Here is a 57671-nt window from a genome sequence, read left to right on the forward strand (position 1 = left end):
TGGTGAACACCACGGTGTGGATGCCCGCACCCAGCGACGAACAGCGCGGCGTGCGCGGCATCGACCTGTTCGTCCGCAGCGACGCCGACCAGCTGTCGCAGCTGGTAGCGCTGATAGACCGCGGCGAGCTGCGCGTCGACGTCGCCGAACGGGTGCCGCTGGCCGAGCTGCCGGCGCTCCACGCCCGGGCCGCCGAAAACGCGGTGCACGGCAAGGTCATCGTCGTCCCGCCCGTCGCCTGACGCCGATCCTCCACCGAAAGGAAAAGGCCATGGCACTGAGTTTGGATCCCGAGATCGCCGAGGCGCTGGCCCCGATGGCCGGCGCGATGGCGGATGCCACACCACCGGCCGTGGGGGACATCGCGGCGCGGCGCGCCATGTGGGAGCCGATCATCGGCGCCGCGGGAACGGCCCAGCCGGTCCCGGCCGACGTGAAGACCAGCGAGCACTACACGACCACCGGCGACGGCGCGCGGATCACCATGCGCTGGTACACCAAGGACGGCGCGGCGCCTGGCCCGGCCGTGCTGTTCTTCCACGGCGGCGGATACATCTTCGGCCATATCGACCTGTTCGACGGGCCGCTCGCCCGCTACGTCTCCGCCAGCGGCGTACCGATGCTGTCAGTCGAGTACCGCCGCGCCCCCGAGCACCCCTTCCCGACCCCGCTCGAGGACGCCTACACCGCACTGCGCTGGCTGCACGAACACGCCGCCGAACTCGGCGTCGACACCGACCGGATCGGCGTGATGGGCGACAGCGCCGGCGGCGGAATCGCCGCAGCCGTGTCGATCCTCGCCCGCGAGCGCGGCGGCCCGAAGATCGCCCGGCAGATCCTTCTCATGCCGATGCTCGACGACCGCACCACCACCCCCGATCCACACATCGCGCCCTACCTGCTGTGGTCCTACGACGACAGCCTCACCGCATGGCCGGCCCTGCTCGGCGAGGCCGCCGGCGGGCCCGACGTCCCGGCCACGGCGGCCCCAGCCCGGCTCGAGGACGCGACCGGCCTGCCGCCGGCCTACATCGAGGTCGGCCAACTCGACGTGTTCCGCGACGAGGACACCGCCTACGCCACCAAACTCAGCCGCGCCGGCGTGCCGGTCGAATTCCACCTGCACCCCGGCGCCCCGCACGAGTTCGATTCCATCGCCTTCACCTCCGACGTCGCCCGCCGCGCCATCGCCGACCGCATCCGCGTCCTCAAGTCGATCTGAGCCGGCACCGAGCGCGCTCACCCCGTGCCGCAGGAGGGGGGTATGCAAGCGCTCCACACAGGTGGCCCCTCGCCCCGTTGCCCGCCGCAATGGGGCCCTCGGACACCGGCAAGAACACACTGAAGCACCGCGCGGCCGGGCCGGACTCCCATTTCGGGCAGCATGCGCATCGACGGCCGGGAGACTGCCGGACTGCATGAGACCCGCCCGGCACCTGATCCTCACCTGACTGATCTTTGAAGGAGACGATTCCGATGATCCCCGACGACGACCCGTCCCGCTCGCTGACCGTGGCGGACCCCGACGACCCCGGCACGACGTACATCTCTCTGGTGGGCAACACGTACGCCATGCTGGTCACCGGCGAGCAGACCGACGGCCGGTACTGCCTGATCGACATGCGCGTCCCCGACGGCGGCGGCCCGCCGCCGCACCGGCACGACTTCGAGGAGATGTTCACCATCCTCGAGGGCGAGATCGAGTTCACCTTCCGCGGCGAGAAGCACACCGTAGGGGCCGGGTCCACGGTCAATATCCCGGCCAACGCGCCGCACAACTTCCGCAACGCTTCGGGTGCGCCGGCCCGCATGCTGTGCATGTGCACCCCCGCCGGCCAGGACGAGTACTTCACGCGCATCGGCGATGTCGTCGCGGGCAAGGACGCACCGCCGCCACAACTGTCGGAGGACGAGTTCGCGGAACGCCGCCGCCGTGCGGCCGAGTTGGCCTCGACCTACCGGAGCGAGTTCCTGTGACTCACGGAGCCGGCAAACCCGGCACCGGTCGACAGGGTGAAGTTCCCCGCTGAGCTGGACAGCCAGGACCAGATCGTTCGGGTCCATCGCCTACACCTCGACCAACAGTTCCTGGCTCAACCGTATCGAGGCCCAGTTCACCGCCCTGCGCTACTTCGCACTCGATGGCACCGACCATGCCAGCCACAAAGAGCAGGGCAGCATGATCCGCCGCTACATCAGCTGGCGGAACAAGCATGCCGCCGACGACCGCCTCGAGGTCGTCAACGGGGCGAACGTTGCCTGATGCGGCACTGGTCTGAACCTTCGTGACGGCTCGTCAGTATATCTGGCGGGCCGTTCCGGCTTGTCGGACGGTCCCAGCTCGGCAGGCGTCGTTGCCTGCCGGTCGTACGGTGACCGCATGGGCAGGGACGGCGTTCCCCGGCTCCGGCTGGTCGTGGTCGCGGACAGCGATACCGGTCCGCGACTGTGCCGTGGGTGTGGGGGCCACTGATGCCCTCGGCGAAGGCGACGGCGGTGTTCTGTTCGACCGCCTGCCGGTCGCGGCACTGGCGGCAGATGCGGCGGGCGCGAGGGCGGCGCTCCCGAGAAGTGGCCCCGGCGACGGGTGGTCGACTCGATCCGATACATCGTCGACAACGGGGCGAAATGGCGCGCGCTGCCCGCCGACTTCGGCATCCCCTGGCGCACCGTGTTCGGGTACTTCGCGCGCTGGGCGAAGGCCGGCGTCCTCAAGCGCATCCTCGACCAGCTCCGCCGTCGGCTGCGTCTGCGCGGCAGCCGCTGCCCCTGGCCGGTCCGCGTGATCATCGATGCCCAGTCCGTCAAGGGTGCGGAAACCGTATCGAACGCCACGAGGGGATGGGGCCAGGGCAAGTTGATCAACGGCCGGAAGCGACATCTCATCGTTGACCAGGACGGGCTCCTGGTCGACCTGCTCGTCACCCCCGCCGACGTCCAGGAGCGCGCCGCCGTCCGCATCCTTCTCACCCGGCTCCATGCCGAGCACCCCGAAATCGTCCTGGTCTGGGCCGACAACGCCTACGGAGGCGAGGAGTTCACGTCCTGGGCCCAGGACGCCCTCGGCATCACCATCAAGGTCGTTCCCCGTCCCCGGGGACGCCAAGGGCTTTGTCGTGCTGCCCAAGAGGTGGGTAGTGGAGCGGAGTAATTCGTGGACCATGCGGGCGAGGCGCAACGCGAGGGACTACAAACGCCTGATGTCCCACGCCGAAGCCCACATCCAGTGGGCGTTCATCACCCTCATGTCTCGCCGTCTGGCCCGGCAGCTCCGCCGCATCGAGGCGGTCCCGGACACCCTCGCGACAGCCGCCTGAAGATCCCTCCACTGCCGTTCGGCTGCCTGCCCACTCGACGCCCACCCGAACGGCAAACCGAGGTATCACCATGCCTCATGGCACCGGGACCTGCGGAAAGGAGATGTGACACAGCTTCTCAGGCGGGTATCCCGGCGGTGGCGGCTCAGTCGAACTCCTCGACGTACTCCTCCGGCGGTCCGAGCTCCGGGCGGTCCCGCAACTCCAGGACTCCGCCGAGCCGTTCCAGCTCGAGGACCGTCACGGTGTTCTCACCGGCTCGCAGCAGCGGTGCCGGGCAGTACAGCGTGACCTGCGGCCCGATCTCCCAGTAGCGGCCGAGCAGGAAGCCGTTGACCCAGACGAGGCCACGGCTCGATCCGGGCAGCGCGAGGAAGGTGTCCGCGGGCGTGTCGACGTCGAACGTCGCGACGGCGAACCCCGTGTGCGTGGTCGCGGGACCGGCGGCGACCGCGTCGGTCAGCTCCGTGGCGGACCACTCCTGCAGCGCGACCGGCGCGCTGTCCCAGCCCTGCACGGTGCGCCGGTCGACGAGGACGGGACCGAGCAGGCCCTTGTGCCGGCCGATGCCCGGTCCGTAGTTCACCCGGCCGAGGTTCTCGACCAGGACGTCCAGCCGTACGACTTCGCCGGTTCCGTGGATGGGGAGTTCCGGGGAGTCAGGGTCGGCGACGCCCAGCCACGTGCCGTCGCCGAAGACCAGCGCCCGGTCGCGTACGTCGGTGAGGACGAGCCGGTGCTCGCCCGCCGGGATGCGCGGATACGCGGTGTGCAGGACCATGCCCGCGTCGAGCCCCAACTGCTCGAACGAGGCGGGGCGCGGAGCGGTCAAGGTCGGGAACTGGGTCGGCACTGCGCGGATGCCGGCGAGCAGGTTGGCGCGGTGGACGAGCGGGACGCGGGTCGGCGGGAGCGTCGGCAGCCGCGCGGGGGAGCGGAGGGAGCCCCGGGCGCCGAGCGCCTCGCGTATGGCGAAGAACTTGGCGGTGAGGCTGCCGTCCTCGGCGATCGGCGCGTCGGAGTCGTAGCTCGTCACGATGGGCTGCAGTCGGCCTTCGTCTTCGTTGGCGCCCGCCCAGAGGCCGAAGTTGGTGCCGCCGTGTGCCATGTAGATGCTCACGCTGCCGCCGTCGGCGATGATGCCGCGGAGTGTGCCGACCGCGCTGTCCACCCCGCGAACGTGGTGCCGCTTGCCCCATGTGTCGAACCAGCCGTTCCAGAACTCGGCGACCACGAACGGCTCGTCCGGTCGCCGCGTGGCCAGGAGCTGCCGGGCGGCGCCGGGCTGGGAGCCCAGGGTCACGGCCGTCAGGGTGCCGGGCAGGGTGCCGCCGTCCAGCATGAGCTCGGTGGGTCCGTCGGCGGTGAACAGCAGCTCCCCGATGCCCTGTTGGGTCAGGGCCTGGCGATTCCAGCGCAGGTAGGCATGGTCGTCGCCGAAGCTGCCGAACTCGTTCTCCACCTGCACCGCCACGACCGGCCCGCCCTCGGATGCCTGGAGCGCGGCGATGCGCGGGACCAGCTCGTCGAACCAGCGGCCGACGGCGGAGGTGAACGCCGGATCCGAGCTGCGGACCGCGACGTCCCGGCCGGTGAGCCAGCTCGGCAGGCCGCCGCCCGACCACTCCGCGCAGATGTACGGGCCGGGCCGGACGATGACGTCGAGGCCCTCCTCGCCCACCGTGCGGATGAACCGCTCCACGTCCCGCCAGCCGTCGAAGCGTGGCGCCTCGTGCTCGTGGGGCTGGTGAAAGTTCCAGGGCACGTAGGTGTCGACCGTGTTGAGTCCGAGGTCGGCGATCCGGCGGATCCGGTCCCGCCAGAGGTCGGGGTGGACGCGGAAGTAGTGCAGTGCTCCCGACAGGATGCGATGGGGTACGCCGTGCCGGTACAGGCGGCCCTCACGCCAGGTGAGCGCACTGGTGGCGGCGTCGGCCGCCGCGTCGGTCGTGGTGTGGGCCGAAGAGATGTGTGTCGTGGGCGGCTCAGTCACCGTGTGAGCGTATGTTATCGATGCCATGAGTAACAAGGTTCGATAGGATCTGGTGGACGGCCGACGAGCAGGCGCGCCGACCGCCGGAGAGGAGCGCGATGACCGAGGGCACCGCGAGGCTGAGGCAGCCGAGCATGGCCGACGTGGCCCGGACCGCCGGGGTGTCGGCGCAGACCGTCTCGCGCGCGCTCCGCGGCTCGCCGAACGTCAACCCCGAGACCAAGAGGCGCGTGCTCGCCGCCGTGGACCAGATCGGCTATCGGTTCAACAGCGCCGCCAGGGCGCTCTCCTCCGGGCGCAGCCACACCATCGGGCTCGTGCTGCTGGCGTCCGGTGGGTACTACTCGCGCTCGGCGGTGACCGCGGGTGTCGAGGCCGCCGCCGGTGAGGCCGGGTACGCGGTGAGCATCGCGACCATCGCAGCGCTCGACACCGGCCTGATGGAGCGATCCCTCTCCAAGCTCGCCGACCAGGGCGTCGACGGCTTCGTCATCGCCGTACCGCTCATCTCCGTGACGCCGAAGATGGAGGACATCACCCGCGACATCCCGACCGTCACCCTCGACGGCTCACGGACAGCGGGCGCCCGAGTGCTCGGGATCGACCAGCAGGAGGCGGGCCGTGTCGCCACGCAGCACCTGCTCGACCTCGGGCATCGCCAGGTCTGGCACATCTCCGGGCCTGACGAATGGATCGAGGCGCGCCAGCGGCGACAGGGCTGGCAGGAGTGCCTGGCCGCGGCCGGGATCGAGGCGCCGCCGCCCCTCGAGGGCGACTGGTCGCCCGACTCGGGATACCGGCAAGGGCAGATCATCGCGATGATCCCGGACGTGACGGCGGTCTTCGTCGCCAGCGACGAGATGGCCTTCGGGGTGATCCGCGCCCTGCGCGAGCGTGGCCGGTCGGTGCCCGACGACGTCTCCATCGTGAGTGTCGACGACATCGCCCTCGCGGCCTACGGCTCTCCGCCGCTGACGACCGTCCGCCAGGACTTCTACCGCTACGGTGCGGCGGCGGTCGCCCTTCTGCTGCGGGGCGACGATGCCGACGTCGACGAATCCGTCGTCACCGCGTCACTGTCGGTACGCGCCTCCACAGCGCCGCCGCGGTCCGGCTGAGCCTCGCTTCAGCCGTTCTCGCTAACTCCGCCTCGGCCGTTCGTCAAATGCCTCTTGTGGGCCCCTTGCGCCTTCGTGCCAGTCGGTGCCACCGTAAGGCCGTCATGTTATCGATGCCACCATAACAAGCGCCGGGATCGGCATGAGCAAGGTGGGCAACTGTCCACGGGAAGGACCCCACATGAGGAGATCGCTCGTCCTCGCGGGCGCCGCGGTCACGGTGCTCGGACTGCTCGCCGGCTGCTCCGCCGGCGGGGGCGGCTCGGACTCCGGCAGGACGACCCTCAAGGTCGCCGCCCTCGAAGGCGGCTACGGCCGGGACATGTACACGCAGGTCATCAAGCAGTACGAGGCCTCGCACCCCGACATCGATGTCCAGCTGCAGATCTCGAAGAGCATCGAAGACGAGATCACCCCGAACATGAAGGCGGGACGGTACCCGGACGTCGTGGTGCTCGGCCAGGGCCGCGAGGCCGCACTCACCGAGACTCTCATCAAGGACAAGGCACTCGAGGACCTCACACCGGTACTGAAGGAGAAGGTCCCCGGCGAGAACACCACCGTGGGGGACAAGCTCACCGAGGGCATCGTCGGCAACCTCAACACCAACCCCTACCGCAACGATCAGACGTACCTCATGCCGATGTACTACGCGCCGACCGGACTCTTCTACAACCAGGGCCTGTTCGAGCAGAAGGGCTGGAAGGTCCCGAGCACCTGGGACGAGATGTTCGCGCTCGGAGACACGGCCAAGAAGCAGGGCATACCGCTGTTCACCTACCCGACCGCCGGCTACCTCGACTCGTTCTTCTTCGCACTCCTCGCCGACGTCGGCGGGGAGCAGTTCTACACCGACGTCATGACGTACAAGAAGGACGTCTGGAAGACGGCGAACGCCCGGAAGGCTCTCGACATCACCACCCGGCTGCTGGACTACGCCGCACCGGCCACCGTCGGCTACGCCAACGAGCAGGACTTCACCAAGAACCAGCAGCTGGTCCTCGACAACAAGGCGCTGTTCATGCCGAACGGAACCTGGATCGTCGGCGAAATGGCGGAGGCTCCCCGCGCAAAGGGCTTCAAGTGGGGTCTGACGCCGCTGCCAGCGGTCACCGCGGGCAGCAAGCGCTACATCACGACATCGGTCGAGTCGGTCTGGATTCCCAGCGCCGCCCAGAACAAGGACGCGGCAAAGGACTTCATCGCCTACCTGTACTCCGACGAGGCGGCGAAGACCTTCGCCGAGTCGAACGCGATCCAGCCGATCGAAGGCATCGTGAGCAGCCTGACCGAGGAGAACGCCGAGTTCTACAAGGTGTACCAGGACCCCTCGGTCGCCCCGCTCGTCGGCGGGTTCGCGAGTACCGCACCCGTCGAGGGCGTCGACATCAAGGCCACGCTCTTCGACACCGCCAACAGCATCATCAGCGGCGACACCACTGAAGACGAGTGGCAGGACGCGCTGAACGACGCCAGCGAGAAGCTGCGCCAGGCGGGCGACTGACGTGCACGGCGGTGGCCCGGCCGGCCCGGACCACCGCCGGAGCCCTTCCGACTCGGCAGACCCGGGAGACCCTCTCCGCTCACCTTCGACGCCATCGAGTACTCCTCGAGCGACCCAAGGACCGGCACGGTGACGACCCTCTCCACCCCCACCCCACCTCCAGGCTCGACGAACCGCGCATCCAAACGGCCGCCGTTCAGCGGGAGTTCGCGGCGCGGCACCCGGACCCCCGCCCGGCGGCGCGGCAACACCCGCTTCGTACTCGCCTGTCTGCTCCCCGCGCTGGTGCTCTTCGCGATGTTCATGGTCGTCCCGACCATGAACGTGTTCCGGATGTCCTTCTACACCTGGAGCGGGTTCTCCCCGGACAAGCGATTCGTGGGGCTCGACAACTTCTCCCGTCTCCTCGACGACGAGCAGTTCGTGCGCGCCTTCCAGAACACGGTCGCGCTTCTGGTCGTGGTGACCGTCGTGACGATGGGCATGGGCCTGTTCCTCGCCGCGATCATGACCCGGCAACGGCTGCGCGGGCGGAACCTGTACCGGTTCATCCTCTACATCCCCAACGTGCTCTCGGTGGTCGTGATCGCGGCGATCTTCTCCGCCGTGTACGACCAGGAGAACGGCCTGCTCAACAGCACGCTCCGGCTGCTGTCGCTGGACGGTCTGCAACAGGTCTGGCTCGGAGACCAGAAACTCGTGGTCTACTCCGTCGCGATCGCGATGGTCTGGCAGTCGCTGGGCTACTACATGGTCCTCTACATGGCGAGCATGTCGAGCATCCCGGAGGAGCTCTACGAGGCGAGCGCGCTCGACGGGGCCTCCGCCGCCCGGCAGTTCTTCGCCATCACGCTGCCGCTCATCTGGCAGAACCTCCGCACCACGCTGACGTTCTTCATCATGAGCGCCGTCAACCTCAGCTTCGTCCTGGTTCGCGCGATGACGGGTGGCGGGCCCGACGGCTCTTCCGAGGTCCTGCTGAGCTACATGTACAAGCAGGCGTACACGAACTCGTCGTACGGCTACGGCATGGCCATCGGTGTCGTCATCTTCGCGTTCTCGTTCCTCGTGTCGCTCCTGGTGAGCCGGGCGACGCGGCGCGAGCCCCTCCAGTTCTGAGAGCTCTTTGAGGACGGACACCATGACCACGATCAAGTCGTCGTCCCGCCCCCGCAGGGGCCGGACCCTCACCTACGCCCTTGTCATCGCCCTCGCGCTCGCCATCGCGGTACCGGTCGCCTGGGTGCTGCTCGCCTCGCTCAAGCAGAAGAGCGAGTTCTTCGGCAGCCCCTGGACGCTGCCGAAGGGCCTGCACTCCGCCAACTACGTCCACGCGTTCGTCGACGCGCACATGGGTCAGTACTTCCTGACGTCGGTGTTCGTCACCGTGCTCGGCCTGGTCCTCGTCCTGGCGGTCTCCGTGCCGGCGGCCTACGTCATCGCCCGGTACGAGTTCCGGGGCCGCCGCGTCGTGGAGACCGCGCTCCTGGCCGGTCTCTTCGTCAACGTCAACTACATCGTCGTACCGATCTTCCTCATGCTCGTCGACTGGGACCGCGCGCTCATCGACGTTTTCCCCGGCGGGTTCTTCATCGACAACCCCTCAGTCCTGTCGCTCGTCTACGCGGCCACATCGATCCCGTTCACCATCTACCTGCTCACCGCGTACTTCCGGTCGATACCGGTCGAGTACGAGGAGGCCGCCGCGATCGACGGAGCGTCCCGATTCCGGATCATGACCCAGGTCATGCTCCCGATGGCGCGCCCAGCGGTCACCACCGTCATCCTGTTCAACTTCCTCGCCTACTGGAACGACTTCATCATCGCGCTCACCCTGCTCCCCGGCGAGGGCAAGACACTGCAGGTCGGCCTGCTCAACCTGTTCACCGCGCAGAAGGCGGCGGCGGACTACGGGCGTCTCTACGCCGGCATGGTCATCGTCATCGTTCCCGTCCTCATCCTCTACGCGGTCATCCAGCGTCGGCTCATCGAGGGCATGGCATCCGGCGGAGTGAAGGGCTGAACCGGCCCTTCGGCGGCATCAGTTGCTCGCGGCATCAGCGGAAGGAATCTTCATGAAGGAATCGACGCGTACGGCGCTGCTCGTCACCGCTCGTACGCTCGTCGCGGCAGCCTGCCTCACGCTCGTCGTCACCGCGCGCACGGCGGTCGGGTGGGGCAACCTGCTGGTCATGCTCGCCGCGCTGGCCGGGCTACTGGTCCTGCTCGCCGCGTACAACCGGCGGTTCCGGTGACCGCGGCGGCGGCAGCGGCGTCCGGACGGGCGCGGGCGTCGGCGCTGGCCTCGGTCCGGCCGAGCGAGCGACAACTCACCTGGCAGGCAATGGAGTTCTACGGGTTCATCCACTTCGGCATGAACACCATGACGGACCGGGAGTGGGGCGAGGGCCACGACGACCCGACCGCCTTCGCCCCGGCCGGGCTCGACGCCGACCAGTGGGTCGCGGCACTCAAGAGCGCCGGGATGACCGGCGTGATCCTCACCTGCAAGCACCACGACGGCTTCTGCCTGTGGCCGAGCGACGTGACGGCCTACTCGGTCGCCTCGTCACCGTGGCGCGACGGCCGGGGCGACGTGGTCGCCGAGGTCGCCGACGCGGCCCGGCGGCGCGGCCTGCGGTTCGGGATCTACCTGTCGCCCTGGGACCGCACCGAGGCGTCCTACGGCTCAGGGACCGCGTACGACGACTTCTACGTCGCCCAGCTCACCGAACTCCTCACCCGATACGGGCCGGTGTTCTCGGTCTGGCTGGACGGCGCGAACGGCGAGGGTCCGAACGGCAAGCGCCAGGTCTACGACTGGGAGCGGTACTACGCGGTGGTCCGCGAGTTGCAGCCGGACGCGGTCATCAGCGTGTGCGGGCCCGACGTCCGCTGGTGCGGCAACGAGGCCGGGGACACCCGCCCCGACGAGTGGAGCGTCGTCCCGCGTGCCCTGCAGGACGCCGAGCGGACCGCGGACCGCTCACAGCAGGCGGACGACGGTGCCTTCGCGCGGCTCGTACGCAGCGACGACCGCGACCTCGGCAGCCGTGCCGCCCTGGCCGGGCACGAGGACGACCTGGTCTGGTACCCGGCCGAGGTCAACACCTCGATCCGTCCCGGCTGGTTCCACCACCCGGCCGAGGACGCCGAAGTCCGTTCCGTGGACGAGCTGTTCACCATCTACCTGCGCGCCGTCGGCGGCAACTCCTGCTTTCTGCTCAACGTCCCGCCGGACCGGGACGGGCGGGTGCGGGACACCGACGTGGCGGTCCTTGAGCAACTAGGGCGGCGCATCGAGGACTTCCGGGCACGGCGGGTCGATGCGTCCGCGACGGTCTCGTCCGGGGACGCGGGCGACGTTGCGACCGCGTGGCCCGGCAGGGGGCGTATGCCGTGGCGACCGGACGACATGGACGAACTGCCCGGCGTGACGCTTGCGTTCGGACGACCCCGCCCGGTCGAGGCGGTCGTCGTGGGCGAGGACATCACGCAGGGGCAGCGCATCGAGCATGTCGTCGTACGGGGCTGCCGGGACGGCCGGTGGTCAACGCTCGCCGAGGCGCACGCGGTGGGCTACCAGCGCATCCTGACGTTCACGCCGGTCGAGATCGACGCCGTACGGGTCGAGGCGCCGGAAGCGCGGGACACGCTTGTTATCGCCCACGTGGCCGCGATCGGGGCGGCCTCATGAAGGGGACCTTGCCCAGACAGGGCACGTCACGTAAGCCGGGCGCTTCGCGCAAGCCCAGCACCTCACGCAAGCCGGGTAAGCCGAGTACGGCACGCAAGCCGAACACCGCCCGCAGGCCAGGTACTTCACGCAGGCCGTCACGCAGGGCCGTCGCCCTGTTCACTGGTGTGTGCCTCGCCCTCGCCGCGCTGGCGGTCACCGCAGTGACCATGCTCAGCCACCGCACCAGCGAGACCAACGAGATCGCTTCCCTCGACGGACACCCGGTGACCCGCGACGAACTGCTTTTCCACATGCGGCGGCTCGCGCCGACCGTGCAGAACGAGCTGCGCAACAAGTACAACCTCCGGGGCAAGACCGACTGGAACGCGAAGGCCGGCGACAAGACCGCACTCCAGCGGCTCGAGACCCGGGCGCTCGACGAGATCTGGCGGGACAAGACCACGCTCGTCCTCGCGAAGGAGCAGGGGCTCATCGACTCCGTGGACCACGCGGACTTCCTCGCCGAGCTGGCCGAAGAGAACGAGTCCCGTGCCAAGGGCATCGCAGCGGGCAGGACTGTCTACGGCGTCGCGCAGTTCTCCCCCGAGGAGTACTACACACACCGGCTCACCGAGCTCACCACGAACCTGAAGAAGCGCCTCAGCGCGGACGCCGAAGCGCCGCTCCGAGTCACCGACGCCGACGTCCGGCACGCGTTCGACGCCGACCGGGACGCCTGGAGCGCCAACGCGACCACGTACAAGTACGCGCAGCTCGTCGTACCGATCCCCGACGACACTTCCGGGGACTACGCCGCCCGCCTGCAGCGACGCGTGGCCGCCGCCGGGCGCCTCGCGGACGTCGCCACCGGAGAACCCGGTGCCAAGCTCACGACCGGCACGTACGACGGCAGTGGCTCGACCGGGCTGAACGCCCACGACCAGGACCTCATGGCGGTGCTCGGCAAGCTCGCGCCGGGCCGGATCTCCGCCCCCGTCATGGGAGCCGGCCAGATCACCTACTACGAGCTCGACAGCAAGAAGGTCGACGTGGACAAGGCGTTCGCCGACTACCGCCGGCGGATCCGGCAGTCGCTCGTCGAGGAGAAGTTCGACCAGTTCCTTCAGCGCCGGGTCGACACCAGCGACATCGATGTCGACACCTCGGCGATGGACGCCATCAACGCAGAGGATGTGCAGAAATGAGACCCGCCGATACTGCATCACCCCCCGTCAACGAGGCGGTGCGGAGGCGCCGTCGGCCCTCGGCGCGGGCGCTCCGCGCGAGCCTCAGCAGCCTGTTCACCGCCTTGCTCGCCGCGCTGCTCGTCGGATCGCTCGTTCCCGCCGCGCACGCCGCCGCAGCCCCGGACAGTGCTCCCGCCCGCGCCGTCGCCAAGCCGAGCTGGCCGGGCAACGCGCCGAACACGACCGGCGGCAAGGACTACTTCATCGACGCCACGAACGGTCGCGACAACGCGGCCGGGACCTCGCCGAAGACCGCCTGGCGCACCTTGGCCAAGGCCGGCGCGACGACGTTCGCGCCCGGCGACCGCATCCTGCTGAAGGCCGGTGAGCAGTGGCAGGACGAGCAGCTGTGGCCGAAGGGCTCGGGCAGCGCGGGCAAGCCGATCACCATCTCGGCGTACGGCGACCCGAGCGCCGCCCGACCGTACATCGCGACGAACGGCAAAGTGCCGAGCCCGTTCAACGCGGACGGCACGAAGAATCCCGAAACCGTCGGCCGGACCGGCGCCATCGTGCTGCGCAATCAGCAGTACTGGGAGATCAACAACGTCGCGCTGTCCAATGACGACGACTTCGCGACCGACATCACGACAGGTTCGTACGTCCGCGACGGAATCATGGTGTCGATCAATGCCGACCTCCTGAAGGACGGCGCGGACAGCATCATGGACCACTTCCGCATCTCGGACGTGTACGTCCACAACCTCGACGGCCCGAGCAGTTGGCAGCGAATCCACTATGGTGCTGTCAACTTCCAGGTCTTCGGCAGCCGCAGCTACAAGGAGTACGACACAGGCGGCTACTACTTCAAAAACGTCCGGATCGAGAACAACACCTTCGAGAACGTCGAACTGCACGCCATCCAGTTCGCCTTCAACTGGTTCTACGACCGCGACGCGGACTTGGGCCAGTACGACGAGAGCGGGAAATGGCACGAGGGCTGGGAACAGCTGTGGGTGCGTACCCGCGACCTGTACAGCCGTGACGTCTACATCGGCCACAACTACGCCGAGAGCATCGGTCAGGGCGCGATCCAGCTGGCCAACACCAAGAACATGAAGGTCGAGTACAACGAGGTCAACGGCTATCTGGAGCGCTACGACGCGGTATCCTGCGCGCTCTATCTGTGGGCGGGCGCAGACTCGGTCATGCAGTTCAACGAGGTGTACGGCGGCCCGAACAACGAGTTCGACGGCACCCCCTGGGACCTCGAGTACACAAACTTCAATGTCACGTACCAGTACAACTACTCGCACGACAACGCGGCGGGCTGGATGGCCTACATGGGAAACAGCCACAATTCAATAGCCCGCCACAACCTGAGCGTCAACGACAACGGCGTACTCGTGAAAAACATGCTGTCGACGAACTACTCGCCGACGTATTTCGCGAACAACACCTTCGTCTACGACGGCGCGGACCTCGACTACGTCCACGACGAGACGTTCCTGAGCAGGGTCTACTTCCTGAACAACATCTTCTACAACACCTCGAAGACCGCTGAGACACCGTGGTATCGCCGTACCGGCGCCCTGCGCCAGGCGGTGTTCTCGAACAACGACTACTACGAGGCAAGCGGCACTCACTCCAACCAGGAACCGGCCGACCCGAAGGGATCCCGGGCCGACCCACGGTTCGTCGGTGACCCTGCCGAGTACGTCACCGGGGCGGGCGTGAAGCAGATCCGAAAGGCCGCGGCGCATTTCGCCCTCCGAGACGACTCGCCGCTCATCGACGCCGGCCGGTACAACCCGCACCTGGGCACAAAGGACTTCCTCGGTACGCACATCTACTACGGCGACGCACCGGACATGGGCATGGCCGAGAGCCATATCGGCCCACAGGTCACCAACCCGGTCGACGACGACCCCATCGAGAAGGAGGTGGACAACCGGGTCGATCTCGCGCTCGGCAAGCCGGTCACCGCGAGCTCGACCCACCCCGGCGCGAACGGGACACTCACCGCGGACAAGCTGACCGACGGCGACCTCACGACCCGCTGGGCCGCGGCCGATGACGCGGCCTACCCGATCACGCTCGACGTCGACTTCGGCGCGGACACCACCTTCGACGAGGTCTACCTGGACGAGTACACGGACTCGGGTACCAACCCGCGGGTGCAGTCGTTCGAGCTGCAGCGGTGGGACGCCGGAACCGGCGCATGGGTGACCTTCGCAAGCCGCGACGACGGCATCGGGCACGACCGCACCGTGACCGGCTTCGGCAGCATCACGACCTCCCGGCTCCGGGTGGCGCTCACTGGGCAGATCGCGACGGAGCAGTACACCCCGACGCTGACCGAGATCGCTGCGTACCGCACCGGCGAGTAGGCACGGCCGGAGCGTGTCACGGCCACCGGCGGGTGGATGCCACGGCGTCCACCCGCCGGTGACTTGTCTCGGGGTGGCGGCGATGACGTAATTGCACACACGTCTGGAGAGAAGTCAAGCGTTATTCGTGCGCCTTCCGCATTCCGTCCGCCGAGATGTGTATTTCCGTGCTCACGCGGCCTCACCCCTTGTCAAGGGCGATATTCCCCACACCTGAACGACGCCGAACAGCGGCCCTGGCCAGTGATGTTGCGGTGTTACGGTGGGTCCCGTGAGAAATCGGATCGTCGTCAAAGGTGCCCGTCAGCACAATCTCCGTGACGTGTCCGTGGAACTACCCCGAGATGCGCTGATCGTATTCACGGGAGTATCCGGATCAGGAAAGTCAAGCCTGGCGTTCGACACCATATTCGCCGAAGGGCAGCGGCGTTATGTCGAATCCCTCTCGGCATATGCGCGGCAGTTTCTCGGGCAGCTCGACAAGCCCGATGTCGACGCCGTCGAGGGACTGTCCCCGGCGATCGCCATCGACCAGAAGACCTCGAGCCGCAACCCGCGCTCCACGGTCGGCACCATCACCGAGGTCTACGACCACCTGCGCCTGCTCTACGCCCGGATCGGTCACCCCCACTGTCCCGAGTGCGGGGAGCCGGTCAGCCGGCAGACGCCGCAGCGGATCGTCGACCTGCTGCTGGACGAGGACGAGGGGACCCGCTTCCAGGTGCTGGCCCCGGTCGTCCGGGACCGCAAGGGCGAACACGCCGAGGTCTTCCGGCAGTTGTCCGCCGACGGGTTCAGCCGGGTCCGGGTGGACGGGACGGTCCTCGCGCTGGCCACGCCGCCCGCGCTCGACAAGCGCAAGAAGCACTCCGTCGACGTGGTCGTGGACCGGCTGGCCGTCAAGCCGGAGGTACGGCAGCGGCTGACGGAGTCCGTGGAGACCGCGCTGGGACTCGGCGGCGGTGTCCTCCGGGTCGAATTCGTGGAGCGCGAACTCGGTTCCGCAGGCCGCGAGTTGGCCTTCTCCGAGACGATGGCCTGCCCGCGCTCCCATGACATCGGCCTGGAGTCGCTGGAGCCCCGGCTGTTCTCCTTCAACGCGCCCTGGGGCGCCTGCCCCACCTGCGCCGGCCTCGGCTCGCGCATGGAGGTCGACCCCGCTCTCGTCGTACCGGACGACACCAAGTCGCTGGCGGCGGGCGCCATCGCGCCCTGGACCAACACCAGCGGCGCCGACTACTTCACCCGCCTGCTCGAAGCCCTGGCCGCCGACGCCGGCTTCAGCACCGCCACCTCCTGGCGCGAACTCCCCGTCGGCATACGGCAGATGGTGCTGCACGGAGCGGAACGGCGGCTGCACCTCGCGTACCAGAACCGGTTCGGCCGTGAGCGCTCGCACCTGTCCCGCTATGAGGGCGTGATTCCGCACATCGAGCGCCGCTTCGCGGAGGGCGCCGAGTCCGGAGCGGCCAACCGGTTCGCCGGGTATATGCGCGAGGTGCCCTGTGCGGCCTGCGGGGGTGCCCGGCTCGCCCCGGGTGTCCTGGCGGTCACGGTCGGCGGCCGCAGTATCGCTCAGGCGGCCGCTTTGCCGCTCAATGAACTCGCCGATTTCATAAGGGCGTTGGAGCTGACGGACAGCGAGCGGCGGATCGCCGAGGCCGTGCTGTCGGAGATCGGGGAGCGGCTGCGGTTCCTGCTCGACGTAGGACTCGACTACCTCTCGCTCGACCGGCCCGCTGCCTCCCTCTCCGGCGGGGAGGCCCAGCGGATCCGGCTGGCCACCCAGATCGGCGCCGGACTGACCGGTGTCCTGTACGTGCTCGACGAACCGTCCATCGGACTGCACCAGCGGGACAACCAGCGGCTCATCGAGACGCTGAAGCGGCTGCGCAACCGCGGCAACACCGTGATCGTCGTCGAGCACGACGAGGAGACCCTGCGGGTCGCCGACTGGGTCGTGGACATCGGGCCCGGCGCCGGCACGCACGGCGGCCGGATCGTCTGCTCGGGCACCGTGCAGGAGCTGGCCGAACACCCCGAGTCCGTCACCGGTGCCTACCTCTCCGGGCGCCGTACGATCCCGCTGCCCGCGCAGCGCAGGAAGCCGAGCGAGGGGCGGGAGCTCACCGTGCACGCGGCGTCCGAGCACAACCTGCGCGACGTCACCGTGTCCTTTCCGCTCGGGGTCTTCACTGCGGTCACCGGCGTCTCCGGATCCGGCAAGTCGACGCTCGTCAACGACATCCTGCACGCCTCCCTCGCCCAGCAGATCCACCGCGCGCACCAGGTGCCCGGCCGGCACCGCACCATCACCGGCATCGAGCACCTCGACAAGGTCGTCCAGGTCGACCAGTCGCCGATCGGCCGCAGCCCGCGCTCCAACCCGGCGACGTACACCGGCGTCTTCGACCACTTGCGCAAGCTGTTCGCGCAGACCCCGGAGGCGAAGGTGCGCGGCTACCAGCCCGGCCGGTTCTCCTTCAACGTCAAGGGCGGCCGCTGCGAGCACTGCTACGGCGACGGCACGATCAAGGTCGAGATGAACTTCCTCCCGGACGTGTACGTCCCGTGCGAGGTGTGCAAGGGCGCCCAGTACAACCGAGAAACCCTCGACGTGCACTACAAGGGCAGGTCCATCGCGGACGTGCTCGCCATGACCGTCGCGGAGAGTGTGGACTTCTTCGACGGCCACCAGATCATCTCCCGGCATCTGCGGACCCTGGACGACGTAGGGCTGGGCTATGTGAAGCTCGGCCAGGCTGCCACCACCCTGTCCGGCGGCGAGGCACAGCGCGTCAAGCTCGCCGCCGAACTCCAGCGCCGTACCCGCGGACGCACCCTCTACGTCCTCGACGAACCCACCACCGGCCTCCACGCCGCCGACGTCGACCGGCTGCTCACGGCGCTGCAACGACTGGTCGACGGCGGCAACACGGTCGTCGTCATCGAGCACAACCTCGACGTGATCAAGACGGCCGACTGGCTGATCGACATGGGGCCGGAAGGCGGCCTGCGGGGCGGCAAGGTCATCGCCGAGGGCACCCCGGAACAGGTCGCGGCCGAGCCCCGGTCGCACACCGGACGGTTCCTCAACTCCCTGCTGGAGCAGCCCAGGTGAACGCCACGGACGTACAGGACCCGGAGGAACTCCTGCTCGCGCAGTACGACGAGACCGACGCCCCCGCGCCCCGGCTCCCCTCCGACAGCGGCACGGTCGACCAGGTGAAGGACTACCTGCGGCTCATCGCCAAGGTCCGGCTGCTGACCGCCGAACAGGAGGTGGACCTGGGCAAGCGCATCGAAGCCGGGCTCTACGCCGAGCACCTCCTCGCCGAAGAACCCGGCCTGGACCCGCACTTCCGCCGGGAACTGTCCCTCCTCGCCGATGACGGCCGTCGCGCGAAGAACCACCTCACCGAGGCCAACCTCCGCCTGGTGGTCTCCGTCGCCAAGCGCTACACCGGACGCGGACTGCACTTCCTGGACCTGATCCAGGAAGGCAACACCGGGCTGATCAGGGCCGTGGAGAAGTTCGACTACACCAAGGGCTTCAAGTTCTCCACGTACGCGACCTGGTGGATCAAACAGGCGGTCACCCGGGCCCTGGCCGACCAGAGCCGCACCATCCGCATCCCGGTCCACACCGTGGAGATCATCAACCGCGTGGCACGGGTCCGCCGCGAACTGCTCCACGACACCGGGCAAGAGCCCACCCCGGAGGAAGTGGCCGAGAAGGCGGAGATCTCGGTGGAGCGCCTCACCGAACTCAGCGCCTACACCAAGGAGCCCGTCTCGCTGGACATCACCCTGTCCGACGACGGCGACACCGAGTTCGGCGACCTCATCATGGACAGCGACTCGCCCTCGCCCTGGGAGACGGTGACCTTCGGCCTCCTCCAGCGCGCCATCCAGACCCTCCTGGCGGAGATGACCCAGCGCGAGGCCGGGATCATCTCCCTGCGCTACGGCCTCCTCGACAGCCGCCCGCGGACCCTGGAGGAGATCGGACAGATCTACGGCGTCACCCGCGAACGCATCCGCCAGATCGAAGCGAAGACGATGAGCAAGCTCCGCCATCCCTCACGGTCGCACGTGCTGCGGGACTACCTCGCAGACGAGTGACTGCTGGAACGTACGCAGACCACCACCAGGGCGGTGGCCGGCCAGGGGCGGAGCGTCGCGCTTCGACGAACTTCTCCATGATCCAGGCGAGCCGGCCGACGGGGAATCGGTCAGGCCGTACGCGAGGGTCTGCGGTCGGGGCGCCCGGCTCGACCGAGCCGATGCTTTCGGCATGGCGCCCGGCCCGGCTCCACCGCGGAGGCGTGTCGTGGCTGTCCGCGACGGGTGACCCACCAGCACCCCTCATGGGCTCATGACGATTCGCGTACGACGAGCTCGGTGGGAAGCGTGACCTGCCGACGCGGTTCCTCGGGATTGCCGATCTCTTCCAGAAGGATGTGGGCGATCATGCTGCCGATCTCCTCGACGGGCTGACGCACGGTGGTGAGGGGCGGATTGCTGTGCCGGGCGATGATGGAGTCGTCGAATCCGACCACGGCTACGTCGTCGGGGACGCCCCTCCCTTGCCTGCGCAGCTCCACCAGCGCCCCCGCCGCCATGACGTCCGAGGCGACGAACACGGCGTCGAGCTCGGGGACTTGTTCAAGGAGTGAACGCATCGCCGCCTCGCCGCCCTCCACGGTGAAGTCACCCGAGGCCACAAGTCGGTCCGTGGCCTCGTGGCCCGCCTTCTCGAGGGTCTCGCGCCAGCCTTGGAGCCTGCTGCGCGCCACGTCCATGTCGAGCGGGCCGCTGATGGTGGCGACGGCGCGCCGCCCCCGCGTGAGGAGGTGGCTGACGGCCGTCGCGGCCCCGCCCGTGTTGTCGGAGTGCACGTAGCTGAGTGACTCGTCGGGGGAGCGGCGCCCGGCAAGCACCGTGGGCAGCCCCATGTCTTCCAACAAGCCCGGCAGCGGGTCGTGTTCGTGCACCGAGACCAGGAGCACCCCGTCGACACGCCGCTCCGCCACCGACTCGGTGAGCTGGTCCCGCTCGGCCTGGTCGCGTACGAGCACCAGTTGGAGCTGTGTCCGGGTCTCGGCGAGCGCGGTGCTGACCCCGCGGATGACCGCCGAGAAGTAGGGCTCCGAGCCCAGTCTGCTCTCCGACTCGGGGATCACCAGGGCCACGGAGTTCGTCCTGCTCGTCACCAGCCCCCGGGCAACCGAGTTCGGTACGTAGTTCAGCTCGGCTATGGCGGCGAGCACGGCGGCCCTGGCCTTCTCGCTGACGAGTTCGGAGCCGTTGATGACTCGTGAAACCGTGGTGCGTCCGACACCGGCGCGCGCGGCCACGGTCTTGATGGTCGGGCGTTGCCTGCCCCCCATGACGCCTCCCTCACTTCTGCGCTGTTCGGACGGCTCTCACCTGCGCGCATTGTGCCAGACCGGCGCCGAGCCTCCGCAGGGTCCGAGCGCGGGGCAGGACATCTTCTCGCAACGAAGTGGATTCGACTTCTTGACAGACGCCTCTCGTGGCGGCGAAGCTGCGGGCTCCCGAGTGGGCACGTTCCCATCGCTGTTTGGGAACGTACCCACCGGACAAATCGTGCCTGCGGAGCGGACCGTGGGGCTCGAACTCCGGTGCGCCAGCGCCGCCGCTAGGAGGACGAAATGTACAAGTTCCGAAGGAAGTTGCGTACGAGGGTCGTGGCCGCCGTGTCGGCTGTGTCGGCTCTCGGTCTGGTCGTGGGCTGCGGGGGCAGCAGTGACGGGGGGACCGGTGGGGGGAAGAAGGACGGCAAGGTCACCATCACCATGGGGCTGTTCGGCGTCATGGGCTTCAAGGAGACCGGTCTGCTCGACAAGTACATGAAGGAAAATCCGAACGTCGTCATCAAGGCGGACGTCGCGGGCGACGAGCAGACCTACTACACCGCCCTGCAGACCCACTTGGCCGCCGGCAGTGGGCTGAAGGACATCCAGGGCATAGAGATTGGTAGGGCCAAGGAACTGTCCGACACACAGAAGGACAAGTTCGTCGATCTGGCCGGCGTGGCCGGGACGGACCACTTCCTTCCGTGGAAGCAGAGCCAGGTCACTACCTCGGACAAGAAGGTCATCGGCCTCGGCACCGACATCGGCCCCATGGCGGTCTGCTACCGCAAGGACCTCTTCGAGCAGGCCGGCCTGCCCACCGACCGCGACGAGGTCGCCAAGCTGTGGGAGGGCGACTGGTCGAAGTACGTCGACGCGGGCAAGCGGTTCAAGGCGGGGTCGAAGGACGACAAGGTCGCCTTCATGGACAGTTCCAGCGGGCTGTTCAACGCCATGATCTACGGCAACTCCCAGCAGTTCTACGACAAGCAGGGCGAGCTGATCTACGCCACCAACCCTGTCGTGAAGGACGCGTGGAAGCTGGCCTCCGAGGCGGCCACGTCCGATCTGACCGCCAAGCTCCGCCAGTTCCAGCCCGGTTGGGACCCCGGTCTGGCCAACAGCACCTTCGCCAGCACGGTCTGCCCGGCGTGGATGCTCGCGCACATCAGCGAGAAGGCGGGCCCGAAGAACAAGGGCAAGTGGGACGTCGCCAAGGCACCCAAGGGCGCCAACTGGGGCGGAGCGTTCCTCGGCGTGATGGAGAAGAGCCCCGTCAAGAAGGAGGCGCAGGAGCTCGTAGCCTGGCTCACCGCCCCTGAGCAGCAGGCCTACATCTTCAAGAAGCTCGGCAACCTCCCCTCGTCGCAGACCGCGTTGGAGATGCCCGAAGTGGTCAATGCCAAGTCGGACTACTTCAGCGGCGCGCCCATCGGGCAGATCTTCGGCGCCGCGGCCCAGGAGATCCCCGACGAGCAGGTGCTCGGCCGCAAGGACGGCACCATCAAGGACATCTTCTCGCAGGGTCTGACCTTGATCGAGGCGCAGAACAAGAGCCCGAAAGAGGCATGGGAGACCAGCGACAAGCGCATCGAGAAGGCTGCCGGCTGACCTCGGGCCCCGTTGCCCGTCTCCGTAGCCGCCCGGCGCCCCACGCACGGCCCGTGTGGGCCGCCGGGCCCCTGCCCGCCTCCCTCAGAAACAGGCTCTCACCCTCCAGGAAGGACGCCTTCCGGTGGCCATCTCCACCTCGACACCCCAAGACGGTGCGCCCGGCACCGCCCCGCCGGCCGGGACCGGCACCGGCGGGGACGGTCAGCGGCGCCGTACGCTGCTGCACCGCCTCGACGTCCGGGGCGCGCCGTACGCCTTCGTCGCCCCGTTCTTCGTCGTCTTCGCCGCCTTCAGCTTCTACCCGCTCATCTACACCTCGTGGATCTCGCTGCACCGCGTCGAACTGTCGACCCTGAACCTCATGGAGTGGGTCGGCTTCGACAACTACACGGCCCTGTGGGACGACGAGCGCTTCTGGAACGCACTGCTCAACACCTTCACCATCGGCGTCCTGTCGACCGTGCCGCAGCTGCTGATGGCGCTCGGCCTTGCGCACCTGCTCAACTACCGGCTGCGCGGCTCTACGTTCTTCCGCGTCGCTGCCCTGACGCCGTACGCCACGTCGGTGGGTGCCGCGGCCCTCGTGTTCACGATGCTCTTCGAACGCGACTTCGGCATGATCAACTGGGTGTTGAGCCTTTTCGGTGTCGACAACATCGACTGGGAGAACAACAAGTGGGCCGCGCAGACGGCGATTTCCTCCATCGTCATCTGGCGCTGGACCGGCTACAACGCCCTGCTCTACCTCGCCGCGATGCAGGCGATCCCGCGCGACCGGTACGAAGCCGCGGCCATCGACGGCGCATCGCGGTGGCAGCAGTTCCTGAAGGTCACCGTCCCCGGCATCCGCTCCACCATCGTGTTCACCATCGTCCTGTCCACGATCGGCGCCACCCAGCTCTTCGGTGAGCCCCTGATCTTCGGCCAGGGCCCGAACGGCATCACCGGGGGAGCCGACAACCAGTACCAGACGCTGGGTCTGCTGCTCTACGAGGAGGGCTGGAAGAACTACCAGATGGGGCGGGCCGCCACGGTCGCCTGGGCGATGTTCCTGCTGCTCATCGTCGTGTTCATCGTCCAACGAGTCGTCAAGCGCGTCGTGGCGCGCAAGGCCTGACCGGGAGATTTCCATGACCACAGACAGCATCCCGGTCCAGGCGACGGACGCGCGCCCCGGGGTCGCGAAGAAGGCCCGGAAGGACACCCCGTCCGGCGGACGGCGCCGTCAGCTGTTCCGGCACCCGGGTGCCGGACGTCAGCACCACGCGGGTCCCGTCGCCTACATCCTGCTGGGAATCGCGGCGCTGTTCTCGCTCTTCCCGCTCTACTGGACGATGGTGGCGGCGTCGACCGACAACACGCGCGTCACCCAGACGCCTCCGCCGTTCCTGCCGGGACCCCACCTTCTGGAGAACCTCGGCAAGGCCTGGCAGGACGCCGCGCTGGGCAAGGCCATGCTCAACAGCCTGATCGTGGCCGGCGTGATCGCCCTGTCCACGGTGCTGTTCGCCACCCTCGCCGGCTTCGCGTTCGCCAAACTCCGCTTCAAGGGCCGCAACATCCTGCTCATGCTCGTGATCGGCACGATGATGGTGCCGCCCCAACTCGGCGTCGTACCGCTGTTCATGATGATGACGGAACTGGGCTGGGGCCAGAAGCTGCCCGCCGTCATCTTCCCCACGCTCGTCAGCGCCGTCGGCGTGTTCTTCATGCGGCAGTACCTGTCCGAGGCGCTGCCCGACGAACTCGTCGAGGCCGGACGGGTGGACGGTGCGCACTCCCTGCGCATCTTCTGGAGCATCGTGCTGCCGATCGCCCGGCCTCCCATGGCCGTGCTGTTCATGATCACGTTCGTGCACGCCTGGAACGACTTCTTCTGGCCGTTCATCGTGCTCGACATGAGCAATCCGACGGTCCCCGTCGCTCTCACCCAGCTCAGCGCGGGATACGTGCGCGACCAGTCGCTGATCATGGCGGGCGCTCTGCTCGGCACGCTGCCCTTGCTCGCCCTGTTCATAGTCTTCGGCCGGCAGATCGTCGGCGGAATCATGCAGGGAGCGGTCAAGGGATGAGCACTCTGCCGTCTCCCCGTTGCCGCGGCCCTTCGACGCCCGCCACCCCGCTTCGTCTCTCCCGCCGCCCCGCAGTACACCTGGAAGGACCCACGTGACCACCGCAACCCGACGTGTCGCGCCCGCCCCGGAGAACACCACCCACATCAGCTTCCCGCAGGGATTCACCTGGGGCACGGCGACCGCCGCGTACCAGATCGAGGGCGCCGCCTCCGCGGACGGACGCACCCCTTCGATCTGGGACACGTACTCGCACACACCCGGCAGGGTGCGCAACGGCGACACCGGTGACGTCGCCACCGACCACTACCACCGCTGGCGTGAGGACGTCGAGATCATGGCCGACCTCGGAGTGAGCGCCTACCGGTTCTCCCTGTCGTGGCCGCGCGTGCAGCCGACCGGCCGCGGCCCGGCCGTCGAGAAGGGACTCGACTTCTATCGCGCCCTGACCGACGCACTGCTGGAAAAGGGCATCGAGCCGGTCGTCACGCTGTACCACTGGGACCTGCCCCAGGAGCTGGAGGACGCCGGCGGCTGGCCGGAGCGCGCCACCGCCGACCGGTTCGCCGACTACGCGACGCTGGCGGCCCGTGCGCTGGGGGACCGGGTGAAGACCTGGATCACCCTCAACGAGCCCTGGTGCAGCGCCTTTCTCGGATACGGCTCGGGCGTCCACGCGCCCGGACGCACCGACCCGGTCGCGGCCCTGCGTGCGGCGCACCACCTCAACCTCGCCCACGGCAAGGCCGTTCAGGCGCTGCGCGCCGAACTGCCCGCCCGCGCACAGGCGTCCATCACCCTCAACATCCACCACGTCCGCGCGCTGACCGAGGTAGCCGAGGACCTCGACGCGGCCCGCCGGATCGACGCACTGGCCAACCGCGTCTTCACCGGCCCTCTGCTCGAAGGCCAATATCCTCAGGACCTCCTCCAGGACACGGCGAGCCTGACCGACTGGTCCTTCGTACGGGACGGCGACACCGCCACGATCCACCAGCCGCTGGACTTCCTGGGCGTCAACTACTACACACCCACGCTCGTTTCCGCCGCCACCGGCGATGCCAGCCACGGCTCCGACGGCCACGGGCAGAGCGAGCACAGCCCCTGGCCGGGCGCCGACAAGGTCGCCTTCCACCGGCCGCCGGGCAGTACCACCGCGATGGGCTGGGCGGTCGACCCCAGCGGCCTCTACGACCTGCTGATGCGACTCAAGGCGGACTTCCCCGCGATGCCTCTGATGATCACCGAGAACGGGGCCGCGTTCGACGACTACGTGAACCCGGAGGGCGAGGTGGCCGACCCCGAACGCGTCGCCTACCTCCACGGCCACCTGTCGGCCGTGCACCGGGCGATCGTGGCCGGCGTCGACGTCCGGGGCTACTTCCTGTGGTCTCTGCTGGACAACTTCGAGTGGGGCTACGGCTACAGCAAGCGCTTCGGTGCCGTCTACGTCGACTACCCGACCGGCAAGCGCATCCCCAAGGCCAGCGCGCGGTGGTACGCCGACGTGGCCCGCACCGGCACCTTGCCGGAGGGGAGCGGCGGGAACCCTTGAGCATGGGGGCCTCGCCACCAGTCCCATGACGACAGCTTTCACGGAGGACCTGCCGCTGGTCCCGGGGTCACGTCCGCGGACGTGACCCCGACGTGGGTTGAACACAGTGATGTCGAGGTCCTGTAATGCCTCTGCGGTCCAGCGCTGCCAGTCCGGGCAGTCGCTGATACCGCCGGACGAACGTCTGGACACAGTCTCTGAACCAGCGCGGGGCGCGGGGTCCTGCGACCACTGGTAGCAAGACCCCGCTCGGCAGGGGTCGTCAGAGGCGTGGTCGTGCTGTGCCGGTGTCGTCCGGCAAGGCCGGGCCGTCGTCTCGTGGCCGAGCTTCCGGGCTACCGCCGCGGCGTGCTGACCGCGGCCGTCGCGGTCACAGAGATCACGCCACCGTGAATCCGTCGAACGTGGCAATGCCCCGTGCGCCGTTCCAGCCGTTGGCCGCGGTCATGAAGACCCCGACGTCCTGTGCGGCCGCCGCGCCTCCCGGCGTGGCCGTGCCCACCGTCGTCCAGGTGACGCCGTCCGCGCTGGCTTCCCCGATGTACGAGGCGCCGGACCTGGTCAGCCGCAGCCGCACCGGCGCGGTGAAGGAGCCCGACAGCGCGATCGAGTCGAAACGGCCGTCACCGTCGGCGTCCCAGCTCAGCGCGCAGCCGTTGGACGGTGTGACCGCCAGGTTCACATAGCCTGCGCCGGCCTGAGTGCCCAGGTCGTTGCGGACGACGAGGCCCGCCCGTGCCCAGCCCCCGGTCGCGTCCTGGGACGTGACCATGACCTCGGCCACGGTTCCGTCGCCGTACGCGCCCGCCCGGTACACCGCCCCGAACTCGTTGGTGGCACCCCACAGGTCGGCCCCGGCGCCCTCGACGGCGATCTCGTCGCCTGCCTGGCCGAACACGGCGTCGTTGTAGGAGACCGTGCGGTACGGGTCGCCGACCCCGGCCGCGGCCACCAGCCGTACCGGCGCGACCGCCTTCCCGCCGCCCGCGTACGCCGCCGCCGCGACGACCTGGCCGACCAGTTCCGTCGGCTCACCCGCAAGAGAGACCTCGAAGCGAGCGGCGAACGTCTCGCCGGACGCCACCGACTCGGTGCGCACCGGATCGATCGGCTTCACCGCCATGCCCTCGGGGGCGGTGACGGAGAGGGCCACGCCGCGTGCCGCCGCGAACCCGTTCCTGTTGGTGAAGGTGACCGTCACCGTCGCGGGCGTGTTCTCGGCCACCGCTCCCCGGTCGGTCCCCGCGGTGAGGGCCGCCTGATGGGGAGTCGCGGCGAGCAGGTCGCGCACGCGGCGGGCCAGGGCGTACGGGGAGCCGTGGGGCTTGGTCGGGTGCGTCTCGTGCGCGTGAGCCCAGCGGTCCTCCAGGGCGAACCAGTCGATCGTCGCCGGGTCCTTTCCCGTGGCGAGTCCCGTGGCGAGCGCGTCGAAGTACGTCTTCCACCGGGTGCGGTACAGGCCGCCGACCAGCCCGGACCATTCCCGGTTCGCGTAGTCGTGCAGGCCCTCGTCGCTGCTGGCGCGTCCGCCCCAGGTGGTGAGGAGGGAGCGGGCGTCGTACTCCAGGCGGTCCTTCTCGGCTCGGTCGGCGCCCCAGGAGCGTGCGTCGGCAAGCCACCGCCCGAGCAGGTGCGGGCCGGAGGTGGCCAGCAGGTCCTCGAGGAGGTCCATCCAGTCCAGCCAGGTCCTGGTCAGCTTGCCGAACAGGACCTTCTCCCTGGCGTCGTGTGCGGCCTTGATCTGCGGCAGCAGGACCCGGCTGCGGTTGGACAGGACCTGCCGGGCCACGTCGACGACGTCGTAGCGATACGCCGAGCTGTCCCTCAACTCCGCGCGTACGGCAAGGAGTTCGGTGAGCGCGGTGTCGAAGGCTGTGGTGTCGTAGCGGTCCTTCTCCGGGCCCCAGGCGGCGGCCTTGTTCGCCGTCAGGCTCGGACGGGCGCCGAACAGGCCGTCGGGTGCCTCGCTCCAGGAGTCCGCGCGGGACATGTTGTACGCGGTGTCGCGGATCGTCTGCCAGGCCGCGGCGGCGTGCCGATCCGGGCCGCCGTAGCGGGAGAGGGCGTAGGCGGCGAACCAGTCGTCCAGGTCGATGACGCCGGGTGTCCAGGCCAGGTCGGTGAGGAGGGCGAGGGCGGGTGCGTTGTTGTCGGCGGCCTCCGGCATCGCCGCGATACCGGCGAGCGCGCTGCCTTCCTTGTCACGCCACTTGGGGTACTGCTCCACCCAGTCCGGGGCGTTGGCGCCCATCGGGGTGTGGCCGCCGAAGTTCCAGATGCTGCCGAAGGCGTACGGGGTGCCGTCCCAGTCGCTTTCGCGGTCGGTGACGGTGGTGTAGCGGTCGGACAGGCCGTCGACGATCAGCATCCGGGACTTGTCGACCCCGTCGAGCAGCGTCTTGGACGGGTTGGACTGCCAGCCCAGGATGGCCCAGATCGCGCCCGGGTGAGCTTTCTGGAGCGCCCCTTCGACGGCTGCCGCGGCCTCGCTGACCGGAACGTCACCGGGGTTGCCGCCCTCGTGCAGCAGGTCCATCTTGTACATCGTGCTGTCGCCGAACCGCTCCGACTGGGCCCGGTAGAAGGCGGCGGACACCTCGTCGAAGGCCGTCGTGCGCGGGTCGAGCCAGTCGGGCCGTTTGAAGGCTCCCCAGTCGCCCTGGGGGACCACGGCAGCGTCCCCGCCGTGCTTGGCGACGAAGTCGTCCGGCACGGTGCCGAAGTAACCGGGCAGCACCGGTGTCATGCCCAGTTCGCGCACCCGGTCGGTGATCTTCCGGGCGAGATCGGCGCGCCTCTCGATGAGCCGCCTGGACACCGGACCGCCGAACCCCGACATGTTCTGCAGCAGCCACCACGGCTGATGGGCCGGTGCCGGAATCCACGCCCGCATCTCGGCGTCCGAGTAGCCGAACTGCCGGAAGGTGTCGTAGTAGACGGCGTCGCCGCCGGTGTAGACCAGCACCCGGTTGATGCCGTGCAGCGCGAGCACGTCCAGCTCGCGCTCCCACGCGTCCCAGTCCCGGTAGGGGCCGGTGTAGCCGTCGTTGGTGTCGTTGAGGGCGAACCGGTGCGGCACGTTCGCCGATCCGGCGATCTCCCCGTCGGGGGCTGGCAGCAGCCTGGGGAGGTTCAGCTGTTCGCCGTTCCAGGAGATGTCGGCCTTCGCCGCCCGCGCGAGATAGGTGCTGAGGCCGGTGAGCAGCACCGCCGGGCTGGTGCCCTCCACGGTGATCGCCCCGGCCCGGCCGGTGACCTTGAACCGGTCGGCGCCGTCGGCGGCCAGCGCGCGCAGCGTCACCTGCCGGTGGTGGTCCGGCAGCAGCCGTCGCAGCGCGACCGACGCGGGGGTCGTGTTGAACGGCTTACCGGCCTTGTCCACGGCCCCTGGGGCGGCGTGGGCACCCGGCGGCGGGGTCAGCAGCACCACTCCGCCGAACGCGGCCGCTCCGGTCAGCAGGCGTCTGCGGCTGAGGGGTTGGTTGCCTGTCATGAACGTCCTCTCAGAGCTTTTCGGATCTTCCGAGCGGCGGTGCGACCTGGCGGCACCGCGGTCAGGATCAGGCGACGGTCATCGCGAAGATGTGCAGAGCGGGACTACCGCTCGGCAGGCCGTCGCTGACCTTCGGCAGCACGACGGAGTGCAGTTCCTTGTCCTCTAGCTCGACGCCGAAGGTGTAGAGACTGATCGGGTTGTTGTCCTGGCCCGAGGGGGTGTTGCGGTACGGCAGTACCACCGCGGCCGCGGGGTTCGCCCAGTACCAGTCGGGGACCTCGACGGAGAAGGCCTGCTCCGTACCGTCCGCGTACACGACCTTCCCGGACCCCTTGCCGTCGCCCCAGGTGCAGGTGCCGAGGAAAGCCAGCCGTGAGCCGGTACCGGACAGCCGCACGGTCTGCCCGGAGGACACCACGTTGTCCTTGGCCCCGGGCTCGGTGTCCGGCCAGGTGAAGGTCGTTCCGCCGTAGGTGACCGAAGCCCCGGGAGTCAGTCCGACCGATGCCAGCGCCTGGGCGGACAGGCTGGATCGCGAGCCGTCGATGTCGGCGGTGGTGGTGGCGTCGTCGGAGGAAATGCCGGCGTTGTCGAAGGCGCTGGCCAGCGACCGGTACGGCAGTTTCAGCGACGAGGTCGCGCGGGTGCAGTCGGATCCGTCCTCGTGCACGTCGAAGAGCGCGTGCGCGATGCAGGGGACCACTCCCTCGGCGTCGTCGGGGAGCCGGGTCTTCCAGGTACGGGTCACCACCTTGCCGGGCGCCACCTTGCCGAGGACGAAAGGCGCCTGGCCGGAACCGTCCACGGAGAGGTACAGCACGGTGCCGCGCAGCGTGATCCTCGTGGTGTTGGTGAGCTCGGCCGTCAGTGTCACCGCCTGACCGGGCTCGGGGGCGGGCGGCTCGAGGGTGATCGATACAGGCGGGGTGAGGAAGTCCTCCTCGGAGCGGTAGGGACTCATGCTTCCTCCACCGTGAAGTGGTCGAAGACCGCCTGGACGGTCGTGCCGGGATAGTTGAGGTTGACGGCGCTGGCGACGACGCCGGCGTCCATGGCGCCACTCGCCGAGGGCACCGTCACGCTCGCGACCTCGGTCCAGGAAAGGCCGCTGTTGGTGCTGGAGTACGCGGTGCAGGCGGTGCTGTCGCGGACCAGGCGCAGCCAGGCGGGGTGGGTGGAGCCGCCGCCACCGGCCCAGGTGTCGAGCCGTCCGTCGCCGTCGCTGTCGGTCATGAACTCCAGGCCGAACGACTTCGACATGGTGAGTACGGCGTAGCCGCCCTTCTCCGGCGCGGTGAGGTCGTTGGCGACCGCGATGCCGTACTTGGCGGTGGGGTTGTCGCTGCCGGTGAGACTGACCGTCTTGACCTGCACCACGCTCGACTCGGCGGCGGAGGCGGGAAGGAGGATGCCCCCTTTCTCGTCGGTGCCGCCGGAGAAGTCGCGGCCGCCCGCCCAGATCACCAACTGGCTGCCGTACTGGCCGAACTCGGCGTCGTCGGTGGTGGCGAACGTCCGGTACGGGTCGCGCACCTCATTGGGCTCATAGGGCACCGTGAACGTCTTCGCGGACCGCGCGCAGTCGCTGCTGCGCCCGTCGACGTCGAAGACCACGTGCGCGGTGAACGACACGTTCCCGGCCACGTCGGCCGGCATCGCCGTCTCCCACCGCCGGGTTGTCCTCGCGCCGCGCCGCAGGTCGCCGAGCGGGATGGTCCTCGCCGCCGTGGTGGCGCCGGGGTCGATCAGGTGGAGCACGGCGTTGCGGAGCGGGAAGGGACAGTCGTTGGTGAGGACCGTGGTGGCGGTGACCGTGTCACCACCGGCCGGCTCGGCCGGCTGCGTGGTGACGGTGAGGGTGGGGCCCAGGGTGTCGAACTGGGTGCCGTTACCGATTCCCATGCCGGTCACCGGGCCCAGTCGACGGTGAAGACGTTGGCGATGTCGCTGGGAAGGGAGGACGGGACGGTGATGTTGATCTTTCCGTCACCGCGGGTCCACCTCAGACTGCCGCTCTTGCCGAGCAGCCGGATCCGGGAAGTGGCGCTTATGGGGATGTCGCCGGGCACCGAGAGGGTGCCGCTGGGCGCGCCCAGCACGATGATGTTGAACTTGCCCGGAGAGACGGTGTAGCGGATGCCGAGCGAGCTGCCCTCCTCCTCCGCCCGCACCCAGGGCGTCGACCCGTAGATCGCCGGGCCGTTGACCTTCAGCCAGGCGCCGATGTCGCGCAGCCGCTCCTGCATGATCTCGGGGATCGTGCCGTCCGGCCTGGGACCGATGTTGAGCAGCAGGTTGCCGTTCTTGCTGACCACGTCGGCGAGCAGCTGGATCAAGAACTCGGAGGTCTTGTAGTCCTCGTCCGGCTCGTGCTTGTTGTAGCCCCAGGAGTAGCCCATGGTCATGCAGCATTCCCACTTCTGCGGATCCATCGTGGGGTTGGTGCGCTGCTCGTACGTCGCGAAGTCGAAGTGGGTGTCGAACCGGTCGTTGATCACCACGCCCTTGGGGTGCTTACGGTTCTTGGCCTGGTTGTAGTAGTGGGCCAGGGGTTCCTCGCTGCGCCACGGCGGTTCGCCGGTGGGCCGGAACCACTGTCCGTCCGCCCACAGCAGCTCCGGGTCGTAGCGGTCGATGATCTCGTAGAGCTGCTTGAGCTCGTAGTCGCCTATGTAGTCCTCGACCGGCTTGTAGCCGGTCATCGGGATTTCCTTGTCGGTGTAGAAGTTGCGCATTGGCCGGCCGATCGCCGGATTGAAGTACTCGCCGAGCGAGTAGTACAGGCCCGGGCGAACGGTGCCGCGCTTACGGGCCGCGGTCATCAGCTCACCGACGAGGTCGCGCTTCGGGCCGTACGCCACGGAGTGACGGTCCGTCACCTTGCTGGGGTAGAGGGCGAATCCGTCGTGGTGCTTGCTGGTCAGCGCGAAGTACTCGGCGCCCGCCTGCTCGAACAGCTTCACCCAGGCGTCGGGATCGTACTTCTCGGCCTTGAACTGCGGGATGAGGTCGTCATAGGTGACGTCCTCGCCGTAGGTGTCGCGGTGGTACTTCCACTCGGCGGTGTCCTTGGTGCTCTGGTACCAGAGGTACCACTCGGAGGCGCTTCTCGGCGTCGCGCCGGCGATCACCGAGTAGATGCCCCAGTGGACGAAGATGCCGAACTTGGCGTCCTTGTACCAGCGCGGCACCGGGTGGGTGTCCAGGGATGCCTTGGTGGGCTGGTAGTCGGGAATGCCCGAGGCGCTGGATGCCATACCTCTGGTGAGCGCCTGGGCGGTGCCGGGCGGGGCGAGCAGCACCGCGCCGCCGAGGACGGCCGCGGTGGTCATGAAGTGTCTGCGGTCGACTGCCATGAATGTGCCTCTCACTCGTGCGTGGAGAAGGAATCGAAGAGCGCTGTCGTGATCTGGCCGGGGTAGTTGAGGTTGACGGCGCTCGCGACCAGCCCGGCGTCGCCGGTGCCGCTCGCGGACGGCACGGTGGCGGTGGCGACCTGCTGCCAGGCGGTGCCGTCGGGGCTGGCGTACGCGGTGTAGGCGGTGCCATCGCGGACGAGCTTCAGCCAGGCGGGGTGGTACGAACTGCCGCCCCCGGCCCAGGTGTCGAGCTTTCCGTCGCCGTCGCTGTCGGTCAGGAACTCCAGGCCGAACTGCGCGGACATGGTGAGCACCGCGTATCCGCCCTTGTCGGGCGCGGTCAGGTCGTTGGCGACGGCGATCCCGGCCTTGGCGGACGGGCCGCTGCCGGTCTGACCGGCGACCCGGGCGGTCACGGTGCCGGACGGCCCAGCGGCGTCGGCGAGGTAGACCGCCGCCTTCTCGTCCTTCCAGCCGGACAGGTCCTGGCCGCCCGCCCAGATGGCGAACTGGCCTCCATTCTGGGCGTATTGGGGCTGCTCGGTGGTGGTGGCGGTCGTCAGGTACGGGACCCGCACCTCGGAGGGAGTGGGGGTCACCGTGGCGTCCACGCTGTCGGAGTCGTGCCGTGTGCGGCCGTCCTGGACGAAGGACGTGCGTACGCCGATCTCGTGGGTGCCCCAGACGGCGTCGGCGGCGGGGGTCACCCTCCAGGTGAGGGTGGCGCTGTCACCCGGGGCGAGGGAGCGGATCCGCGTGCTGCCGGCCGGTTCGGCGGACCAGCCGTCGGGGAGATCGAGACGGGTGCTGACCTGGGTGACCTTCGTGGGACCGGTGTTGGTGACGGTCGACGTGATCTCCGTTCCGTCGCCGCCGACCTCCAGGCTCGGCCGGTAGGGGGTGAGCCTGACGCGGGTCGACGGGCAGTCGCGGGCCGCCCCGAGGGTGGTGAGGTCGACGGCGTCGGCGAACGCCTTCATCCCGGTGTCGTTGGGGTGCAGATGGTCACCGGAGTCGAACGCGGCGGCGTAGCGGGTGGGGTCGTCCGGATCCCGTACCGCCTTGTCGAAGTCGGCGTAGTCGTCGAGGACGCCGCCGGAGTCGCGTACGAACGCGTTGACCTTCTGCCGGTCGGCCTCCTTGGCCTCGGTCCACCAGTCGCCCCAGCCGCGATACGGGACGACGGTCGCGCCGATCACGCGCATCCCGCGGGCGTGGGCCCGCCGCGCGATCTCCTTCATGCCGTCGATCACCTGATCGCCGGTGGCGCCGCCCCAGCTGAGGTCGTTGACGCCCTCGAAGAGGATCACCGTCCGGGCGCCCGGCTGTGACAGCACGTCGCGTTCCAGCCGGTCCAGCGCCGACGGGTTGCCGTCGACGCCGGCCGTGATCCGGTTGCCGCTGATGCCCTCGTTCAGCACCCCGGCGGTGGACGAGCAGGCCGACAGCCGCCCCGCCAGATAGTCGGGCCAGCGCCGGTTGGCGTTCGCCGTGGAGGACGCCCCGTCGGTGATGGAGTCGCCGAGCGCCACCACGGCGCCCGCCGTGTCACCGCCGCGTACGTCGACGCCGGTCAGGAACGGGAAGGTGGAGTCGGTCCTGGTGAAGGCGTCCCCGTCGGCGTCCGAGGCGTGGTCGCCGCCGCCGTCAGGCGTCCAGTAGACGGTCTGCAGGCCCATCCAGTGCTGGCTGATGTGGGTGAGCCGGCCGGGGAAGTACAGACTGACGACCAGGTCACTGCGGGCCGTCACGGGGATCCTGACGGCATTGCTCACCGCCTGCTCCCCGGCGGCGATCGTCACCTCGTCCTCGCCGCCGAACCGCAGCTCGTACGGCTTCACGACGGCGGAGCCGCCGTCGCGGCGCCCCACGGTCGCGTGCCCGATCGTGACCGGCTCGGTGGTGAAGCCGTTGGTCAGACGGATGCGTACGCTCGACCCGCCGGCGCTCACCCGCACCGGTATCCGTACGGTCACCTCCGAGGTGCCCGGGTCGTACGAGGCGTGCTGTGCGGTCGCCCAAGTCCCTGTCCACTCCGGCTGCTTGGTCTCGGCCGCGGCCGGAGTCGCCGGGAGCAGGGCCGCCAGGACGGCCGCCACGGCCGCGGTCAGGGCTGCGAATCTTCGGCGTTCACGCAGGTGTCCACGTAGATGTCCGAACACGGGTCCTCCTCAGGAACAGCCGCGGCCGAGCCCGAGCGCGGCGAGGTCGATGGAATCGGCGAAGGCCTTCATCCCGGCGTCGTTGGGATGCAGATGGTCGCCCGAGTCGTATGTCGCGCCGAGCCGCCGCGGATCCGCCGGGTCCCGTACCGCCTTGTCGAAGTCGGCGTAGCCGTCGAAGACCCCGCCGGAGTCCCGCACGAACGCGTTGACCTGCTGCCGCCGCGCCTCCGTCTCCTCGCTCCAGCCGCCCCAGGTGAAGTCCTTGTACGGCGTGATCGTGGCGGCGACGACCCGCATCCCGCGCTGGTGCGCCCGGTCGGAGATCTCCGTCATCCCAGCGATGATCTGCTCGGCACTCGCCCCGCCGAGATCGTTGATGCCCTCGAAGAGGATCAGGGTCCTGGCCCCCGGCTGGGAGAGCACGTCCCGTTCGAGGCGGTCCAGGGCCGAGGGGTTGGTCGCGGTCCCGGCAGTGATCCGGTTGCTGGTGATGCCCGCGTTGAGCACCCCGGCGCCGGGCCGACAGGCGTTGAGGCGGGCGGACAGCAGGTCGGGCCAGCGCTGGTTGGTGTCGGGCGTCGAGAAGGAACCGTCGGTGATCGAATCGCCGAGCGCCACCACCGATCCGGTCCTCGGCGCGGTCACATCGACACCGCTGAGGAACGGCCAGCTGGTGGTGGTCCAGGTGAAGGCGTCACCGGCGGTGTCGGCCGCGTGGTCGCCCGCCCCGTAGTCCGTCCAGTACACGGTCTGCTGCGCCCACCAGTGATCGGTGATGTGCGTGACCTCGCCGGGCAGATGGAGACTGACCACCAGGACGGTCAGGGCGGGCACGGCGAGGCGGACCGGGTCGCTGACCGCCTCGCCGCCCGCCGGGATGGTGACCTCTCGCCTTCCGCCGAACCGCACGTCGTACGGGCGCTCCACGGCGGAATCCCCGTCACGCAGGCCCACGGTGGCGTGCCCAATCGTCACCGGGTCGGTGGCGTAGGCGTTGGTCAGGCGGATGCGTACGGAGGAGCCGCCGACGCTGGTGTGCACCGGCATCCGTACCGTCACCTCGGACATCCCCGAGACCTCGAAGTGCTCGCTGGCCGCCGTCGCCCAGGTGCCCGTCCAGCCGCGTCGACCGGCCTGCTGACCGGCCTCGGCGGGCGCGACCGTCCCCGCCACGAGAGCCATCACCGCGAGCAGCAGTACGGTGAACCTGCCGCGTGTCGAATGCATCCCGGTCACGGGCATCAGGCACCGCCGCCGCAGGTGAGCTTGGCGTCGGCCCAGTCGGCGTGGTCGGTGGAGACGTCGCCGTCCCCGTCGACCAGCAGGTCGAGCCAGCGGGCGCCCGTCACGTCCACGTCGACCGTGGTGCCGCCGTCGGAGCCGTACCGCACCGGGCTGTCGAAGAGGGAGCGGCCGTCGGCGATTACCTCGAAGGAGACGCTGCCGTTGTCGCCGACCTCGTCGTCCACCCCGGCGGTCGCGGTGAAGCGGGTGCAGCCGCCGCCGAGGTAGACCCGGACCTGGCTGTTGGCGTGCACGCCGAGGCCCTTGGTGTACGTGGTGCCGCCGATGCTCAGGGGACGACCGTCACCCGCCGCGTTCTCCCCGTTGGAGGCGTCCTTCTCCACCGGACCCCAGCCGTTGACCGCCTTGACCAGGGTCAGGTCGCTGACATAGGCGTCGGCGGACAGCCCCGGCGGCGGCACCTGCACGGCCCGAACACCCGTGACGGTGCTCGGACGGCCGGGCTGTGTGAGCGTGGCGGTCGCGGACAGGACGGCGTAATGGACCGGGTCGCCCGGCGGAGTGACGGTGTAGGCCGCGGTCACCTTGTCACCGGGCCGCACCCGGTCGAAACGGGTGGTGTCTTCGGTGGTCGCGGTCCAGCCGTCGGGGATCTTCAGCGCCAACTCGACGTTCCGGGCGGTCGGCGCGTCCTTCGGCACGGTGAGGGTGACGGGGACCCTGGCGGCGGTACCGGTGCCAAGGAACGGCTCGGCGTCGACGGTGACGTGAGCGCCCGAGTCCGGCATGGCGTACGTCTTCGCGTTGTACGAGGGTGCAGCCACTGTACCGACGTTGATCCCGCCCGCTGAGGTGCCGAGGTCCACGAGCTTCGCCGAACCCGGGCCCGCGTCAGCCTCGGTGGACCAGACGGCCAGGGCGATGGTGTTGGTGCCCTGCTCGCGCAGGATGCCCTTGGGGACGACGAAACGCGTCTGGGGTCCGGTGTCCGGCAGGTAGCGGCCGATCAGCCAGCCGTTGACGAAGATCTGGGCGCGGTAGCCGGTGCTGCCGCCGTCGGCTTCGGCGAGATCGAGTGCGATCGCGTTGTCCTGACCCTGCGGCAGGTCGAGCCGGGCGGACGTGCGGTACCAGCGCACGCCGGGCCCGGTCTTCCCGGTCTGCTCAGCGAGGGAGGTGCGCTTCCAGCCGCCGTCGGGGAAGCCCGCCAGCGACCAGCCGGCCCGCTCCCCGTACAGCCCGCCGTTGTTGTACGGGCCCCGTGCGGTGTCGACCGGGTCCTCGCCACCCCTGCTGCCCTGGATCTTCCACGTGAGCGTGGAGGCCCCGCCGATCACCTCGGCGCCGAGCAGACCGCGCGGCTCCTTGGAGTAGTCGTGGCCCCATTCCTCGTTGTGGCCCGCGTTCTCCACGAGGACGGAGAGGACGTTGTCGCCACTGTCCTTCAGCGTTCCCGCCGGGATGTCGAAGGTGTGCGCGCCGTCGCCGGAACTGCCGAGGTAGCTGCCGTTGAGCCAGACCGCGTACTGACCGGTCGGACCGGTGTTGGCGTTCAGCGCGAGCGCGGTCGCCCGGCCAGTGGTCTTGAACCGGCCGCGGTACCAGACGTTGCCGTGGTGGTAGCCGTACTCGTCCATCGCGAGGACCGGCAGCGACCCGTCCAGATCGGGGTTCTTGGCGGTGAGGTGGTCGGCAGTGGTCCAGGTGGAGTCGTCGAAGTCCGGGGCGGACTCCGGTGCCTCCTCCTTGTACTTCCACGTTGTCAGCTCAGGCAGCTCGACCGGGCGCGGTGCCTGGGTGAAGGCGACCGTGCGGCCGTTCCAGGTCATCTTCTTGGCCTTCTTGGTGTCCGCGATGACCTCGATCTTCGCGGCCTTGGTGGAGTCACCGGTCAACTTCAGGGTGGAGCCCGCCAGTTCGGCAGTACGGACGAGGGACGGGCCGCGTACGAGGACCGGGCCCGCGGCCGTGTCCTGCCGCCACCAGCGGGCCGTCTCGGCGGTGTCGGCGATGAGCAGTTCCAGGCCGTTCACCAGCACCCGGGCCATGCCTTTGTGCGTGTAGTTCAGCCGCAGATCGCCGCGCTCGGCGTCCCAGGTGGTGGTGACATCGCCGTCGAGGACGGTGACCTCGGGCCGCTCGGCGTACCGCAGCACGGTCTCGCCGGCCTCGCCCTCACGCCCGTACAGCAGCGCCACGTCCCGGTCACCGATCCGGGCGTGCGTCATGATCTCCGAGGTGGAGTAGACGAGCCGCTGGCTCTCGCCCAAGTCGTAGCCTGCGACGAGGAGTTTGGCGTCCCGGCCGTCGACGGTGATCGTGCCCTGCTGCGGTACGCGCGGGTAGTCGCCGTCCGCGCCTTTCAGCGACAGGGTCGTCTCGTCCTTGTCCTTCACGCGGGTGTCGGCGTGCCGGACGGTGAAGAACTGGGTGCCGTCGTCGGGGTTGACGCGCCGGTCGATGCGCAGGGCGTCGTCGGACGGGACGGGGCTCTCGGCCTTGTCGGTGCGCGCCAGCGGGGTGACGGAGTTGACCATGTATCCGAGGCGCTTGAACTCCTGGTACTTCTCCGTCAGTTGGCGGGACTCGTTGATCGGGGCCCCGTAGTCGTACGACGTGTAGACCGCGTTGGGGTCGGCGAGCCAGCCCCAGTTGGTCCCGCCGTACGTCATGTAGAAGGACTGACCGCTCACCCCGGCGGCGATGTTCATCTTGCTGAACACCCGGGTGAAGTCGGTGCCGGTGAGCTTCGCGCAGTCCTGGTATCCGGTGCCGCCCCAGGGGTCGAAGGCGCCGCCCTGAGCCTCCGGGATGATCAACGGGGACTCGGGCTTCCACTCATTGACGTACGAGTAGTCGGGCAGGTTCTTCCAGGTGTCGGGGTCCTTGCAGTCGAAGCCCTGCGGGTAGGCGTCGAAGCCGTAGATGTCCGGGGCGCCCTTGCCGCTGACCCAGTTCTTGTTGGCACCGCCGTCATTGACGAAGGTGGGCACGTCGATGCCGTCTTCCTTCGCCCAGTCGATGAGGGTCTGCATGTAGTCGGCGTCCTGACGACCGCCCTGGTACTCGTTCTCGACCTGATAGAGGATCACGTTGCCTGTGCCGCGCGTGAGTTGGTGCCGCGCGATGATCGGGTTGATCCGGCTCATCCACTCCCGGGCCGCCTTCATGTACTCCGGCTCGGAGGTGCGGTTCACGCCGGCCTGCGTCTTCCGCCATGCGGGCATGCCGCCGCCGGAGACCTCCGCGTTGATGTACGGGCCCGGCCGGGCGATCACATACAGGCCCGCGCGCTCGGCCTCGTCCAGCAGCCGCTCCACGTCACGGGTGCCGGTGAAGTCGTACGAGCCCGGCTTGGCCGAGTGGTAGCCCCAGTCGAAGTAGAGCGAGACGGCGTTGAATCCGCCCGCCTTGATCTTCTGCAGTACATCGCGCCACGCGTCGGGGCTGGGCAGCCGGAAGTAGTGGAACTCGGCGCCCCAGACGTAGAGGGGTTTGCCGTCGACCCGCACGGAGTACTGGTCGTAGGTGACCGTGTGCGGCGCCTTGGCCTCGGTCTGCGGCTGCGCCTGGGCCGGTGTCGCGATCCCCGTGCTGGTCAGGGGCATGACAGACAGGGCTCCGGCGAGCAGCAGAGATCTCCACTTACCCCTCATGTCGTCAGCCCCTTCACAACGGCCGCCCGCGCGATCTCCATGTCGCTGACGTCCTTCGTCCGGCCGTCGAGGTCCCGCGTCGCGGTGGTGAGGGCCTCGGTCAGCGCGTCGCTGTCGGTGCCGCCGCCCTCCTTCTTCCGCAGCTGGGCGATGAGTTCGTAGTCCTCGATGCCCTCCTTCAGCTGCTCCCAGCGGATGCTGGACATCGGGCCGTCCTTGCCCGGGTAGACCAGGTACTCGTCGCCCTGAGTGAAGATGTGCACCGGCTGCTTGAAGGGGTCGCTGGTCCAGCTGTTGTACGACCAGCGCAGGAAACCATCCAGATTCCGCTGGGCGGAGATCCACGGCAGCATCCGCGACTCGACGGCGGGCGAGAACGACAGCGTGTTGGGGTGGGCCGGCGCGCCGTACACGTAGAAGGTCGTGGTCTTGCCGGCCTTACGCCGCTCCGCGACCTTCTCCTTCGTCATCGCGTCGATGCCGCCCCAGTCGACGGACAGGTTGGATGCGACGCCTTCGGTGCTGATCGACCCGGCCACGGAGATACGGTCGTCGAAGACCGGCGCGACCTCGTGGACGAAGTCCTTGACGACCGTCATGGTGTCGATGGGCCGCTCGTCGAAGGACAGCCACGTGTCCTCCAGCCAGCCCTTCTTCTTCAGATGGGCCTCGAAGGCGGGCAGGTACGCTCCCCACGCCTCCCGCCAGCGCTCCCCGCCCAGATCGACGTTCTCGTAGACGGTCTTGCCGGTGCGGGTGTCGGTGTAGGTGAGGTGCTCCTGGTCCTGGAACGCCAGCATGGAGAAGGCACCGATGTCAGGGCCGAGCCCGGCCCGTCTCGCCGTCTGGACGTACTTGTCCCAGCGGGAGAAGTCGAAGGCGAACTCGTCACCGTCCCACTTCCAGCCCACCATGCTGGTGTACGGCGTGGCCGTCTGCGACTCCCGGGTGCCGAGCGACCACTGGTGGTGCCACGGGTTGTCGACGATGGTGGTGTTGATGACCTTCTGGCCGCGCGACGCCAGATCGCGGTTGTACTTCTCGATCAGCTTCCAGTGCTGGTCGGACCAGAGCCTGACGCCGTGGTTCTTGGCGATCGTCTCCGGCTGCGCCCATACGTCGAGGAAGAAGTCGTAGTCCTCCGGGTCGGGCACGCTCGCGTCCGCGACCTCGATCGTCAGCGGGTAGCTGGCCTGGGTGCGGCCGTCGGCGTCGACCTTCACCGTGCCGGTGTAGGTGCCGGGCCTGGCCTTCTCTGGGACCTTGAAGGTGAACCACAGCGGCTGCGCCGCGTACGCGGGCACGTCCACGGAGGACCGCTCCTCGAGCGCGTCGCCGACCACATCGGGGTTGCGGTCACCGGAGACCTCCTTGCCGGAGCTGACCTGGTCGATGGTGGCGGACCAGTCCACCTCGCTCTTGGAGCGCTGCACGGGCACGTACTTGACGAACCGGACCTGCGTGTCGCCGCCGGAGAGCTTCGCACCGCCGGGCCCGGTGAGGTCGCCGACCACGGCCTTGACGTTGTCCAGGCTCTTGCCGGAGGCGATCGCCAACTGCGCCGAGACCTGCTCGTTGCGCACGGCGGAGAGCTTCAGCTCCTTGGTGTCCTTGCCCTTGATGGCGGTCATCGGGTAGCGCGGGACACGTTCCTCCGCGGAGCCGGCGAAGGAGCCGGTGGGAACCCAGGTGACGGTGTCCCTGGTGCCCATGGCGTCGGCGACCTTGGCGGTCAGCCAAGTGGTGGTGGCCTTGGAATTGAGGTCGGGGTCGGTGGTCGCCGTGCCGGTGACGGCGATCGCGGTGGTGCTCGCGGCCACGACGACGCCCGCGACGAAGCCGGCGACAGCTGAGGACGTACGTGCCATGGGGGTGGGTTCCCTCTCTCATGGACGTGCAGGGACTGGTCCCCGGCAGGCCCCCACGGGGGTGGGAGGCCTGCCGGGAAGCGGGTTTGGGGACGCCAGTGATGCCAGTGGTGCAACTGGCGCCTGGGGATCAGGAGGTGACGGAGAATCCGCTGAAGACGGCTTCGATGTTCTCGCCGGGGTAGTTGGCGTTGGCCGCGCTGGCGACCATCCCGGCGTCACCGGTGCCGGCGGCCGACGGCACCTGGGCGGTGCCGACCTGCGACCAGCTCTCGCCGTCCTTGCTGGCGTACGCGGTGTAGGTGGCGCCGTCCCGGGTCAGCTTGAGATAGGCCGGGTGGTAGGTCGAGCCACCGCCCGCCCAGGTGTCGAGCTTCCCGTCACCGTCGCTGTCGGTCATGAACTCCAGGCCGTACCGCTCGGTCATGACCAGCACCGCGTAACCGCCCTTTTCGGGCGCGGTCAGGTCGTTGGCGAGAGCGACGCCTGCCTTGCCGACCGGTGAGGCGCTGTCCTGGGAGACCAACTGCGCCTGCACGGTGGCCTTCTCCCCGGCGGAGTCGTCGCGGTAGATGACGCCCTTCTCGTCCTTCCAGCCGGACAGGTCCTGGCCGCCCGCCCAGATGGCGAACTGGTCGCCGCCCTGGGCGTATTGGGCGCCCCCGGAGGTCGTGTCGGCCGTCAGATACGGCTCCTGAACACTGCCCGGGGCGGCCTTCACCTGCGCCCGCACGGTGTCGGACACCTTCTGCGAGCCGTTCGATCCGGTGTAGGTGACGGTGCCGGTGAGGTCATGGCTGGCCCAGCGGGCGTCGTCGGCCGGGGTCACCGTCCAGGTAGTGGTGAGGGTCGCGCCGTTCTTGAGGGACTTCGCGGTGGTCGGGCCGGTCGCCTCGGCACTCCAGCCGTCGGGCAGGTCCAGCGCCGCCTTGGCGTTCTTGAGGGTCGCGGTGCCCCAGTTGGTCACCTCGGTGGTCACCTCGAACGACTTACCGGCGTCGGTGGACGGGGCGTCAGGGGTGATCAGGACGGAGGCGGCCGGCGCGTCGTCGCGTTTGAGCGCCTTGACGGCCTTGGCGGCGCCCTTGGCCTTGAGGTTGACGAAGGCCGGGGTGACGCCGAGCGGCGCCGCGTACCCCTTGAGGGTCTTGGGGCCGCGGATCACGGTGCCCTGATTGACGTCGTACCAGGTGCCCGGCGGCAGATGAACGGAGCGGGTGGCGCCGGTGCTCAGCTTGGGCGCGGCGAGCACGGCCGGGCCGAGCATCCACTCGTCGGTGACGGTGTAACTCGCTTCGTCCTTCGGGAAGTCGAAGAACAGCGGCCGCATGATCGGATCGCCGGTCTTCAGCGTGCTCTGCACCTGGTCCCAGATATAGGGAGCGAGCTTCTCGTGGGTCTCGATCGCCTCCCGGTAGAGGTCGACCGTCTCCTGGTCGTAGTCCACCTTCTGCCCGGTGGTGGTGTCGTTGGTGTCCACCGGGGATGTCGAGGCGTACATCAGCGGCATCAGCGAGGCGGATTGCGCCCACCGCACCAGTACGTCCTTCGTCGGTGCCGGCTGGCCGCCGGAGCCGCCGATCATGTCGGACTCGACGAACGGGTAGCCGATGGTGGAGATGGCCAGGTTCTGGGTGGCGGAGGCGCGCAGGGAGTCCCAGCCGGTGCCCTTGTCGACCTGACGGGTGACGAAGCCCGCCTCATGGGCCGTCTTGTTCCAGTGCACCCGGATGCCCGCGCCCTGGAGGTCGAACTCGTCGGCGAGCTCCGTGCCGAGCTTCTGGTAGTCCGTGGCCTGGTGGCCCTCGCGCGGCGCGCACTTCTCGTCGAAGAAGCGGGTGTCGAACTTCAGCCCGTCGATGTCGTACGTGTCCATCAGCTTCTTGAGGTTGCCCTCGTACCAGGCCTTGGCGTCGGGGTTCGCCAGGTCGATGATCCCGGCCTGGCCGTTCCACCAGGTCACTTCACACGGCTTGCTCGTGTCCTTGGCGTCCATGAGCAGGTAGCCGTTGTCGACCGCGTACTGGTAGTTGTCGGAGTCCAGGTTGATCCACAGGGTGACCCAGATGCCGAAGTCGAACCCCATGTCGTGGATCTTCTTGGAGAGGCCCTTGGGATCGGGGAAGGTCTTGGGATCCCAGGTGAGATTGCCGTAGTTCGACTCCCACTTGTCGTCGAGCTGGATGGTGTGCCCGTCGAGACCGTTGTCGTGGAGGTCGGTGGCGTAGTCGAGCAGTTTTTCCTGGTCGATCTTGGTGTAGAACTGCGCCCAGGAATTCCACAGCGGCTTGGCGTACTGCTCGTACGGGGCGTCGGACTTGGTCGGCTTGCCGACGATGCCGATGTAGTCGCGGTAGACCTCGAGCGGGGTCGACTCGACGAACACGGTGGCCTTGTAGGTGTCGGGCGACTCGACGGTGAAAGTGCCGAGGCCGTCCTTGCCCTTGTTGAGCGCCACGTCCATGACGTCCCCGGTGTCGACGCGCAGACCGGTCGACTTGGAGGTGTACCAGAACGGGTCGATCATGTTGTACGACGCCGGGCCGAAGGTCTCGTGGTCGACCTCGCCGGTGTCGAGCGGCCAGGGCTGGTTGACACCGGGACCGCCCTGCGGGGTCTCCGCCTCGCCGTGGCCGTACCAGTGGCCGGCCGATGACAGGTCGTAGGCGAGGCCCAGTTGCTCCGCTCCGCCGCCGTGGACGTCCCAGTCGAGCTGGTAGCGGTCGGCGCCGGGGGTGATCCGGGCCTCCACCGTGGTGCCGTCGAGGGTGCTGTCGGCGGTGACGGTCAGGACGCCGTTCTTCCACGTCCAGTCGGTGACGCCGGTCGCATGCTGCCACGTGCCGTCGGCCGTGGTGAAGCGCAGGGCGCCGGTGTCGCCGGTGGCGGTGGCGAGCACGGTCTTCCCGGCGCGGCGCGTTGTCAGGGCGAGTTCGTCTGTGGCCACGTCGAGGGTGTAGCCGGGGGCTCCGGCGGAGGTCGGCACGGAGACCGTGACGGCGTCCGCGGTGCGGACCACCTTCGGCCCGTCGGTGGTGGCGGTGGTGGGGCGGGCGGCGGCCGTTGCCGCGGTAGAGCCGGTGACGGGCGCCATCAGCATGGCGGCGGTCAGGGCGGCAGCAAGCAACAGGCCGCCGGGACTGCTCAGTCGGGCGTGCACTCGTGTCCTCCTGTCGGACAGGACGGTGACGGTGACTCAGAAGCTGTGGTGCGTGGTGCCGGTGGCGTGCGGAGTGCGCGGTCACGAGGAAGCGCGACGCTTGATAGGGCTTGATGTCTGTTTGATGCTGCGTGCAGATGCAAGATTCAAGCTATTTCGCTCATGTTCTTGCGGTAACCGCCACCTGTCAACCTGTGGGACATGCGGCTTCCCAAGGGCTCCGAGGGTTCTCGTGGAACAGTTGTTGTCCCTGGTGGCAGTCGGTCCCGGGGCCCGCCGAGAGGCCTCGACGGGCCCGGAATCCGTTCGTAACGGACGGGTAAATTCTGCGACTTCCCCGAGATCCGTCCGGGGGCGCCCGGTCAGGTCAGGATCACGGAACGGGCCAGATGGCGCGGATTGTCCGGGTCCAGCCCGCGTGCCGAGGCAAGGGCGGTGGCGAGCCGGTGCACCACGACAAGGTCGGACAGGGGGTCCCGGCCGAGTGCCACCAACTGCCCGCCGGTGTGGGCGATGTCGTCGGCGAGGCCGGACGGCAGGGCCGCCGGATCCCCGAACCACCACGCCACACGGCCGGGTCCGGTGACGCTGATCGGGCCGTGCCGGTACTCCATCACCGGATAGGCCTCCGTCCAGGCGCCCGCCGCCTCGCGCATCTTCAGCGCCGCCTCCTGGGCGATCCCGTATGCCCAGCCCTGCCCCAGGAAGGTGAACTGCTCGGCCTCGAGCACCCCGGCCGGCAGCGGTTCGTCCAGCGCAGAGTGCCCCTGCTGCGGCAGATGTCCCAGGTCCTCGCCCAAATGTGCCCGCAGGAGCACCAGTTCCGTGCTGGCGAACCGGGTCTGGACGACCGAAGTCTCGTCGGCGAAGTCGAGCGAGACGACGGCGTCCGCCAGCCCCGTCACCGGTGACTCCGGTACCGCGGTCAGCGCAGTCGTCGGGGTGTGCCCGCGCAGTCGGTGGAGCAGCTCCAGCACCTCGGTCGTGGTGCCGGACCGGGTCAGCGCGACCACCCGGTCGTAGGAACGCCCCGCCGGCATCTCGGAGGCGGGAAAGGCGTCGGTCTCGCCGTGGCCGCCCGACTCCCGCAGCGCCGCGTACGCCTGGGCGATGAACCAGGACGTCCCGCAGCCGACGACGGCCACCCGCTCGCCGGGCCGGGGCAGCGTGGCGGTGGCGGGGCCGCCGGGCTGCCGGGCCAGCGCCACGGCCTGCCGCCAGCAGTCGGGCTGGGTGGCGATCTCGATCTCGGTCTGACTCATCGGGAGGTCTCCCCTCTCGGGCGCACGGCGTGACCGATACGTGATGTGGCGGCCCTTGACACCGTGCGCGTTTCATTGAGCATCATGTCGTTTGATGATTGATAGCACTAGAAATCGAGCATAAACAAGCACGCGAGCCGCAATTGTGCGAGCCCGCGCTTGACCAAGCACGCAATGCGTGCGGAGAGGTACTCCGTGAAACGGCACCTCGCAGGCCTCGCCGGGGGAATGGCCCTGGCACTGGCCCTCACTGGATGCGGCAAGGGCAGCTCCTCGGACAGCAGCGGATCCGACGGCAAGACGATCAAATTCGTCGCGGCGAAGTACGACGACGACACCCAGGCCTATTGGACGGCGCTGATCAAGGACTTCGAAGCAGCCAACCCCGGCTACCGGGTGAATCTCGAAGTCGTCGACTGGGAACAGATGGACTCCAAGGTCAAGACGTACGTCCAGACCAAGCAGACACCTGACATCCTCAACTACAACAAGTTCTCCGACTTCGCCCGTGACGGCCTGGTCCACAAGGCGCAGGACGTCGTCTCCCCCAAGGTGCTGGCCGACTTCCTCCCGTTGTTCCGGCAGAAGGCGCAGTACGAAGGAACCCAGTACGGCCTGCCCTTCATCTCCAGCGCACGCCTGTTCTTCTACAACAAGGACATCTTCGCCAAGGCGGGCATCGCCCGGCCGCCGTCCACCTGGGCCGAGGTCGAGGCCGCCGCCAAGAAGATCAAGCAAGCCGGCTACATCGGCCTCGGGTTGCCCCTCGGGGCCGAGGAGGCCCAGGCCGAGTTCCAGATCTGGGCGATGAACAATGGCGGCGGCTGGACCGACGCCTCGGGCAAGTGGGCGATCGACCAGCAGGCCAACGTCGACACGCTCACCTATCTGCGGAAACTGACGAAGGACAAGCTCACCCAGCCCAACCCGGAGGCCACCAACCGCAAGGACGTCTTCAACGCGTTCGCACAGGGCAGGATCGGCATGCTGAACGGTGCCGTCTTCATGCGGAAGGGCTTCATCGACCCGGTCGACGCGAAACTGAACTATGGCGTCGCGGCCCTGCCGAGCAAGGACGGCAGCACACACAAGACGCTCGGCGTGCAGGACTACCTCGTCGCGTTCAAGAAGAACGACGGATCGAACAAGGCGGCGGTGAAGAAGTTCCTCGACTTCTTCTACCAGAAGGACAACGCGGCCAAGTTCGTCTCCACCGAGGGGTTCCTGTCGGTCACCAGGTCAGCCGGGGAGGCGCTCAGTTCCGACAGCCGGAACGCCGCCTACTACAAGCCGTTCGTCGACGCCCTCTCCAGCGCGGAGTTCGCCCCCACCGACGACCCCGCGTGGGCCGCGGTCGACGGCGCCGTGAAACAGCGCATCGGCACGGCGGTAGCGGGCGGCGACCCGGCGGAGGTCCTGGGCGAGATCCAGAAGACCGCACAGAAGGGCGACTGACCTCGGTGGCCGTACACGATGTCACCGTGAGCGCCGCCGGGGCCGAACACCCGGCCCCGGCGGCGCCGACGCCACCCTCGCCGCGCCGCCGTCGCAGGAATTGGCGTGCGCTGGAGCCGCTGTTGTGGCTCGGTCCCGCTACCCTCCTCATCCTGACCATGGTCGTCTGGCCGGTCATCGAGATGATCCGTACGTCCCTGACTCGGGTGAGCTCCACGGGTCTGTCCCAGGGGTTCGCCGGAGTCCGCAACTACGCCGACCTGTTCGCCGAGGGCGACCTGCCCGGAGTGGTGCTGCGCACCCTTGTGTGGGTCGTCGGGGTCGTCACCGTCACGATCGTGGTCTCTCTCGGCCTGGCCCAACTGCTGAACTCCCGGTTCCCCGGGCGCCGGCTGGTGCGGTGGGCGCTGATCGTTCCCTGGGCCTCGTCCGTGCTGATGACGGCGCTCATCTGGCGCTGGATGCTCAACAACTTCTACGGCGTGGTCAACCGGTTGCTCATGGACCTCGGTGTGCTGGACGCGCCCGTCAACTGGCTGGCCAATCCGGGGCCGGCCCTCGCCGCGATGATGGGCGTGGCGGTGTTCGTCTCGCTGCCGTTCACCTCGTTCGTCCTGCTGGCCGGTCTGCAGAGCATCCCCGCCGAGGTGTACGAGGCGGCGCGGGTGGACGGCGCCGGCCCGGTCCGCGGTTACCTGGGCATCACCCTGCCGCTGCTGCGGCCCTCGCTGGTGGTCGCCGCGATCATCAACGTCATCAACGTGTTCAACTCGTTCCCCATCATCTGGGCCATGACGCGCGGCGGCCCTGGTTTCGCCACCGACACGACCACCACCTACCTGTACAAACTCGCCTTCGACAATCAGTCGGTGGGGGAGTCGGCCGCCATGGCCGTCGTCAATTTCGGGCTGATCCTGGCTGTGGTGCTGGTCTATCTGCGCGTCGTCCGCCGACAGGAGGACACCCCGTGAGCAAGGCCGCTGTCATCCCCCGCAAAGCCGCGCCGCGCAGGAGGCGGCCACGACCGATGAAACTGCGCACCGTCCTGCTCACGGCCGCCGGATGGCTGGTGGCCCTGGCGTTTCTCGCGCCCTACGCGCACATGCTGCTGACGGCGCTCAAACCGACGCCCGAACTGATGGAGTCCCCGCCGTCCTATCTGCCCTCCCGATGGGAGTGGTCCAACTTCACGCACATCTGGTCGCTCACCGACCCGCGCGTCGGGGACGCGCTGGTGTTCTCGCTGTACGTCGCCGGGGCGTCGACACTGCTCGCCCTGGCAGTCGGGCTGCCCGCCGCGTACTACACCGCCCGGCACCGCTTCCGCGGGCGCGGCGCCTTCCTGTTGCTCGTACTCGTCACTCAGATGTTCGCGCCGACCGCGCTGCTGGTCGGCATCTACCGGGAGATGGTCAGCCTCGACCTGACCGACACCGCCGAAGGCCTCATCCTGGTGAACGCGGCGTTCAACCTGCCGTTCTGCGTGTGGATCCTCAACGCGTACTTCGCGAGCATCCCCCGGGAACTGGAGGAGGCGGCCTGGCTGGACGGCACCGGGCGGCTCGGCGCTCTCAGCCGTGTCGTCCTGCCGCTCGCGATGCCCGGCGTGGTGACCGCGCTCGTCTACACCTTCATCGGCGCGTGGAACGAGTACGTGGTGGCACTCACCATCACCTCGTCCAGCGACCGGATGACTTTGACCAAGGCGATTCCCGGCTTCGTCACCTCGTACCACGAGCAGTGGCAGTACCTGTTCGCCACGTCGCTCGTCGCGATCGTGCCCGTGGTGGTGCTGTTCGTCTTCGTGGAGCGCCACCTCGTCTCCGGCCTGACCGCGGGCGGCGTCCGAGGATGACGTCGGGATGCGCATCGCGGCCGGGACCGGGGCCGAGGTCGCCACGGGAGCGGCGCGCGGTGTCAGGCGCGGATGACCTTCACACCGGCCGCCGCGAACGACTCGGTCAGCTCGTCCGAGGCGGCCTTGTCGGTCACCAGGACGTCGATGTCCTCCACCGGGCAGATGCGGGCGAAGGCCCGCCGGTCCAGCTTGGAGGAGTCGGCGACCGCGACGACCTGCTGCGCGCGGCGGGCCAGCGCCCGGTTGATGCTGGCCTCGCCCTCGTGGTGGGCGGTCGCCCCGTGGGCCACGTCAAAGGCGTCCACCCCGATGAAGACCTGGTCCAGTGCGATCTCCGCGAGCAGTTCGGTGGCCAGCGGACCGATCAGCTCATAGGACGCCGGCCGGGCCACCCCGCCGGTCACCACGAGCTTGACGTGGCGCCGTACGACCAGCTCGTTGGCGATGTTCAGGGCGTTGGTCACCACGGTGACCGCCGTCTCCGCGCCGCCGGAACTCAGGTCGGCGCGGGTGGCCAGCGCCCGCGCCACCTCCGTGGTCGTGGTGCCGCCGTTCAACCCCACCACGGCGCCGGCCTTCACCAGCCCGGCGGCCGCGTGCGCGATCCGCTCCTTCTCCGGAGCGTTGCGCGCGGCCTTGTAGCGCAGCGGCAGGTCGTAGGCGATCGCGTTGATCACTGCCCCGCCATGCGTGCGGGTGACCATCTGCTGGCGGGCCAGCTCATCGAGGTCTCGCCTGATCGTCGCGGCGGAGACCCGCAACTCCTCGGCAGCCGCCTCGACTTCGATCCGCCCGTCGCGCGTCAGCATCTCCAGCAGCGCGCTCCACCGGGCTTGCGGTGCCGCCATGTTCCACAACTCTCTGTCGATGGTGTGCGCCACAATGTGCGCACCTCCATGAAACCACAGTGCTTGATTGGGTGTTTTATGGTAGCGAAACGAGCAAAATACTGCACTCCCCGCAAGTCCATGCCGCTGTCGCGGCCCTCGCACGCCGCGATCGGAGGCCGTCCGTGCCGCTGACTCCCACCGCCGACGTGATGAGCTCCGCGCGCCGTGGCAGACGGGCCGTCGGCGCCTTCAACGTGATCACTCTGGAGCACGCCGAGGCCGTGGTCACCGGGGCGGAAGCCGCGGGCTGCCCGGTCATCTGCCAGATCAGCGAGAACGCCGTGCGGTTCCACGGCAGCCGGCTCGCCCCGATAGCCCGCGCCACCGCCGCGCTCGCCGAGGCGGCCGCAGTCCCCGTGGCGCTGCACCTCGACCATGTCACCGACGAAGCGCTGCTGCGCCGCGCCGCGGACTGCGGCTTCGGATCCGTCATGTTCGACGCGTCCGCGCTGCCGCACGCCGAGAACGTCGCCGCCACGCGCGCCGCGGCGCGGTGGGCGCAGGCCCAGGGACTGTGGGTGGAGGCGGAACTCGGCGAGATCGGCGGCAAGGACGGAGTGCACGCCCCCTCGGCGCGTACGGACCCCGATCAGGCGCGCGACTTCGTGTCCGCCACCGGGGTCGACGCACTCGCCGTCGCGGTCGGCAGCTCCCACGCGATGACCACACGCACCTCCCGGCTGGACCACGGCCTCATCGCCCGTCTCGCCGAGGCGGTCCCCGTGCCGCTGGTTCTGCATGGCGCGACGGGCGTGCCCGACGTGGAGCTCCGGCAGGCGGTGGCGGCCGGCATGGTCAAGGTCAACATCGGTACGGCACTGAATGCCGCCTTCACCGGCGCGGTCCGCGACACACTTGCCGCGGCGCCCACGGTCGTCGACCCCCGCCCGGCCCTCACCGCGGCGCGTCGGGCGATGGCCGATGCCGTGACCTCGGCGCTGCGGACCCTGTCGGGCGGCGGGTACGGGACGAGATGAGCCGACCGGGGTCTGTGGGACCCGGCGGCGCCCCGAACCGCTCGGCGGAGCCCGGCATGGTGACCCTGGTGGCGCAGCCGGTCAGCTCAGTTTTCGGCAGTACAGCGCGTCCGGAGTCCGTGCTGAGCCCACCCGACCCGTGTACGCGATCCCGGCCGCGTACTCGTCGTCCGCGCACTGGCCCTTGTAGCGGCCCTGCGCGAAGTCGCCGCCCTTGGCGGCCGAGCCCCTGTTGTCGCCGCGGTCGAACCAGACGGTACGGCCGTCCGTGCCGAGCCCGCCGGCCGGAGCGGCCGCGCACAGGGCGGCGGAGACGGCGGAGCCGCGAACGCTGTAGCCGGTCAGGAAGTGGCCGTCGGCGCACTGGAGTTTGGTGTATCCGGACGCCCAGTCGTGGCCCGGCCTGACGTACCGGTCGTCGACGACCACCGCATGCCCGCCGGCCGGGTCCCACAGGGGGCCGGTGGACACGTTCGAGCACAGGCCCCGGTTGCCGGTGTGGCTGAGGCCGAGCAGCCGCTGTCCGTCGGGGCACACAGCCTTGCGGGCACCGGAGTCCCAGTCGGGCAGGGCCCGTATCCGCCGCGACTGGACGAAGTCGCCGTGATCGGGGCTGAGCATCGACCAGTCCGCCACGGGCTCCACCGGGCCGGTGCGACCCTGGGCCTGGATGAGCCGGGTCCAGGCGGCGGCCCGCCAGTCGTCGCCGTCGTAGAGGCCCATGCGGCGGCCCTCGGCGTCCCAGTGCAGAAGGGCCCAGCCGTTGCCCTTGCGGTCCTCGTGCCAGCCGACGAGCGGCCAGTACGCGAAGTCGGCGTCGGTACGGATCAGGTGGTCGACGAAGTTCCCGAACCAGGCTCGCTGCTTGTCCCCGGTCTCGTCCCGGCCACCGACACCGAACTCGCTGATCCAGACAGGCGCGGTGAAGTGCCGGTCCGTCTCCGCGGTCACGAAGAAGGCCTGGCGGTCCAGCACCTTGATCAGTTCGGCGGGGGGCAGGTCGCGGTAGCGGGGGTCGGTGGTCTCGCCGGTTCCGGTGGCGCCGCTGTGGTTCGGGCCTGTGTAGTCGTAGAAGTGAGCGGAGTACACGAGCTTGCCGGAGTCGACAAGCGTGTGCGAGAGACGGCGTACGGGCTCCAGGGTGGGGCGTTCGTGGGGGAGTCCGTCGACGGGAATGCCGGTCCAGTTGATGCCCTCCACGATGATCAGGAGGTCGGGGTCGGCCTCCGTCAGGATGCGGTCACCGACGCGCTGCGAGGCGGCGAACCAGTCGTGGTTGTCACCGAGCCCCCAGTTGGGGTCGTCCCAGACATTGCGGCGCACCTCGTTGTAGAGGTCGGCGCCGACGACGCGCTGGTTGTCCCGGTAGCGGCGGGCCATGAAGAGCCAGTCGTTCTCCCAGGTCTCGGCGGACTGGCTCGCGTTCCAGCGTTCGTTGCCGTCGACTCCGCAGCACCAGCGTGTGGTGTTGGTGTGGTTGTTCAGGATCACCGCGAGCCCGCCGACGGTGAGTTCCCGCACCACGGCGTCGTACACCTGTAACGGGGTCCTGCCGCGCAGGGAGGGATTGGCGGCGACGGCGTCGTCCCTGACGGGGACGCTGTCGTGGATCATCTCGTTGGAGAAGGGCAGCCGGATGCTGTTGATCCCGATCTCCCGGAAACCGGCGATGATCTCGGCCATGGGGGCGCGGTCCAGGCCGAGCGGTATCCGGCCGGAGTTCTCTCCCGCGTGGTGGTTGGCGTCCTCGTCCGCGCTTCCTGAACCGTTCCAGGTGCCACTGGCTCCGTGCCAGTTGCCGGACCGCAGCTTGAAGCGGTCGCCGTCCGCGTCGACGATCCAGCGGCCCCGCGTGCTGAGCGGCGGCGTCCAGTCCGCCGCGGTCGCGGCGATTTCGGGTCGGGCGCCGGCCTCGGGGGCGGGCTCTCGCCCGACTGCTGCCTCGGGCGCCAGGGCCACCAGGAGGAGTACGGCGGCCAGTGTGGCCATGGCCCTGATGAAGGATCCGCGCACGGTCACCACCCTGAGGTATGAATTGTCATGGCGCCGTCATCATGGGGGACCGTGCGGCATTGGTCCAGTCCTGCGCACAGGGGACCGTTCCGTCGCTCGGTGAGTCACGTCCCAGCTGTCGGCATCCACATCACGAAGAGCCCCCCGTCGCCCGACTGCTTGCCGCCGTCAAGGCTCTACCGAGCCGTGGCCCTCACCTGTACGCCTTCTTCGGCTGCATGTACTACGCCGCCATGCGTCCGGCGGAGATCATCCACCTGCAGAAATCTCAGTGCCGTCGGCCAGCGAGCGGCTGGGGACTTCTGAACCTGAAGGGTGGTGTGGTAAGTGCGGGTAAAGAGTGGACGGATGACGGCGCTGTCCATGAGATCCACTCCCTGAAACGGCGAGCAGCCAAGGCTACGAGCCCGGTGCCAGTCCCTCCCGTCCTCGTCCGTATGTTGCGTGAGCACATACGGCTCTTCGGTGTTGCATCCGACGGATGTCTGTTCCGCAGCGCAGCGGGCAACTGCATCGACGCCTCGGCGTATGGAATCACATGGGGCGAGCGCGTGAGGCTGTTCTCACCCTTGACGAGCACGCCCTTGAACTGGCCAAACGTCCCTACGACTTGCGCCATGCCGGCATCTCGTTCTGGCCGGCTTCCGGCGTCGGCTCCGCAGAGTGTGCACGCCGAGCAGGGCAGAGCATCCAGGTCCTCTCCCGCTGCTACGCCAAGTTCCTGGCCGAAGCGCGGAACCATGCCAACCGGCTGATCGAGGAGGCCATGCAGCGGTGGGAGGCCCCGACAGGTGACCCGGAGGGTGTCTTGGCGGGGTCCTGGCCCGGAAAGGCCCTGGAGCTGCTGGTCAGAGCTGGGATACGGGTGGGGGATATCGGGAGCCAAGGTCGTGTTTCGACTCGCGGCATAGAAGTGCGCTCAGAAGGGCGCCTGGCGGGCGTACGCGCTGGTCAGGCGCCCTTTTTCTGTGCCTAGAAGAACCCCAGCTTCTTCGGCGAGTACGACACCAGAAGGTTCTTCGTCTGCTGGTAGTGCTCCAGCATCATCTTGTGGTTCTCGCGGCCGATGCCGGACTGCTTGTAGCCGCCGAACGCCGCGTGTGCCGGGTACGCGTGGTAGCAGTTCGTCCATACCCGGCCCGCCTGGATCGAACGGCCCGCGCGGTACGCCGTGTTCATGTCCCGCGTCCATACGCCGGCCCCGAGCCCGTACAGTGTGTCGTTGGCGATCTTGATGGCGTCGTCGAAGTCGGCGAACGACGTGACCGAGACGACCGGGCCGAAGATCTCCTCCTGGAAGATCCGCATCCGGTTGTCGCCCTGGAAGATCGTCGGCTGGACGTAGTAGCCGCCCGCCAACTCACCGTCGTACTCGATGCGATGACCGCCCGTCAGCACCTTGGCGCCCTCCTGCTGGCCGATGTCCAGGTAGGAGAGGATCTTCTCCAGTTGGTCGTTGGAGGCCTGGGCGCCGATCATCGTCTCGGTGTCGAGCGGGTGACCGGGCTTGATCTGCTCGGTGCGGGCGACCGCCGCGTCGAGGAACTCGCTGTAATGCCCCTGCTGCACGAGCGCCCGGGACGGACAGGTGCACACCTCGCCCTGGTTGAGCGCGAACATCGTGAAGCCTTCGAGCGCCTTGTCACGGAAGTCGTCGTCCCGCGCCCAGACGTCGTCGAAGAAGATGTTCGGGGACTTGCCGCCGAGTTCCAGCGTGACCGGCTTGATGTTCTCGGAGGCGTACTGCATGATCAGCCGCCCCGTCGTGGTCTCCCCGGTGAAGGCGACCTTCGCCACGCGCGGGCTGGACGCGAGCGGCTTGCCCGCTTCGACCCCGAACCCGTTGACGATGTTCACGACGCCCGGCGGCAGCAGGTCCGCGACCAGGCTCATCCAGTAGTGGATGGACGCCGGAGTCTGCTCGGCGGGTTTGATGACGACCGCGTTGCCCGCGGCGAGCGCCGGGGCCAGCTTCCACACCGCCATCAGGATCGGGAAGTTCCACGGGATGATCTGCGCCACGACACCCAGCGGCTCATGGAAGTGGTACGCCACCGTGTCGTCGTCGAGCTCGCCGAGCGACCCTTCCTGGGCACGGATCGCCCCAGCGAAGTAGCGGAAGTGGTCGATGGCGAGAGGGATGTCGGCGGCCAGCGTCTCGCGGACCGGCTTGCCGTTCTCCCAGGTCTCCGCGACCGCCAGCTTTTCCAGGTTCGCCTCCATCCGGTCGGCGACCTTGAGAAGGATGTCGGCGCGCGCGGTCACCGACGTGCTGCCCCAGGCGGGTGCGGCCGCGTGCGCCGCGTCCAGCGCGCGCTCCACGTCCTCCGCCGTGCCCCGCGCGATCTCCGTGAACGGCTGCCCGTTCACCGGGCTCGGGTTCTCGAAGTACTGCCCGCGGGCCGGCGGCACGTACTCGCCGCCGATGAAGTGGTCGTACCGCGCCTGGTAGGAGACGATCGCGCCGTCGGTGCCGGGCGCTGCGTAACGGGTCATGCTGTTCTGCCTCCCGGGGAAGGACCGCCCGCCGTTGGGCGGCTCTCGGCGCGAGCGTAGGAGGGGAGAGGTTGCAGGTACGTTGCGCGAGTACGGCGGGGGAGCGGGCACGGTGCCGGCGAAAGCGAGGCTGTGGCGGCGGATGAGGGCTGTCAGCGTCCCGCCCACTCGAGCGGCGCCGACTGCTCGGCCTCCAGCTCCTTCAGCCGAGCCCGTACGGGCGCCGTCGGGCGTATCGCGGCGAGCGTCCGCCATACGTCGAGATCGTCCTCGCCCCACGGTGCGTGCGCCCAGTCCGTCAGCAGGTCCGGGTCGCGGCGGGCAACAAGCGCCGCGCGCAGTCCGTCGGCGAGCCTCCGGCGCAGCCGCACCACCTCCGGCGCCTGCGAACCGGGCAGCAGCGGACCCACGTACGCCCTCGCCGCAGCCGTGACCGCCCCAGCGCTGAGCCCGCGCTCCACGACCCCGACATCGCACTCCACCGGAACCGTCAGCCGGTACGGCCGCGAGCCGAGCAGCCCCGCGCCGAGGAGCCGCCGCAACCTGGCCAGTTCCGCACGCAATGTCACCGGCGTCACCGACTCGTCCTCGTACAGCGCGCACAGCAGCTCGTCGCCGGTCAGCCCCTCCGGGTGCCGGGACAGGAGCACCACGATCTCGCTGTGCCTGCGGCTCAGGCGCAGCTTGCGGCCGCCGGCCATGAGCAGCGCCTCATCACGGCCCAGCGCGGTCAGCCCGAGCGCGTCGGTGGTGGTCGGGGCCGGCGCCAGCAGTGCCAGTTGGGACTCCGCCGCTCGTGCCACGGCCTGCACGAAACCCAGACTGTGCGGATGCGCGAGCCCGTTCCCGCCCGTGATGTCGACCGCGCCCAACAGCCGTCCCGTGCGCGGATCGTGCACGGGAGCCGCTGCGCACGTCCATGGCTGCACACGCCGGATGAAGTGCTCGGCCGCGAAGACCTGCACCGGCCGGTCGAGAGCGATCGCCGTACCCGGAGCGTTCGTACCGACCGCCGACTCCGCCCAGTGCGCACCCGGTACGAAGTTCATCCCGTCGGCCTTCTGCCGGGTCCCCGCGTGACCCTCGACCCACAGCAGTCTGCCCTGTGCGTCGCACACCGCGAGGAGGTGCTCGCCGTCCGACGCGAACGTGCCCATGAGCTCACGGAACAGCGGCATCACCCGGGCCAGTGGGTGCTCCGCACGGTAGGAGCCCAGGTCACCGTCCATGAGTTCCACGCGCGCGGTGCCGTCAGGGCCCACCCCTGCCCGCGCCGAGCGACGCCACGAGTCGGCCACCACGGAACGCACCGGCCGCGTCACCGTGCCCGCTTCCGTGAACGTCTCGTGGGCGCGGCGCAGCACCCGCACCCTCTCGAGGGGATCGGACCCAGGCTCCAGGGCCACCCATGGATCGGACAACTGGGCCTCCCCGGAAGACGATGCGGCTGGGGACATCGTCGCTCCGGTGACGAGCGCGGACAAGCGTCACGACCATGCTCGGTACGGGCTCGGTACGGGCTCGGTATGAGCTCGCCCGGGGCCCCGCTGCCTTCCGCGCCTCAACGGTCCGTCCGTCAGGCGGAGTTGACCAGCCTTATATACCGTGTCCAGTCCCAGTGCGGTCCCGGATCGGTATGGTCCGAGCCCGGCACCTCATAGTGCGCGAGGATGTGCGAGCGGTCCTTGGGGATGCCGTACTTGGTGCAGATCGCCGCGGTCAACCTCGCCGACCCCTCGTACATGCGGTCGGTGAAGTACGCGGGTTTGTCCACCCACCCTTCGTGCTCGATACCGATGCTGCGTGTGTTGTAGTCCCAGTTGCCCGCGTGCCAAGCGGTGTCGCGCTCCCGCACTATCTGCGCGACATTGCCGTCGGCCGACCGCACGACGTAGTGCGCGGACACGTTCTTCTTCCGGTTCTGGAAGATGCGCAGAGTGTTCGCGTAGGTCGCCTGCGCC

General features: G+C 68.9%; 38 protein-coding genes and 2 pseudogenes (1 of these 40 running past the window's edge). 23 read left to right on the forward strand and 17 right to left on the reverse strand.

What is annotated here, in order from left to right; all coding sequences use genetic code 11:
• The 5 genes and pseudogenes from OP79_RS24365 to OP79_RS54075 form a co-directional block, all read left to right on the forward strand.
• Positions 1-242: zinc-binding dehydrogenase (locus OP79_RS24365; protein ID WP_033322851.1), on the forward strand; the 242-nt coding region annotated here is incomplete at its 5' end.
• Between the two features lie 29 nt (positions 243-271).
• Positions 272-1222: an alpha/beta hydrolase gene (locus OP79_RS24370; protein WP_033322853.1), complete on the forward strand. Its 951-nt coding sequence runs from the start codon at positions 272-274 to the stop codon at positions 1220-1222.
• Positions 1223-1476: 254 nt separating this feature from the next.
• Positions 1477-1977, forward strand: coding sequence for a cupin domain-containing protein (locus tag OP79_RS24375; RefSeq protein ID WP_033322854.1), 501 nt, complete (start codon positions 1477-1479; stop codon positions 1975-1977).
• 85 nt (positions 1978-2062) lie between these two features.
• Positions 2063-2263, forward strand: a pseudogene (locus OP79_RS58285) (transposase); the annotation flags it as partial.
• A gap of 300 nt (positions 2264-2563) precedes the next feature.
• Positions 2564-3151: pseudogene (locus OP79_RS54075) on the forward strand (IS5 family transposase); the annotation flags it as partial.
• A gap of 311 nt (positions 3152-3462) precedes the next feature.
• On the opposite strand, the gene OP79_RS24390 reads toward OP79_RS54075, so the two are convergent.
• Complete coding sequence (locus OP79_RS24390) at positions 3463-5310, reverse strand: glycoside hydrolase family 35 protein (RefSeq protein WP_033322856.1); 1848 nt, start codon at positions 5308-5310, stop codon at positions 3463-3465.
• A gap of 98 nt (positions 5311-5408) precedes the next feature.
• On the opposite strand from OP79_RS24390, the gene OP79_RS24395 reads away from it, so the two are divergent.
• The 10 genes from OP79_RS24395 (at position 5409) to OP79_RS24440 (ending at position 19313) form a co-directional block, all read left to right on the forward strand.
• Positions 5409-6428 (forward strand): LacI family DNA-binding transcriptional regulator, encoded by a 1020-nt coding sequence (locus OP79_RS24395; RefSeq protein ID WP_033322858.1) that lies wholly within the window; start codon positions 5409-5411, stop codon positions 6426-6428.
• A 181-nt stretch (positions 6429-6609) separates the two neighbouring features.
• On the forward strand, positions 6610-7932 hold the full coding sequence (locus tag OP79_RS24400; protein ID WP_033322859.1) for a carbohydrate ABC transporter substrate-binding protein: 1323 nt from the start codon (positions 6610-6612) through the stop codon (positions 7930-7932).
• A 129-nt stretch (positions 7933-8061) separates the two neighbouring features.
• Complete coding sequence (locus tag OP79_RS24405) at positions 8062-9051, forward strand: carbohydrate ABC transporter permease (protein ID WP_033322860.1); 990 nt, start codon at positions 8062-8064, stop codon at positions 9049-9051.
• A gap of 22 nt (positions 9052-9073) precedes the next feature.
• A complete protein-coding gene (locus OP79_RS24410; RefSeq protein ID WP_033322862.1) occupies positions 9074-9955 on the forward strand; it encodes a carbohydrate ABC transporter permease in 882 nt (293 codons plus the stop codon).
• 52 nt (positions 9956-10007) lie between these two features.
• A complete protein-coding gene (locus OP79_RS24415; RefSeq protein ID WP_033322864.1) occupies positions 10008-10187 on the forward strand; it encodes a DUF6903 family protein in 180 nt (59 codons plus the stop codon).
• Positions 10184-11629 carry an alpha-L-fucosidase gene (locus tag OP79_RS24420; protein ID WP_211270856.1) on the forward strand — a complete coding sequence of 482 codons (1446 nt, stop codon included), beginning with the start codon at positions 10184-10186 and terminating at the stop codon, positions 11627-11629. Before OP79_RS24415 ends, OP79_RS24420 begins: the two co-directional genes overlap by 4 nt.
• Before the next feature lie 167 nt (positions 11630-11796).
• Positions 11797-12816: a hypothetical protein gene (locus tag OP79_RS24425; RefSeq protein ID WP_033322865.1), complete on the forward strand. Its 1020-nt coding sequence runs from the start codon at positions 11797-11799 to the stop codon at positions 12814-12816.
• Positions 12813-15188, forward strand: a complete 2376-nt coding sequence (locus OP79_RS24430; RefSeq protein WP_106972470.1) for a discoidin domain-containing protein — start codon at positions 12813-12815, stop codon at positions 15186-15188. The genes OP79_RS24425 and OP79_RS24430 overlap by 4 nt, the downstream gene beginning before the upstream one ends.
• Before the next feature lie 271 nt (positions 15189-15459).
• Positions 15460-18309 carry an excinuclease ABC subunit UvrA gene (gene uvrA / locus OP79_RS24435; RefSeq protein ID WP_033322867.1) on the forward strand — a complete coding sequence of 950 codons (2850 nt, stop codon included), beginning with the start codon at positions 15460-15462 and terminating at the stop codon, positions 18307-18309.
• Positions 18306-19313, forward strand: a complete 1008-nt coding sequence (locus OP79_RS24440) for a sigma-70 family RNA polymerase sigma factor (protein WP_033322868.1) — start codon at positions 18306-18308, stop codon at positions 19311-19313. Before uvrA ends, OP79_RS24440 begins: the two co-directional genes overlap by 4 nt.
• 251 nt (positions 19314-19564) lie before the next feature.
• Here OP79_RS24440 and OP79_RS24445 read toward each other — a convergent pair whose 3' ends face one another.
• A complete protein-coding gene (locus OP79_RS24445) occupies positions 19565-20581 on the reverse strand; it encodes a LacI family DNA-binding transcriptional regulator (protein ID WP_033322869.1) in 1017 nt (338 codons plus the stop codon).
• 285 nt (positions 20582-20866) lie between these two features.
• Here OP79_RS24445 and OP79_RS24450 point away from each other — a divergent pair, with 285 nt between their 5' ends.
• The 4 genes from OP79_RS24450 (at position 20867) to OP79_RS24465 (ending at position 25810) form a co-directional block, all read left to right on the forward strand.
• On the forward strand, positions 20867-22180 hold the full coding sequence (locus OP79_RS24450; RefSeq protein WP_033322870.1) for an extracellular solute-binding protein: 1314 nt from the start codon (positions 20867-20869) through the stop codon (positions 22178-22180).
• Between the two features lie 130 nt (positions 22181-22310).
• Positions 22311-23300 carry a carbohydrate ABC transporter permease gene (locus tag OP79_RS24455; protein ID WP_425428600.1) on the forward strand — a complete coding sequence of 330 codons (990 nt, stop codon included), beginning with the start codon at positions 22311-22313 and terminating at the stop codon, positions 23298-23300.
• A 13-nt stretch (positions 23301-23313) separates the two neighbouring features.
• Entirely contained in the window at positions 23314-24255 is a 942-nt protein-coding gene (locus OP79_RS24460; protein WP_033322872.1) for a carbohydrate ABC transporter permease, read from the forward strand.
• 94 nt (positions 24256-24349) lie between these two features.
• The gene (locus OP79_RS24465) at positions 24350-25810 is read left to right on the forward strand and encodes a GH1 family beta-glucosidase (protein ID WP_033322873.1); all 1461 of its coding nucleotides are present in this window, start codon (positions 24350-24352) and stop codon (positions 25808-25810) included.
• Between the two features lie 379 nt (positions 25811-26189).
• Here OP79_RS24465 and OP79_RS24470 read toward each other — a convergent pair whose 3' ends face one another.
• The 10 genes from OP79_RS24470 to OP79_RS24515 all read right to left on the reverse strand — a co-directional run bounded on the left by OP79_RS24470 (position 26190) and on the right by OP79_RS24515 (position 46021).
• The gene (locus OP79_RS24470; RefSeq protein ID WP_033322874.1) at positions 26190-29303 is read right to left on the reverse strand and encodes an alpha-N-acetylglucosaminidase; all 3114 of its coding nucleotides are present in this window, start codon (positions 29301-29303) and stop codon (positions 26190-26192) included.
• A 67-nt stretch (positions 29304-29370) separates the two neighbouring features.
• Positions 29371-30267 (reverse strand): hypothetical protein, encoded by an 897-nt coding sequence (locus OP79_RS24475; protein WP_033322875.1) that lies wholly within the window; start codon positions 30265-30267, stop codon positions 29371-29373.
• The gene (locus tag OP79_RS24480) at positions 30264-31208 is read right to left on the reverse strand and encodes a hypothetical protein (RefSeq protein ID WP_033322989.1); all 945 of its coding nucleotides are present in this window, start codon (positions 31206-31208) and stop codon (positions 30264-30266) included. Before OP79_RS24480 ends, OP79_RS24475 begins: the two co-directional genes overlap by 4 nt.
• Positions 31209-31213: 5 nt before the next feature.
• Complete coding sequence (locus OP79_RS24485) at positions 31214-32662, reverse strand: alpha-L-fucosidase (protein WP_033322876.1); 1449 nt, start codon at positions 32660-32662, stop codon at positions 31214-31216.
• Positions 32663-32673: 11 nt separating this feature from the next.
• Positions 32674-34827, reverse strand: a complete 2154-nt coding sequence (locus OP79_RS24490; RefSeq protein ID WP_051744882.1) for a GDSL-type esterase/lipase family protein — start codon at positions 34825-34827, stop codon at positions 32674-32676.
• Positions 34828-34836: 9 nt separating this feature from the next.
• Positions 34837-36057 carry an SGNH/GDSL hydrolase family protein gene (locus OP79_RS24495; RefSeq protein ID WP_078491991.1) on the reverse strand — a complete coding sequence of 407 codons (1221 nt, stop codon included), beginning with the start codon at positions 36055-36057 and terminating at the stop codon, positions 34837-34839.
• Between the two features lie 14 nt (positions 36058-36071).
• Positions 36072-39683, reverse strand: a complete 3612-nt coding sequence (locus OP79_RS24500; protein WP_051744884.1) for a beta-galactosidase — start codon at positions 39681-39683, stop codon at positions 36072-36074.
• Positions 39684-39727: 44 nt separating this feature from the next.
• On the reverse strand, positions 39728-41599 hold the full coding sequence (locus OP79_RS24505; protein ID WP_033322879.1) for a DUF4091 domain-containing protein: 1872 nt from the start codon (positions 41597-41599) through the stop codon (positions 39728-39730).
• A gap of 130 nt (positions 41600-41729) precedes the next feature.
• Positions 41730-44699, reverse strand: coding sequence for a TIM-barrel domain-containing protein (locus OP79_RS24510; RefSeq protein WP_078491992.1), 2970 nt, complete (start codon positions 44697-44699; stop codon positions 41730-41732).
• Between the two features lie 422 nt (positions 44700-45121).
• Positions 45122-46021: an SIS domain-containing protein gene (locus OP79_RS24515; RefSeq protein WP_033322880.1), complete on the reverse strand. Its 900-nt coding sequence runs from the start codon at positions 46019-46021 to the stop codon at positions 45122-45124.
• A 195-nt stretch (positions 46022-46216) separates the two neighbouring features.
• Here OP79_RS24515 and OP79_RS24520 point away from each other — a divergent pair, with 195 nt between their 5' ends.
• The 3 genes from OP79_RS24520 to OP79_RS24530 are packed head-to-tail and all read left to right on the forward strand — an operon-like array spanning position 46217 to position 49331.
• Positions 46217-47476 carry an extracellular solute-binding protein gene (locus tag OP79_RS24520; RefSeq protein ID WP_051744893.1) on the forward strand — a complete coding sequence of 420 codons (1260 nt, stop codon included), beginning with the start codon at positions 46217-46219 and terminating at the stop codon, positions 47474-47476.
• A gap of 26 nt (positions 47477-47502) precedes the next feature.
• The gene (locus OP79_RS24525; RefSeq protein WP_245685439.1) at positions 47503-48447 is read left to right on the forward strand and encodes a carbohydrate ABC transporter permease; all 945 of its coding nucleotides are present in this window, start codon (positions 47503-47505) and stop codon (positions 48445-48447) included.
• Complete coding sequence (locus OP79_RS24530; RefSeq protein WP_033322883.1) at positions 48444-49331, forward strand: carbohydrate ABC transporter permease; 888 nt, start codon at positions 48444-48446, stop codon at positions 49329-49331. Before OP79_RS24525 ends, OP79_RS24530 begins: the two co-directional genes overlap by 4 nt.
• A 62-nt stretch (positions 49332-49393) precedes the next feature.
• Here the strand turns inward: OP79_RS24530 and OP79_RS24535 are convergent, their stop codons facing one another.
• Positions 49394-50182, reverse strand: coding sequence for a DeoR/GlpR family DNA-binding transcription regulator (locus OP79_RS24535; protein ID WP_033322998.1), 789 nt, complete (start codon positions 50180-50182; stop codon positions 49394-49396).
• Positions 50183-50346: 164 nt separating this feature from the next.
• Between OP79_RS24535 and OP79_RS24540 the strand changes: the two genes are divergently transcribed.
• The gene (locus tag OP79_RS24540) at positions 50347-51201 is read left to right on the forward strand and encodes a class II fructose-bisphosphate aldolase (RefSeq protein WP_033322884.1); all 855 of its coding nucleotides are present in this window, start codon (positions 50347-50349) and stop codon (positions 51199-51201) included.
• Positions 51202-51282: 81 nt separating this feature from the next.
• Here OP79_RS24540 and OP79_RS24545 read toward each other — a convergent pair whose 3' ends face one another.
• The 4 genes from OP79_RS24545 to OP79_RS24565 form a co-directional block, all read right to left on the reverse strand.
• Entirely contained in the window at positions 51283-53190 is a 1908-nt protein-coding gene (locus OP79_RS24545) for a glycoside hydrolase family 5 protein (protein ID WP_211270860.1), read from the reverse strand.
• A gap of 996 nt (positions 53191-54186) precedes the next feature.
• On the reverse strand, positions 54187-55710 hold the full coding sequence (exaC, locus tag OP79_RS24555) for an acetaldehyde dehydrogenase ExaC (RefSeq protein WP_033322886.1): 1524 nt from the start codon (positions 55708-55710) through the stop codon (positions 54187-54189).
• A gap of 152 nt (positions 55711-55862) precedes the next feature.
• Positions 55863-57131: a GAF domain-containing protein gene (locus OP79_RS24560; protein ID WP_245685440.1), complete on the reverse strand. Its 1269-nt coding sequence runs from the start codon at positions 57129-57131 to the stop codon at positions 55863-55865.
• 155 nt (positions 57132-57286) lie between these two features.
• A protein-coding gene (locus tag OP79_RS24565) for an N-acetylmuramoyl-L-alanine amidase (protein ID WP_245685441.1) crosses the window boundary here: on the reverse strand, positions 57287-57671 show its 3' portion. It continues 227 nt past the right edge of the window; 385 of the gene's 612 nt are visible here — the last part of the coding sequence; the start codon falls outside the window, past its right edge; it ends in the stop codon at positions 57287-57289.

Origin of the sequence: Streptomyces yerevanensis (assembly GCF_000716805.1) — a bacterium.
Taxonomy (GTDB): Bacteria; Actinomycetota; Actinomycetes; order Streptomycetales; family Streptomycetaceae; genus Streptomyces; species Streptomyces flaveus.

What these genes read in the sequence shown, in the direction of transcription:
- OP79_RS24370 (WP_033322853.1), top strand. Translation starts at nt 272, where the DNA reads ATGGCACTGAGTTTGGATCCCGAGATCGCCGAGGCGCTGGCCCCGATG.
- OP79_RS24375 (WP_033322854.1), top strand. Translation starts at nt 1,477, where the DNA reads ATGATCCCCGACGACGACCCGTCCCGCTCGCTGACCGTGGCGGACCCC.
- OP79_RS24395 (WP_033322858.1), top strand. Translation starts at nt 5,409, where the DNA reads ATGACCGAGGGCACCGCGAGGCTGAGGCAGCCGAGCATGGCCGACGTG.
- OP79_RS24400 (WP_033322859.1), top strand. Translation starts at nt 6,610, where the DNA reads ATGAGGAGATCGCTCGTCCTCGCGGGCGCCGCGGTCACGGTGCTCGGA.
- OP79_RS24410 (WP_033322862.1), top strand. Translation starts at nt 9,074, where the DNA reads ATGACCACGATCAAGTCGTCGTCCCGCCCCCGCAGGGGCCGGACCCTC.
- OP79_RS24415 (WP_033322864.1), top strand. Translation starts at nt 10,008, where the DNA reads ATGAAGGAATCGACGCGTACGGCGCTGCTCGTCACCGCTCGTACGCTC.
- OP79_RS24430 (WP_106972470.1), top strand. Translation starts at nt 12,813, where the DNA reads ATGAGACCCGCCGATACTGCATCACCCCCCGTCAACGAGGCGGTGCGG.
- OP79_RS24445 (WP_033322869.1), bottom strand. Translation starts at nt 20,581, where the DNA reads ATGGGGGGCAGGCAACGCCCGACCATCAAGACCGTGGCCGCGCGCGCC.
- OP79_RS24450 (WP_033322870.1), top strand. Translation starts at nt 20,867, where the DNA reads ATGTACAAGTTCCGAAGGAAGTTGCGTACGAGGGTCGTGGCCGCCGTG.
- OP79_RS24460 (WP_033322872.1), top strand. Translation starts at nt 23,314, where the DNA reads ATGACCACAGACAGCATCCCGGTCCAGGCGACGGACGCGCGCCCCGGG.
- OP79_RS24470 (WP_033322874.1), bottom strand. Translation starts at nt 29,303, where the DNA reads ATGACAGGCAACCAACCCCTCAGCCGCAGACGCCTGCTGACCGGAGCG.
- OP79_RS24475 (WP_033322875.1), bottom strand. Translation starts at nt 30,267, where the DNA reads ATGAGTCCCTACCGCTCCGAGGAGGACTTCCTCACCCCGCCTGTATCG.
- OP79_RS24480 (WP_033322989.1), bottom strand. Translation starts at nt 31,208, where the DNA reads ATGGGAATCGGTAACGGCACCCAGTTCGACACCCTGGGCCCCACCCTC.
- OP79_RS24485 (WP_033322876.1), bottom strand. Translation starts at nt 32,662, where the DNA reads ATGGCAGTCGACCGCAGACACTTCATGACCACCGCGGCCGTCCTCGGC.
- OP79_RS24495 (WP_078491991.1), bottom strand. Translation starts at nt 36,057, where the DNA reads ATGCATTCGACACGCGGCAGGTTCACCGTACTGCTGCTCGCGGTGATG.
- OP79_RS24500 (WP_051744884.1), bottom strand. Translation starts at nt 39,683, where the DNA reads ATGCCCCTGACCAGCACGGGGATCGCGACACCGGCCCAGGCGCAGCCG.
- OP79_RS24505 (WP_033322879.1), bottom strand. Translation starts at nt 41,599, where the DNA reads ATGGCACGTACGTCCTCAGCTGTCGCCGGCTTCGTCGCGGGCGTCGTC.
- OP79_RS24510 (WP_078491992.1), bottom strand. Translation starts at nt 44,699, where the DNA reads ATGCTGATGGCGCCCGTCACCGGCTCTACCGCGGCAACGGCCGCCGCC.
- OP79_RS24515 (WP_033322880.1), bottom strand. Translation starts at nt 46,021, where the DNA reads ATGAGTCAGACCGAGATCGAGATCGCCACCCAGCCCGACTGCTGGCGG.
- OP79_RS24535 (WP_033322998.1), bottom strand. Translation starts at nt 50,182, where the DNA reads ATGGCGGCACCGCAAGCCCGGTGGAGCGCGCTGCTGGAGATGCTGACG.
- OP79_RS24545 (WP_211270860.1), bottom strand. Translation starts at nt 53,190, where the DNA reads ATGGCCACACTGGCCGCCGTACTCCTCCTGGTGGCCCTGGCGCCCGAG.
- exaC (WP_033322886.1), bottom strand. Translation starts at nt 55,710, where the DNA reads ATGACCCGTTACGCAGCGCCCGGCACCGACGGCGCGATCGTCTCCTAC.